This window comes from Bowmanella yangjiangensis (assembly GCF_018531185.1).
In the GTDB taxonomy this organism is placed as follows: Bacteria; Pseudomonadota; Gammaproteobacteria; order Enterobacterales; family Alteromonadaceae; genus Bowmanella; species Bowmanella yangjiangensis.
Map to the genome: position 1 here is coordinate 687,274 of NZ_JAHDJU010000002.1, position 57,671 is coordinate 744,944.

Here is a 57,671-nt window from a genome sequence, read left to right on the forward strand (position 1 = left end):
CGCTGGGCGACAAGCGTCAATAAAAAAGAGCCCGGGCGGGCTCTTTTTAAATTCTAACTTAATCAGTAATGTGACCCTTCCAGGTCATTGCCTTGCTGAGGCGCTGGCTTACGAGACAGCTTTTGTCGCACGTACCTGAAAGGTTTGCGCATATCTTCCAGAATCATGTACAAACAGGGTACTAACAACAGCGTCACTAAGGTGGCGTACATCACCGCGAAGCCCAGTGCTACTGCCATCGGAATAACAAACCTGGCCTGCAGACTGGTCTCAAACATAATTGGCAGTACACCGGCGAAGGTCGTGATGGAAGTGAGGGTAATGGCCCGGAATCTGGCGCAGCCGGCTTCCAGTACCGCATCTTTGATGCGAATGCCTTCGGCACGGCGCTGGTTGACATAGTCTGTCATGACCAGACTGTCGTTGATCACTACCCCTGCCGCCGCAATCAGGCCGAAGGTGGACATCATGCTCAGATCCAGTCCGAACAGGAAGTGTCCCCAGATAGCGCCGGTCAGGCTGAATGGGATAACCGACATGATAATAATCGGCTGTCCGTAACTTTTCAGCGGTACGGCCAACAGGATGTAGACGATGATCATGCCAGCAATAAAGAACATAACCTGTTCATTTTGCTGGGCCTGTTGCTCGGCTATGCCGCCGCCCAGTTCAGTTTTCACTGACGGGAAGGTGGCTTGCATATCGGGCAGTAAGGTCTCTTCAATAGTTTTGACCACCGCATTGGGCTCGACTTTCTCTTCGTCAATATTGCCCCAGACATAGACGCTGCGATAACCCCCTTCACGGCGGATATAACTGATACCCGGCTGTTCAACCAGCGCAACCACATCACCCAGCATGACTTCCTTGCCGGACGGCGTTTGAATGATGGCGTATTTAAGTTCGGCAAATTGCTCGCGGGACAACTTGGGATAACGCACCATAACCCGCACTTCTTCGGTGCCGCGAATAACCCGCTGAGCCTCGCTACCATAGAAGCTGTCGCCAATCTGATTGGCTATGCTGGTCAGGTTCAGGCCCAGGTCGTAGGCCACGGGCAGTAGTTGTATTTGTACTTCTTTGCTGGCCGGGTCTATGGTGGAACTGACGTCAAACAGGCCTTCCTGCTCCTGCAACTTGCTGATGAAATAGCGGCCAGCCTCGTTGAGGGTTTTGATATCTGAACCAAACAACAGGTAACCGAACTCGCCGTCATCTCGTCCGCCATTTACGTCGTCCTGAATGGTAAAGGACTTCATACCGGGAATTTCAGGGATCTTCTCACGCCAGCGGCGTGCCAGCTCAAAGGCCGTGAAATGACGATCCGCTTCATCTACCAGTGGCACGACAATACGTGCCTCGGTGCGGCCTTGGTTGAAGGCCAGCAGGTCTTTAACCATGCCGGAACCATACTCAGCGGTGATTTCTTTCTCCACCTGCCAGATGGCGGCTTCGACAATCTTCAGCGCGTCAATAGTGGCTTCATCCGAAACGGTCTCGTTCATTTCAATCTTAATCGCTGGGAAGTCATGCGGTACTTTGGGGGTAGGAACCATACGCACATGATTGGCTGATATAAGCGCAAAACTGATCATCAGCACGGCAATAAAGGAGAAGAAGGTCAGCCAGCGCCATTCCACACAGCGGGCAACAAAGTTCTTATAAGTACCGTTAACAAAACCAAAGAAGCGTGTGTTGAAGCGGTCACGCCAGCTACCCTTTTTAATAGGTTTAAAATTGATATGGGCAATATGCGCCGGCAGGATCAGCTTCGACTCGATCAAGCTGAAACTTAGGCACAAGATCACCATAGTGGCGATGATGACAAAGAAGGTACCTTCCGGCCCTTTACTGAACACAAAGGGCGCAAATACTGCAATAGTGGTCAATACCCCGAAGGTTGCAGGAGTAGCAACCCGTTTAGCGCCGCGGATAACATTTTCGACCCCCGGCCCCTTACTTTCTATTTCGGTGTAGGCGCTTTCCCCTATGACTATAGCGTCGTCCACCACTATCCCCAGTACCATGATAAAGGCGAATAGCGACAGGATATTAATGGTGATGCCAAATACCGGCATCATCATCATGGCACCCAGGAAACAGACCGGCAGACCCACCATTACCCAGAACGCTAAACGGAAGCGCAGGAAGATAGTCAGCATTATTGCCACCAGAATTGCCCCTTGCCAGAGGTTATTCAGCATCATGTCCAGGCGGGCATTCAGGTAGTAGGTCATATCCACCAGTACCTTCATTTCTACGCCATGGGGAAGGGTTTGGTTACGGTGTTCGATAAAGTCTTTCACTGACTTGGCAACCGGCACCATATTCTGGTCTTTGGTGGCTTTCACCGACATAAAGATGGCATTTTCACCCGAGTACTTGAAGTAGTATTCGCCCTCGGCCAGTTCATCCTGAATAAAGGCCACATCCTGCAGCAGTACTTTGTTACCACTTGCGCCTATTTTGACCGGGATATTGCGAAACTCTTCGCCGTTGTAGTATTGGTTTTCCACCCGTACGGCGATGATGCCGGTTTCAGTGCGAATTTGACCGGCAGAAATATTCGCTGAATAGCGGCGGATTGCGGCAGCTACATCATCCAAGGTCAGGTTGTAGCGGCGCAGCATCTCGGGTTTAATTTCAACGGCAATTTCGTCATCCGGGGCATCCAGATTTACCAGCGATACATTGCCCAGTTGCAGCATTTCCCGTTCCATCTGAATGGCTATGCTTTTGAGGTCTTTGAGCGGCAGCTCTCCCACCACGGCCATCTCAATCACATCCTGACGGAATTCCTGCTGCGATACCGTCACAGGTTCCATACCGGCTGGGAAGGTGGCGATACTGTCTACGCGTAATTTGACCTTATCCAACACATCTGTAATGTCTTCCTTAGTGTGGATTTCCAGGGTAATTCGGCCGTTGTTCCTGAATGCGCGTGAAACCAGGCGCTTAATCTCGGTCACATCCTTGAGGGATTCCTCAATTTTAATCAATATGCCTTCTTCAATTTCCTGAGGTGAGGCGCCGCGGTAAGTGGCGTTGATATTGATGTAATTGATCTCGATGTTGGGAAACATCTGGCGCTGAATAGTGAAATAGCTGACCAAACCCATAATGATGATAAACCACATCATCAGGTTGGCAGCCACCGTGTTGCGGGCAAAAAACGCGATCAAGCCCTGTTCTTGAGGTGCTGTACTGGACATGATGCTTCCTTAATCGTTCGCCTGCGCAACCAGACCGCTTTCTTTGTCGGTAGCTTTGGTTTGTTTGGGCTGCTCACCGGCGATTTTCACTTTCATGCCGTTTTGTGGATATTCAGGCAGGGTCATAACCACCCGTTCGCCGGCATTCAGACCATTTTCCACCAGGAAAAACTGTGCCTCTTCTCGCAAGACTTTCACGGTGCGGGATTCCAATTCGTTGTCTTTGTTTACCACCCAGACTTTGCGGTTGGTAACCAGTTCCTGAGGCAGGCGGAAAATATCCTGCAGGGTTGAACCTTTGAGACTAACTTCCACATAAGTGCCGAATTTGAAGGCCGGCGCGTCTGTGTTCAGGCTATATGGGTCATTAATCCTTGCCACCACCTGACTCATGCGAGTGTCCTGATCAACAATACCAAGGTCGCGTTCAACTGTGCCGGTACGGGTCACTGTAATAGCGCCACGGCTGCTAATTTGCGCTGTGCTGCCTTGTAAATCGGCAGGTAGGAACAAGGCATCAAAACCCGCAATGGGCAGATTGATTTCAGCGGTTTCAATGTTGTAGAGCAAGCCAACTTCGTTGCCCTGATGTACATATTGCCCTGTCCCCAGGTTGCGAGACACAACCAGCGCATCATAAGGGGCGCGGACGTCGGTATAAGACAGGTTGCGCTGGGCGATTTTTAATTGCGCCTCGGCAGATTTAACCGCGGCCTCGGCACTCAGCACCTGGGGCTTGCGTAAGTATAAATCGGTGACACGGGCGGCCGGCATGGTTTTGGCTTCGCGTTTGGCGACTTCCGCTTTGGCACGTTCTTCGATTAACTGGGCATTAGCCTGGCTCAGGTTGGCTTCAGCCTGTAACAGGGCGGCCTGATATTGTTGCTTGTCGATGCTAAACAACAAGGTGCCACGTTTTACCACGCCACCAGGCACAAAGTCTTCATGCCAGCCAACCACTTCTCCAGACACCAGTGCCGATAACTGAGTTTTTTCCAAAGGTCTCACTTCACCAAAGCTGTTAATCGCCACCTGATAGTCTTCGGTACGCAGCACTTCAACCTTAACGGTGGGGCGCGAATCAATCTCTACCTTGTCTTCCTTGTCTTTGGCGGTGGCTTTGATGGCTGCCATACCCACAAATCCGATACCCAGCGCGAGTACCGGAAGTGCGATCTTTATCCAAACTTTGTTCATTGGCTGTGCGTCTGCTTTGGTGTCTTAAAGTGCCTATGATAACCAAGCTTTGCAACAAAGGCGTAAGGCAATTGTAAATTTCTGTTAGTAGAAATGCTTTTTTTAATACCCACGTACGCTCTGTTAGAATAAGGCAAGGTCCTTTTTATCCCGTAGAACTGCACATGGCGGATATACAAGCAAACAATCCCTTACATGGTGTTACCCTTGAACAAATGTTAATCCGCCTTGAAAAAGAGTTAGGTTGGGAGCAAATGGGCAAGGCGGTAGAGATACGCTGTTTCACCCATGATCCCTCGGTAAAATCGAGTCTTAAATTCTTGCGGCGTACCCCATGGGCCAGGGAAAAGGTTGAGCGGCTTTACCTCAATGCTTTCCATGTGTGGGGCCGTGCAGCGGCCCGCACATCAGAGGATTAGTCTTCAGAAGTGATAGGTAGCGCCTACCCGCAGGGTGCGGGGTTCTATGGGGTGGTAGTGCACATCTTCAATGCCCTCTTGTGCTTCACCCGGCAAGCGTGACTCATACAAGTAGTCAATATCGTGGTCGTTACTGTCCAACAGATTCAGGGCTTCGAGTCTGAACTGCCAGGATGGCAGACGGTAACTTACCGACAGATTAACTACCGTCAGCGGTGAAGATCGCTGTTCGCCATGACTGTCCAACAATCGTTTACCGAAGTGGCGAACCCGCAGGCTGCTTTGCCACTGTTCGCTGAGCTGCCAGTTCAGGCCTGCGCTGGCTACCATAGGCAAAGAGCCGTCGATACGATTACCTTCGCCATCCTCCTCGCCTCGGAAGCGAGAGTGCGTTAAGGCCAGTTCCAGATCCGCGCTTAAGGTCTCAGCTAACCAGTAATAGGCGGCGAGTTCCAGCCCGTAGCGACGCGAGCCGCGGCTGGCTTCGGTATTCCCGGCATCGCCGACAAACAGCAGTTCTGAGTCCAAATTCAAACTCCAAAGTGCCATTGACAGGTTGAGGCGACGACTGTCGAAGTAGCGCAGCCCCACTTCCATACCTTCGCCACGCACCAGTAAATCCACTGGACTGGCGGCTTCCCCTGTTACCGGATCAACAGAAATGGTGGCACCGCGAGCATCATTGGAATGAAATGACTGACCGGCGTTGGCATAGGCTTCCAGACTGGGTGTCAGGCTATAAGTGAGGCTGGCGTTAAAGCTGACTAAATCATCGTTGGCATTGCCGCTGTTATCAGCCAAATCACTGTCTACCGAGACATCAAAATAGTCGTAGCGTACACCGCTGCTTAAGGTCAGGCGACTGCTTAACAGCAGCTCAGACTGCCAGTACAACGAGCTGGATGTTTCTTGCACGGCATCCACCCTGACCGGGCTTATCACTTGCCTGGCGCGGGTGTTATACAAGGCGACTTCTCCAATATCATCATGGCGAAGCTGAGCACCAAATTCATGCGCCCATTCTTTGCCAAACAAATTGCTATAAGTGTGGCGATTGATTTCTCCGCCCCAGATGCGGCGCTGATCAACTTGCTTGAATTGGTCACCCTGCACTGGGTCGTTAAGGAAGTAGGTAAAGTTGGAATACAAGTCCAGATTTGATTCGATGACATAGGCGCTGAGGCTCCATTCGCCGACCAACCAGTTAACCGACAGGCTGTAGCGGTCTGACTCGCCCCCTAACGTGGTATCCAACGAGCCTAATTCGTCAATCAGACCTTGCTCGACAGCGCGCTGCGGGATTTGGTCGGCTGAATTCCATTGATTGTCATATGCCATGAAAGTCAGGCTGAGTTGGCCATTTTCAGTAGGACGATGGTAACTAACTAGGCCGTTGAACTTCTTAATGTCTTCTTCAACATCCGTCCAGGGGCCATCATAGCTGGTGGCTTCCACCCCTAAGTTGAGAACGGCATTGTCTATCTTCAGACTTTTCGCTGCCAAGGTACGCCAGTAATTATCCTGGCCCATTTGCAGGGATAGCATGCTGGGTAATTGCGGCGTCATAAAGAAACTGGCAGAACCGGCGGTAGCAAAGTCGCCCTGGGTTGCGTGGTAGGCCCCCTTGCGATACTGAATATTGCCGACGAATTCCGGCACGATAAAGTTCAGGTCGGTATAGGCCTGGCCGTGGCCATGGGTGCGCATGTTAACCGGCATACCATCCACACGGGTTTGAAAGTCCGTACCATGGTCAAGGTTAAAACCTCGCAGGAAGTACTGATTGGCTTTACCTGAACCACTATGCTGAGTGACCACCATACCTGGCACCAACTCCAGCATTTCACCTGTTCTGAGTAGCGGGCGCTGAGCAATTTCACCCTGACCAATGATGCCTTCAGAAGCGGATATCGCCTGACCTACCAGACGGGTCTGATGGCCATGCACGGCTATGTGTTCATAATCCAGGCCATGGGCTAAAACGCTGAGGCTGAAGAGATAGGTGAAAGGTAGGAGGAGAGACTTGTGATCCGGCATCTGAGATTCCCTGGCTGGTAGACGGCGGCGATTCTGACACAAGCTGATGAACGGGTCTGCGCTAATGAGGCAGACAGCGGGGCTTAGCCGATTAGTGTCGAGTAATGGTCAGATGAAAATCCCTTGTGGTATTTACATTCTCGCTTAGGCTTTCCGTCCTTTTACTAACAATCGTGTAACACACTGTTTTTGTTGGAAAATTGTAACCTCGGTTAATGGTATTAACAAATGGCATAAGGTTATTCGTTTAGGTTATGGGTGTTGCTGTTTTTGCTATGTTGAAGCGTGAAAATTGTGCGCTCTGGTGAATCTTTGTACGTTACACTGCGCGCCTCTCGGACATGGCCATGGACAGCTGCTCAAGGTTCTGAAAAGTAAAATTTCGGAAGTAGGGCTGTGCCGTGCAAGTGCCGGGGCAACTTGCGATAGGCTGTCGGGCAGATGGAGACTTCTGCGTCTGGGATAGCGTGATAATAGATCTATTGCAAGGCGAAGTAGTAAATGACAATAAGACAAAAGCTGTACACTGCACTGTTTTCCCTGACCTTTGTGATGCTGTTACTGGGCATCATTTCCTATCTGATGTTGGGCCGACTGGAAGGGCAAATTCAGATCCTGACTGGCCTGTCCAACGCCAATACCCAACTTTATCAAGCCAGGCTGTCGCAAGCCGATTATATGATTACAGAATTGCCTAAATACCATGACGGTGTTTTGGGGTATCTGGATCAGGCTAATGCCAGTCTTGAACCTGTGCTGGGCAATATGCAGGCACCGGAACGCCTTCGTCAGGCAGAATCTATTCGCAGCAATATTGCTGACTACAGAAGTGCCTTCAAAGACTTTACCCAAGCACAGTCTGACAATATCAGAAGTCGAGAGTCATTCGACGGTGCTGCGCGTGCTGTATCCACAGATATTGATGCAGTACTCTCTGCCATTGAGAGCTATTTTTCTTCCCATCAGACAGATTTCGCCGAGTTCAATCGTTACCGCACCGCTAAGCATTTTAAAGATACCTTTAATCTGGTCAGGGTGGAGATTTGGAAATACAACAGCAAACCCACCACACAGCAAGCAGATAAAGTACTGAACGACATTGATGGCCTTAGCAAACAGGTTACCCAGATGCAGAGCATTATGCTGTCAGAGCAGACACAAATTCACTTGCGTAAGCTGGATAGCAGCCTGGCCCAATACCGCAGTCTGTTTATTGCAATGCGAGATGCCAGCATTGGCGTGGAAAGTGCCTTTGCGCACATGCTAAGCGAAGGTGAGGATGCATCTTCCATGGCCACTAAACTCATTGGTGAGGAATTGGTGGTTGAATCTGATGTGCGAGCACAAGTGAAAGCTGTGACCTTTGGCGCGGTGGCGCTGGCCATGTTGTTAAGTGCCGTGCTGGGTGTGTGGTTGGTGCGCAGTATTATGAATCCGCTTAATCAATCTATTGCGTTTGCAAAGGAAATTGCCGAGGGTAATCTGACCAGCAACATCAATGTCATTAACAATGATGAATTTGGCGAACTGAATACGGCCATGAATCAGTCGGCAGCCTCACTACGCGACATCGTAGGCCAGATTCAGCAGGTGACCGGTGTATTGAATGACTCTAGTAATTCTGTGATGGCGGCAGTCGAACAGTCCAACCGTTCAGTGCAAACCCAGCAAATGGAAACCGATATGCTGGCTACGGCACTAAATGAAATGGCCGCCGCCACCTTACAGATTGCGCAGAATGCATCACAGGCACATCGGGAAAGTGTCAATGCCGAAGAGCAGGCAAAAAATGGTGAGCAGGTGGTGCGTTTGACCATCAGCGCCATGCAAGAGCTGGCTATGGATATGCAATCAGCCACCCAAGTGGTGAATAAGCTGGACGGTGATGCGGCGAATATTTCCAGTATTCTGGGCGTGATCCGTGGCATTGCCGACCAAACTAACCTGTTAGCGCTCAATGCTGCCATTGAAGCGGCTCGAGCCGGAGAGCAGGGTCGGGGCTTCTCTGTAGTGGCCGATGAAGTGCGCACGCTGGCGCAGAAAACCCAGGATTCTATTGCTGAAATTACCACTATCATTGAGGTTATTCAGCAAGGTGCAGCCAATGTGGTTAACGTTATTGGCCAGTCAACGGACAAGACGAATAATGTTGTCAACCTGACCAATGAGTCCAGTGATGCCTATGGCAGCATTGTGGCCGCCATTAACAGTATCTCTGAGATGAACACTCAGGTGTCGGTGGGGGCTGAGGAGCAAAGCTCAGTGGTTGAGGAAGTAAACGGCAATATTATGCAGATCAAGAATATGTCTGATCAGAATGCCGAGGGCTTAAACGAGATCCAACAGCAGATCCGTGAACAGGTTGAGCGCAGCGGTCAGATGGACAAGCTGGTGGGCTTTTTCAGAGTCTGAGGATAAAAAGGGGAGCAATTCGCTCCCCTGTTACTTTTTACCGGTGAGGCCTGCGTCTGATTGTTGATGCTGAATATACTGGGCTATGTCACGAAAGGTGCTTACCCAAAAGCGCTTAGGGTGTTTGGCCAGATAGGCTAAAAAGGCATCGTGAACATCAGCGTTAACACGCATATGGTCGCCCCCAACACCGTGAAAACTGATACTGGCCAAGGTACCGCGTTTGGCCGCTTCTTCCACATAGGCAATTAACGCATCCAGACTTGGCTGGTCAGGAAACCAGGTGGGGGTGTGTGACAGGTCCAATTCATCCATACTGACCAGCGGCGCACCGGGCAGGCGGATGGCAACAAATTTAGGTTCAATGGCGCTGACGTAATCGCCGTCTTTAGTCTGCCGATCTCCACAAGGTGGAGTGTAAGTGCGTATCGTCTGGCCATCAATGGCATACAAAAAACTGCTGGCCTGGCTTACTTCGCGCAGCATGCGGGTCATGCTCCAGTTATCTAACTGGTTCTCTGCCTCCACCCACTCACGTCCGGGCAAGTTTGCCCGGCAAGGGTGATTGATACTGTGATTGGCCAGTTCATGTCCGCTTGATGCGGCAGCACGCCAGGCATCCATGCGTTCGACCAACACCGGTGAAGACAAGGTCAGATAAAAAGTGCCACTCAGGCCGTGTTTATTCAGTTGCGGGATGGCGATATCCAACTGGCTGGCCAGGGCATCGTCATAGCCGAGACTCACAGCCGCCTGCTGGCCATCCGGCCAGGTGAACTCCTTGGCTATACCTGACTGACTCAACACACTCAGGGTGATGCCGGTTGCGATTATCCATTTGCTCATTTACAAGTTCCCTTCACTATGTTGTGCCGCAGCTTAGAGGCTTTTACCTGGCTTATACAAGATTAATTTGGGCACTGCTGCGGGGCAGTGACGCCCGGCTGCAAGCGGATATCGGCCAAACTGATATCAAGCTCCCCTTTGACCTGCAAACTAAATGGGCTGAACACCCGGGCCAACTGCTCCGCTTCGGCAAAGCAGGCTAAAGCAAAAGACAACTGATGCCACTGCTCTGTGGGTAATTGGGCTAATTTATCGCTGATATCCAGTTCAGCGCGACATCCCTCTCCACACAACATGGCAAGCTGTACTTCGGCCTGGGCTTGACTGCCAAGCTTAACCGTGAGGTTCAGCACTGCACTACTTTCCAGGTAGGTACGCAGATCTTGAGGAAAGGCGGCACCAATCTGGATTTCGCCTGTGGCCGAACCGTCAAAACGCAGTTGGCGACTGTCTTCCTGAATTTTCCAGTCACTGGTGCGCAAACTCACCGGACCTTGTTGCTGCACGCTGCTGACCACTGCCTGGGTGTGGCCAACTTCGCCAATACTCAATTGCCACGGCGCTTTGATGTTGTTTTCAAACAGCACCAGTGGTGACAAGTCACTATTAGCGGCGCTTAGCGTTTCATTCAGGTGGGGGGCCAGTACCTCAGCATCACCGTAACGCAGACCAAAACCATAAGGCAGCAACGGCTGATAATCAGCATCATGACGGTTGACCGTGGTTTGTTCTGGCGTAGCGGGCCAGGAGAAAGACAGCTTACCTTTGAAATCATAGTTGACTGTGCCATCGGCCTTTTTCAGCAGCACATCCGCAATACCAGCGCCCTCTGAACCGGGTAGCCAGGCCGCCACAAAGGCATCTGAGGCGTTCAGCTCCGGGTTCACCCATAGCGGCCGGCCACTGAGAAATACCGCCACCACCGGAATACCTTGAGCTTTGAGCTTGCGTAGCAGGGCCAGGTCGGTTTTATTACCCCGTTGATATTCCAGATTGGCCAGATCGCCGTTACCTTCTGCATAGGGTTCTTCACCGAACACCACAACGGCAACATCGGGCCGCTGTGTAAAGCTGCCATCTTGTGAAAGTGTGACTTTGCCCCCTGCTGCTTGCACGGCCTGTTTAAAACCGTCGTATATTGAGGTGGCGCCTGGAAAATCAATGTTCTGATTCCCTGTGCCCTGCCAGGTGATAGTCCAGCCACCCGCTTGCTTGCCGATATTGTTGGTCCCATCACCGGCCAGCAAAATATGCGCGCGGGGATCCAATGGCAGCAGCTGGTGATGGTTTTTAAGTAACACCAATGATTCTCGCACGGCCTGGCGGGCGACAGCCTGATGTGCAGGATGGCCTATCAGGCTTTGCTTGGCAGCCAACGCACGCTGCGCAGGCGAGGGCTTATCAAACAAACCAGCGCGCAGCTTGACCCGCAGGATCCGTGCTACTGCATCATCCAGACGCTGGGCACTGATTTGCCCTGATTTAACCTGGGCTATGGTGTTTTCCAACAGTGGCTTCCAAGCCTGAGTGGGCACCATATACATGTCCAGTCCGGCGTTGAGGGCGGCAGGGCAGCTTTCGTTACTGCAACCGGGGATCTGGCCATGCCCGTTCCAGTCACCTACCACAAAGCCGTCAAAGCCCATGCGTTGTTTGAGAACCTGGGTCAGCAAATAGGGGTTACCGTGATTTTTCACCCCATGCCAGCTGTTAAACGATGCCATAACCGATTGCGCACCAGCGGTTAAGCCACCAATGTAACCTTGGGCATGGATGTCAAACAGCTCTCGCTCTGTGGCCAGATTGTCGCCTTGATCATCACCGCCTTCTGTGCCGCCGTCACCGAGGAAATGTTTAACCGTACTTATCACATGTTGTTCGGATAGAAAGTTATCCGCCCGCCCTTGAAGGCCCTTAACTATGGCGTAGGCGTAGTCACGCACAATATCCGGGTCTTCTGAATAGGCCTCATAGGTGCGTCCCCAGCGATCATCGCGGGTAACCGCCACTGTGGGGGCAAATATCCAATCGATGCCGGTTGCAGCCACTTCTTTAGCTGTTGCTTCGGCTATTTGCTCGATCAGCGCCGGATTATGCGCGGCGCCCAGACCAATGTTGTGCGGAAATAAGGTCGCACCAATCACGTTATTATGGCCATGCACCGCATCGGTGCCCCACATGGTGGGGATGCGACTGCCATCCAGGCTATCATCTACAGAGGCTTGATACATGGCTTCGGCGAGCTCTACCCAATCCTGCACTGAGGCATGTTTGTTGTTGTTGGGAAAGGCACCGCCGCCGTTCAGATAAGAGCCAAATCCATAACGGCGCATATCTTCAACACTGATATCACGGATTTCCGGTTGCATGGTCTGCGCGACTTTTTGCTCTATGGTCATGTTCGCCAGTAAGGTCTTTACCCGCGTTTCGATCTCAGTAGTGGTGGCCACCTCTGAATGGATCACCGGCCAGTAGTCCGGTACAGCCGTCTCAACTGCGGTTTGCTGCGGTTCATTATGTGTGCATGACATCAGCAGCGCACTCAGTGTCAGTAGCGGTAATGAAATAGGTAAAGTGCGTATCATTTGGCTACCTCATTTTGCACAAAAGCGGGTGAAGATTGGCGCACCCTGGCTCCGACCAGGCCATAAAATGCGATATACAGATAGCAAACCAGCGGTAGCAGGAATGACAACTGCAAACCAATATTGTCAGCCAGTATGCCTTGCATTAGCGGTACCAATGCGCCGCCAACAATGGCCAGACACAGCAATCCTGACCCCCGGCCGGTATCCAGCCCAAGATTCTTGATGGCCAGACTGAAGATGGTAGGAAACATAATGGAGTTACATAGTCCCACCGCCAGGATGCTCCACATGGCAAGACTTCCATCAGTCACAATGGCGGTGAGGATTAGCGCCATGGACGCCAGGCTGTTAACCGCCAGTAATAAACCTGGGGCCACGCGCTGCATCAACAGGGCGCCGATAAAACGTCCAACCATTGCGCCGCCCCAGTAATAGGCAATGTACTTAGCGGCTTGCGCTTCGTTCATACCCATAACCTGGTCTTCACCGAGGAAGTTAACCAGAAAGCTGCCTATGGATACTTCGGCACCTACGTAAACAAAAATACCCAGGGCACCCAGGATCAGATGCGGATACTGCCACAAGGAGACTTTACTGGTGTTGGTGGTGCTTTGCGCATGTTCCTGTGTGGGATTAGGTAAGTGCAGCTTCAGGAAGGTCAGCGCCATGGCTGCCAGCAGTATGGCCAGGCCAATATAGGGCAGGATCACCGAATCAGCGCTCTGCTGGGCGTCTGCGGCATGAGAAAATATCAGCAAACCACCTACCACTGGTGCCACCGTGGTTCCGAGCGAGTTAAATGCCTGCGTCATCGTCAAACGGCTGGACGCGGTCTTTGGACTACCCAGCAAGGTAACCAAAGGATTGGCCGCTACTTGCAGTATGGTGATACCACTTGCCAGCACGAATAGGGCCAGCAGAAACATCCAATAGGTGGTGTAGAGTGCGGATGGCACAAACAGCATACAGCCGCAGGCTGCTGTTAATAGGCCGGTAGCTATGCCACGCTGAAAACCTATGCGGTCCACCAATTGCCCGGCAGGCACCGAAATCAAAAAATACGCACCGAAGAAACAGAACTGCACCAGCATGGCCTGGGTGTAGTTGAGACTGAATACCGCTTTTAAATGCGGGATAAGTATGTCGTTTAAGGCCGTTATAAATCCCCACATAAAAAATAACGAGGTTAACGACACCAGGGCAAAGGTCAGATTAGCAGTAGGGGATTTGATCCCCGAAGCGGCGTTGTGCATAGCAATTTCCGGCTTAGCTGAGGGCTGGTAACGTTTTACATTGACCGGCCAGTTACAAGGGTTTAACATTTGTGAAAGCGCTTACATTATTAGCATCACTGAATCCCTTGCGCAACACATAGCTGGTGTAAAGCAAATTCGGATGCCCGGGCGCACTGTCGTTAATTGAATGTTAAAACCCAGAGCTGATTGGATAACACCTTGAATAACAAACGCATTGAACTGCCCGCTGGCGCACCGTTGCTAAGTCCGGATTTTCTTTTTGGGGTGGCCACAGCCGCGTTCCAGATCGAAGGCGCGGCACAAAGCCGTTTACCCTGTATCTGGGATACCTTTTGTGCCACTCCCGGTAAGATCCGTGATGGCTCAAATGGTCTGCAAGCTTGTGAGCATGTTGAACACTGGTTGCAGGATATTGAGCTTATCCATGCCATGGGGGTGGATGCCTATCGTTTCTCGGTGTCCTGGCCCAGAGTGATGCATGAAGACGGCAGCCCCAATCAGCAGGGCTTGGATTTTTATCTGCGCTTGTTAGACAAGCTGAATGCTTTGGGGATTAAGGCCTTTGTTACCCTCTACCATTGGGATTTACCTCAGCACCTTGAAGATAAAGGGGGCTGGTTAAATCGCCAAACCGCCTACCAATTTCGTGAATATGCTGATTTGGTATCTCGCACCTTTGGTGAGCGGGTCTATTCTTATGCCACGCTGAACGAGCCATACTGCAGTGCCTATCTTGGCTATGAAATTGGTGTGCATGCCCCTGGGCATAAAAATAAAGCCTGGGGCAAACAGGCAGCCCATCATTTGTTGCTTGCCCATGGACTGGCTATGCAGGTGCTGGCAAAAAATGCCCCGCACGCACAAAACGGTATCGTACTGAACTTCAGCCCTTGCTATGCAAAAACCAACTCGGCTGAAGATATTCAGGCCGCACAGAATGCCGATCAGTACTTTAACCACTGGTATTTGCGTCCTGTCATGGAAGGCCGCTATCCTGACTTAATTCATGCTCTGCCTGCTGATGAGCGTCCTGTGATTGAGGAGGGTGACATGCAAGTGATTGCTCACCCACTTGATTACCTGGGCATCAACTATTATACCCGTGAGATTTATTCCGCCGACCAGCACGAACTGTTTCGAGGCGGACAGGAAAAGTCGCTACCATTGACCGATATGGGTTGGGAGATTTATCCGCAGGGGTTAAAAAATCTATTACTTGCTTACCACCAGCAGTATGACCTGCCGCCGGTTTACATTACCGAGAATGGTGCGGCTATGGTGGATGAGTTGAAAGACGGTCAGGTTAATGACTGGGACCGGCTGGCGTATTTGCACAGTCATATTAATGCGGTGAATGAGGCGGCCGAGCAGGGCGTGGATATTCGCGGTTATTTTGCCTGGAGCCTGATGGATAACTTTGAATGGGCTGAAGGCTACCTCAAGCGTTTCGGTTTGGTGTATGTGGATTACGCCAGTCAGCAGCGTATTGTTAAAGCCAGCGGTCTGGCCTACCGGGACATGCTTAATCGCCGTCCTTCCAGGGTATTGAGCGGGGAGTAAAAACTGATGCTGTCGGTACGGGAGAAGGTAGCTTACGGACTTGGCGATACCGCCAGTAATATTGTCTTTCAATCGGTGATGCTGTTTCTGTCCTTCTTTTATACGGACATTTTCGGTTTGTCTCCGGCGCTGGTCGGTACCCTGTTCTTAGTGGTGCGTATCTTTGATGCCGTAACCGACCCGCTAATGGGGGCCATTAATGACAGGACCAACACCCGACACGGTAAATTTCGTCCTTATCTGTTATGGCTGGCGGTGCCCTTCGGCATTATCAGCGTACTGGCTTTTACCACACCCGATCTCAGTCCGGACGGCAAGGCGGTGTATGCCTTCGTTACTTACGGTTTGCTGATGTTGGCCTATACGGCGATTAATATCCCTTACTCAGCCCTTGGTGGGGTGTTGACCGCTAATCCCACCGAGCGAGTGTCGGTGCAATCTTATCGATTTGTGTTTGGTATGTTAGGTGGCTTGTTGGTGACAGCCTGCACCTTGCCGTTGGTGGATTTCTTTGGCGCTGGAGATAAAGCCAAAGGCTATCAAATGACCATCGCGGCCATGAGTGTGCTCGGGGTTATTATGTTTTGGCTGTGTTTTGCCGGAACCAAGGAAAGAGTGTTTCCGCCTGCCGAGCAAAAATCCAGTTTCTGGCAGGATATGGCGTCACTTTGGCACAATGATCAATGGCGTATTCTGAGCCTGGCAGCGCTGTTTGTGCTGGTGGGTATGGTGCTACGCAATACCCTGGCCATTTACTACGTGAAGTATTATTTGGGGCGCGAAGATCTGATTACCTTATTTGTGACCTTAGGTATGCTGGGCAACATTGCCGGCTGTGCCGTCGCCCAGTGGCTGGCGGCCAGAGTGTGTAAGGTCAAAGCTTATATGGCGATTCAAGTGATCGCGGCACTGCTGTGTGTGGCCAGCTACTTTATCGGCCCAGAGCAAACGTTGCTGGCCTTTATTATCTATGTGCTGTGGTGCTTTATATTGCAAATGGGCACGCCTTTGTTATGGGCCAAAATGGCCGATGTAGTCGACTACGGCCAGTATCGCAGCGGCATACGCATTACCGGTATGACTTATTCCTCAGTGGTGTTTTTCATCAAAATGGGATTGGCGATTGGTGGTGCTATGGCCGGATGGTTACTGGCGTTTTATGGCTATCAGCCTGACCAGGCGCAATCCGCCGATACCCAGCAGGGGATTTTGTTTTCCTTCACCTGGCTGCCGGCGCTGGCATTTTTAATAGTGGCACTGGTCATGAAGTTCTATAAACTCGGCACTCAAGAAGTCGAAAAAGTCAGATTAGCGATAGAAAACCGCTAGGAGTGCAATAGAGTTAGCATGGCAACCATTTACCAAGTTTCTGAACGGGCCGGTGTCTCACTGGCTACTGTCTCCCGGGTAATGAACGGCAGCGCCAAGGTCGGGGAAGCTACCCGCAATAAAGTGCTGCAAGCCATGCAGGAGCTTAACTATCGACCCAATTCCATTGCCCAGTCACTGGCGTCAAACTGCTCGAATAGCGTGGGCATGCTGGTCTCAGAGGTACATGGTCCTTTCTTCGGTGAAATGATGAGTGGCGTTGAGAACGAACTGCGCTCGGTGGGCAAACACGTGATTATTGCCGCTGGCCACAGTGATGTGGAAAGCGAAAAAGACGCCATTGAATTCCTTATTAGCCGCAAGTGCGATGCGCTTATCCTGCATGTAGACGCGGTGTCCGATGAGTATTTGTTGGAACTGAATAAGCAGACGCCGGTGGTGGTGTTAAACCGTCATGTAGCCGGCATGGATGAAAACTGTATTTGCCTGAATAACGAATTGGGCGGCTATCTGGCTACAAAAGCCATGCTGGACCTGGGGCATCAGCAAATCGCCTATATTTCAGGCCCCTTGTTTAAACTGGATGTACGCGAGCGTCTGGCAGGCCACAAGCGAGCCTTACAGGAAGCTGGCAGAGCCTTTGACGAGGGCTTGTTTGTGGAAGGTGACTTTCATGAAGCCGGTGGGGTGGCCGCCATGGAACAATTACTCAAACAGCAGCAGCCCTTCAGTGCCGTGGTGTGCGCCAATGATGAGATGGCCTGCGGCGCCATGAATTGTGCCCGCGATCATCAACTGGATATCCCGGCGGATGTGTCCATTATGGGCTTCGATAATGTGATTATATCCCGTTATACCTTCCCGCATTTAAGTACTATTGATTTCCCCGCCGGTGAAATGGGCCGCATGGCCGCCCGCTGGGTGCGTAAGCATATTTATCAGGACGACAAACTCAAGGTACAAAACCTGTTTGAACCCAGCCTGGTACTGCGTGATTCTGTAAGCCGTCGTTAATTCCCTTGATTGCTTGAGTACCCTACGTCACACCGCATGGGTACGCCACCCATCTCCCGTCTCTGTGTTTTGAGGCCATCCCTGCAGCTTCTCTACCTTCAACTTTTTGTTGGAACGGCCATGACATGTCAATGCGGTTTGGCCAACACAAAAAGGCACCCGTAAAGGGTGCCTTTAACTATGTTCACCAATAAGGTGGGGGAAGCGAGAGGTTAGAAGGTATAACGTAATCCCAGGGCATAGCGGGCATCATTTTGCTGCGCCAGCAGCATCTGCTCCTGGAAGCGACCATGCACGCGTTTTTCCTGCTCGAGTATGTTGATACCTTCGAAGAACACTACCAGCTCCTCATTAACCTGGTAGCTGACACTCAGGTCCAACTGACCATAGGCTTCCGTGAACTGCGGGGCTGGGCCGCCAGCTTCCGCCTGGCCCATATCGGACAAGAAGTCATCCCGCCAGTTGTAGGCCAAACGTGCCTGCCAGCGTTCATCTTCATAGAACACCGCGAAGTTGGCCGAGTCGCTCAAACCCGGTAGGGCAAATTGCTCGTCGGTACGCTGCACATCGTATTCGGTATCTCCGTTGACCTTAGTGTAGTTGAGGCTAAAGCCAAGGCCGGTATCCCACAACCAATGCTGCCAGGCCAACTCCCAGCCACGAATGCTAAGATCTTCCACGTTATTCGGCTTGCTGATATTCCAGGTGGCAACAGGGTCATTGTCTGACTGAACAACCCGGTTCTCATCGTTGCCATAACCGTTATCCAGCAACCATTGAAAAACCGCTTCATCACTGGGGGTTTGGTTATTGGCGATCAGTTCCGCCCGCGCTTGTTCGGCGGCGGGTCCCATAAAGGGGTCGCGCAGATGGTCATACTGCTCTGTGGAGATGGTGTTCATCAGGAAGTTTTCTACGTCCTTGTTAAACCAACCCACAGAAAGATAACTGGCATCGTCGTAATAGTACTCAACCGAGAGATCGATATTGTCTGAACTATATGGTTTAAGGGCTGGGTTACCGGCAAAACCAGTGCGTGAGCCGACTTTAGGAATAGGCGTCAGTGAGGTGGTTGCCCGCATAGAGCCCAACGTAGGGCGGGTAATGGTTTTGCTGTATGAGACACGGGTGATGAGGTCTTCACGCAGTTCCAAACGCAAATCCAAACTTGGCAGAAGCTCACTGTAGTCGTGCGTTTCATGGCTGAAGGTAAAATCATCGGAGAACAGCGTCTGCCACTCTGTTGGGTTCAGCCATACCACCTGTTGGGCTTCCTGTTGCATGCTGCTAGCCGTGACATCGGTTTGCTCATAACGCAAACCTGCGACTACATCCAATGGCATGCCGTAAAGCTCACTCTGGATATTGGCCTGGATGTATACCGCTTTGGTTTTTTCCTCGATGTTGTGGTCGTCCTGCCAAGGGGCTGCAACATATTCTACATCATACAAGCCTTCGGCTTTTTGCATGGCAGCCGCTTGGTCGTAGCTGTAGTAGTAAGGAATTAACATCTCACTACCGCCGCCGCTGAAGTCTGATAGAAAATCTGAACCCAGCCCCACAAACTCTACATCGTCTTTCCACAGGCCCATATTTCCATACCAGCCCGCACTGATAGGGCCTGTATAGCTAGCTTGTGCATGAGTCTGCATTGACAGATATGACAAACCAAAATCAATGGATGCCAGGGCACTGTCATTGGGGTTTACCCAGCTACCATCAAACTGGGTTTGCTGAATATCCGTTTCATTTCGCCCGGCTCTGACACCAGCAAACAATGAGGCATAATGCTCCGGCAACAGGTGGGGTTCACCGGCCGGATTCAGATTGGCGTAATTGGCGCCCAGTAAAGGGATATCTGTTGAGGTGGCGTCGTAAGTTTTATCTGAAACGTTTAAGGCACCGAGAATGAAGAAGATATTATCGGCATAATTGTCCAGGCCGCCTTCTGATACCGCTTCAGAGTCATGCATATCAAGACTGAAGCTAAGCTGCTCGCTGGCTTGCCAATCGATATTCAGGCCCACAGAGGTGTTGCGGTTCTTACTGGCATTTTGATTCATGGTGCCAGAGTAGTCCCCGCCCACCTCGGTGACCCGGTCAAACGTACCGTTTTCATTGATATGCGCGGAGGTGGCGTTGCCAGGGCCGGAAAACCATAAACCCCAGGTATCGGTGCTGGACACATCTTCCAGTTGTGAATACGTATAGTCAGCGGTAATTTCGAGATTCTCGACTGGGGCGTATTGCACCACAAATTGCGCATTGGCGCGCTCCCGCTCAATATCTTCGGTGGCAAAACCCACGTTCCTGGCATAGAAGGTATTGCCGTAGGGGTTCTTGTTGTTGTCTTCCACCACGGCATTGGGGTTAAGGTCGCCGTGAATGTTTTGTCGCCAGCCGTCTATGGTGGCGCGTTTGACGTTGCTGTCACGCTTTTGATAGGAGGCCGATAAGCCTAGCCCCAGCTTATTGTCCATAAAGGTGTTGCTGACAATGCCGGAGATCTCCGGCGTCAGGTTGTCACCAGATTCGACACTGGTGTCGTGGTGGGCTTTAACACCGAAGCTGGCGACCATGGATTTGCTGCTCAATGGACGCGCTGTTTGAATATTTATGGTCGAACCGATACCACCGGACGCCACATCGGCTTTTCCGGTTTTGTAAATTTCCACAGCGCTGACACTGTCAGATGCCAGATTGGCAAACTCGAAGGAGCGGGTTGACTCACCAGATACCTGGGCGGTAGGCATCACCCTGTTATTCAGCAAAACCAGGTTAAAATCAGGGCCAAAGCCCCTTACTGTGACTTTACTGCCTTCACCATTTTGGCGATCGATAGATACACCCGTAATACGCTGTAATGATTCAGCCAGGTTAGTGTCGGGAAACTTACCTATGTCTTCCGCCGAAATGGCATCTACTACCCCATCACTGCTGCGTTTAACGTCCATGGCGCGGATCTGACTACTGCGAATCCCTGAAACCTGAATGACTTCTACTTCTTCAGCACCCTGAACCGCGTCCTGAGCAAAGGCTGGGGACAAAGTAGCCCCCAAAATTAACGACAAGCAGGTCGCCAGCCGGGTTTTATTGAATGTGTTGCTTTTCATGTGTCCCCCGATGTAACCAATGACATCGAATCATTTTGTTTTGTAAGCGCTTACAATTCCTGGTCAGAAAAAAGCGCCTGACCTGAATTGCGTGGCGCCGCCGGCCCAAAGTAATTATGCGCTGACTGTTGATGGCAAGTGTAACATCTCGTTAACCTTTGGGCGTAAGGTTTGTGCCAGGTTACCTAAATGCAGTAATGCTGACCTATACACTTGCACAACAAGGCCTGGGACAGTTTTTCTTAGTGATGGAATGACGCATCTTAACTGTTTCTATAGGCATGTAAGCGCTTTCATTAAGTTAGTGTGTTTTGATTTGTGATGCAAGTGTTTTTGAAATGTTAAATGTTTGGGGTGCTGTAAACTTGGCTTTAAGGTACCAATCTTTCTTGCCGAAAGTTGAGTCTCATAGAAGCCGACCGGCTGCGTAAAACTTCGTCGATGCGCTATTGATTTAATAAAAAACTGCTATTTTTACTTATTGATTCTCATGCTTTTTATTGCGGTCCGGCAAGTTAGGCTAGCTGGAAGAGAAGGATTCTGAACCGCAATTTCAGTCTACTAATTCGCCGGAACAATGATATGACCATTAAGAATCTACTAAGACTTGCCTTTGGTGTGACAATAGGGGTGGCCGCTCTACTTTTATTGATTGTTTTATTGCTGAAACAAAATCTGACTGACAGCTTTAACGCGGCCGAATTTCGTTACCAGTCAAGCCATTTGGCCAAGCTGTCTGCTACCAACTCCGCAACCCTTACTCTTTTGGCCCGCCATTATGTGGTTACGCTTGAAGAGAAATATCTGGATGCCTACAACCTGTTGGTGGAGCAGATTCAGGGTAATGCTAAATGGGAAGATGGCAGAGCCACCGGCTATCTAGAACGTTTACGCGAATTAGGCATTGATAGTAGTGATTTAGCTTATCTGGAGGAATCCAATGAGCTGTCCATGGCCTTGGTCAACACCGAAGTGGCGGCCTTTGATCTGGTCGCGCCTTTTAAGCATAAAAATATTAATGACTTAACTGAGCAAGAAAGGTTGAGTTGGCTTAAAGCCGTGGACATGGTGCATAACCAGGCCTATGAAAACGAAACCGACAAAATAAAGGCTCCTGTTGATAAGTTCATCGAGGCTATTGCGGTCTCTTCTCACCAAGCTTTGGAAGAGACTCAGAGCAGTGCAGACAGATACAGTTTCATGAGTGTTGCAGCTGTATTGGTGATCATTATTATGCTGATCCTTTGTTACTGGTGGCTGGAAAGACGGGTTATCAGGACCAGTCACTCTCTGATTGCTAAGGCTTTGCTGATAGCCAAGGGAGATCTCACTGAGCAGATTAGCATGCCAGGCACTGACGAGTTGGCTCAGCTGGCATCGGCTTTTAACCTGATGATAGATAAACTCAGTGAGCTGCTGAGTAAAATTCGTGACCAGGCCGAGCAGGCAAATAAGGCGTCTGTGGTGTTGAGTGACATTGCCCGCCAGTCTGCAAATTTAAGCGGCAGTCAGAATAATGCTATAGAGATGATTTCCACCTCGGTATACGAAAATTCCAACGCGGTAAAAGAGGTTGCGCAAAATTGCAGTGAGGCGGCTGATTCTGCAAGTCGGGCCGACGAAATGACCAACAGTGGCCAACTGACCGTTCAGCAAAGTGTCGCGTCGGTTGAGCAGGTATCACAGGTGTTGCAGACTGCCACCCAAGGGCTGCATGAACTGCAAGGCTCGGTTCAGGATATGGCCGCGATTCTGGACGTGATCAATAACATCGCAGAGCAAACCAACCTGTTGGCCCTCAATGCCGCTATCGAAGCCGCAAGGGCCGGGGACCAGGGCCGGGGTTTTGCTGTTGTGGCTGACGAAGTTCGCACCCTGGCTCAGCGAACTCAGCAGTCGACTACAGAAATTCAAAGTAAGATCAATGTATTGCAGTCGGTGACTGAATCAGTTTCAAACCGCATTAAAAGCAGCGATGAGAACGCTAGGTTGGCAGTACAGAATTCTCAGAAAGTCGGGGAACTGCTCACGGATATACAGGCCCTGGTCAAGAATATTAACGATATGAACCTGTCTATTGCGACCGCTTCTGAGCAACAGGCAAAAGTGTCGGATGACATTGCTGAACGCTTAATCATAGTGCGTGATGGTGCCGAAGAAGCGAATCAACAAAGCCGTTCGGTTTCTGCGTCATCCGAAGAGCTGCTGTCCATTGCCAGGACGCTGACTGAGGAAGTAAACCGGTTTAGACTGAGATTTTGATCGGTCTGAACAGAATATGCCCGGAAAAGACATGAAAACAGAGTTCCACAGCTTTCGTGAATTTTATCCTTATTATTTAAAGGAGCACCGTCATCCTGTTTGTCGACGGCTGCATTTTGTTGGCTCATGGTTAGTGTTAGGAATTTTGTTCTATAGTTTGTCCAGCGCCAATTATTGGGCCTTATGGTTTATGCCAGTCGCGGGTTACGGGTTCGCCTGGGTAGGGCACTTCTTTTTTGAACACAATAAGCCCGCGACTTTTAAGTATCCGCTGTACAGCCTGATTGGAGACTGGGTGATGTTTAAAGACATACTGGTTGGCCGGTTAAAATGCTAAGCCTGCACACAAGTGGGTGAAACGCTGGCTTGACTGAGCTCAGGCCGGAAGGAGGCGAAATGACGGAATTGACTCATGCCATTGCTTCTACCCACCAGGTTTTTAATCAACCCCTGCCGCTTGAAAACTACAATGCCTTCCACGGTGACCGCATGTTGCAGTATTGGCTGCGGGTCTTTGATGCAACGTGGGCTGACCCCCGGCTTATGGACTTCGGTCATCAGGTCGGTCATGAATTATTGCAAGCGGGTTTCCTGGCCAATAAACACATTCCGGAATTTCTCCCCCACGATCGTTTTGGGCACCGTATCGACCAGGTTGATTACCATCCTGCCTATCACCAACTCATGCAGGCGGCCATTACCGCTGGCCACACCCATTTACCCTGGACCATGCAGGAGCCGGGTAAGCATGTGGCCAGGGCGGCCCTGGCCTATCTGCATAATCACGCCGATCCCGGTTCGGGATGCCCCTTAACCATGACCTTTGCCAGTGTGCCAGCTATTCAAACGCAACCCGACGTGGCGAGTCGTTGGTTACCTGGCATTCTGTCCGGCCACTATGATGGGAGCAATAAGCCTTGGTATGAAAAAGTCGGTCTGACTATAGGTATGGCCATGACCGAAAAGCAGGGCGGTTCTGATGTGCGGGCCAATACCACGGTGGCGGTGCCTGTCGGTCAGCCTGGCGCCGGGCAGCTATACAGCCTGCTTGGTCACAAATGGTTTTGCTCGGCCCCCATGTGCGATGGCTTTTTAATGCTGGCAAAAGTGGAAGATCAGCTTTCATGCTTTTTAGTGCCGCGCTGGCGGGAAGATGGCAGCAAGAACCCAATTCACATTCAGCGTCTTAAAAACAAACTGGGCAATAGATCCAATGCCAGTGCCGAAATTGAACTGCGTGGTGCCCATGGCTGGCTGGTGGGAGAGCAAGGACGCGGCGTGGCCACCATAATTCAGATGGTGGCGCTGACTCGCTATGACTGCATGATTGGCTCATCGGCCCTGATGGCGCAGGCGGCCAAGGAAGCCATCTGGCATACGGCCGGTCGCAGCGCATTTGGCCGGCCGTTGCATTTGCAACCACTTATGCTCAACGTGCTGGCGGATTTGGCCTTAGAGGCGGAAGCCAGCCTGGCCATCAGTATGCGCATTGCCCATGCCCTGGATAATATGCAGGATGCAAAGCAGGCAGCGTTGGTGCGTTGTGCCACGGGTATAGGTAAATACTGGATCTGTAAACGCGCCGTACTACAAACCTTTGAAGCCATGGAATGTGTTGGTGGTGTTGGTTATGTGGATGAAAATGTCTGCAACCGTTTGTACCGGGAAGCGCCGGTGAATTCCATCTGGGAAGGCTCGGGCAACGTACAGTGCCTGGATTTACTGCGGGTGTTATCGCGGGAGTCTGACTGTCTAAATGCCTTGATGGCAGAGCTTGAAGCGGCCAGAGGTCGGCACCCCTTGTATGATCGCCGTTTAGATCAGACCCTGGCCATGCTGGTACAAACGGAAAGCCTTGAATACGCTGCCCGCCATATTCTGCAGCATCTGGCACTGTGCTGGCAGGCTGCCACCCTGCTGCTGCATGGTGAAGGTTGGATTGCCGAGGCTTTTGTACGCGCCCGCCTTGGGCAGAGCAGCCTGCAATTTGGCTGCCTACCCGAAGGGATTAATACCCAGGCTATTGTCGAGCGTTTGTTGGTTAGAATTGATAACCGAACTGCAGGGTAACGCTGCGTCCTTGTTCGGTGTACACGCTGTACATGCCTACCGGGCCAAAAGACATATCGGTGGAATAGTTGATAGTATTTTTGTCTGTGAGGTTTTTACCCAGCAAGGCCACCGACCAACCATTGGCATAGTCGGCTAATGCGACGCGCAGATTCAACTTACCGTAGCCGCTTTGTGCGGTAAAAGGGTTGAGATCATAATTTGTGTAATGCATGGATTTAAATTGGCTTTGCAGATTCACCTTAAGCTCCAAACCGTCACCGATTTCCATCAGATAATCCAAATCCAGTGAACCGGACCATTTGGGCGCAAAGGCCCCGGTTTTTCCGGACATATCGCAAGATTGTCCGTCGGCTTCAACATTATCCGGGGTATACATCAGGCTGTAGAAGCATTTGGCACCTTTGAACTCATCCCAGCTGAAATCCAGCCAGGCGAGGTTACCGGATAAACGCCAGTTATCGGCAAACTGCCAGCGGCCATCTAGTTCAACGCCGCGACTGGTGGACTTACCGCCGTTTTCTACAAAGAAACCGGCAGTGCCATCAAAGGTCGAGGTTTGCAGATCTTCAAATTCCATATTGAACAGGGCCAAATTCAGATCGGCACTGCCGTCATCCAGGGTCAATTTGGCACCCAGTTCGTAAGCCAGGACTGACTCGTCTTCAAATTCCCAGTCTTTGGCCACATTGGCCCTGGCATCAAAACCACCTGCCTTGGTGCCGGTGGATACCGCGCCGTATAGCATACCGCCGTCAAACTTGTACTTAATGTTCAGGGCTGGCGAAAAGGCCTTCTCGGTGCGTTCGCCGCTTACCGCATGCTGTTCTAGTTGTAGTTCGCTGGCGAGGATCCCCAGATAGATTTCCGGTGGCAGCTGGGCTGGCAGTCCCATGGCTTGCAGCATGTCCGGTACATTGACTATGTCCTGCTCGGCAATCACCTCACCGCTGGATAACTCTACCAGCGTCAGGGTGCGGGAGGCTTGTTTGTCTTCCTGGGAATAGCGCAGGCCAAGGGTTGCCTGCCAGTGGTCGTTAAAACTGTAGTCCAACTGGCTGAACAAGGCCCAGGTGTCTGAGTCATTCTGGTAATCCCGCGGCCCCAATGCATTCAGCGGATAGATGCGATAGGCCTCGGCAAAATCCAGTTCGGTCTCTTGGTAGTAAGCGCCGGCGATAAAATTAAAGGCACCCTGCCAGTCGGAGGTTAAGCGTAATTCCTGGCTGAGCTGGCGGTATTCTTCGTCATTGTACTGGCGATACACCAGCGGCACCGGGCTATCATCACCGTCACTGGTCAGGGCCAAATCATAGCGTTGCCAGCCGGTTACTGAGGTCAGGCTCAGCTCCCCCAACTGCCACTGTACATCCAACGTCAGATGATCAGCCTGATAGTCTGTGCCTTCGTCTTCCCCCAGTTCACGTAAGCCTTTTTGCGTCACATCATCCAGTACATACTGGCGTGGATCGCCAAAATAATCTGGCAACTGGGCGCCGCCGTTTAAGTAGATAGGCTCAGCTACCGGCTGGGCATTTCGCACACCGTCAGAATCTTCACGGTCAAACTGGTAACGTAGCAGGACGTCCACATCGTCGGCCGGTTGCCAGGCCAGGGATACACGCCCTAACAGGCTGTTACGGGCCACTTCATCGCGGCCCATCAGGCTGTTATGCAAAAAGCCGTCTTCATTAATCAATTTCAGTGCCACGCGCCCCTGCAAATTGTCCGTCAGGGCATTGCCCACCGCGCCTTCCAGGCTGTACCCATTGTCCAGTTCATAGGCACCATGCAAATAACCACGCAAATCATCGGTGGGTTTGGCGGTGAGGATATTCAGGGCACCGGCGGTGGTGTTTTTACCAAACAAAGTGCTCTGGGGGCCGCGCAATACCTCAATACGCTCAACATCCAGAAAGCTACTGCGCATCAACTGCGCCCGGCCGCGGTAAATCCCGTCCACATAAGTGCCTACGGTTTGCTCGAAACCCTGATTAGATCCCGATCCCAGGCCGCGCATATTAATGGCAAAGCCTTGGCCGGTTTGTCCTACCGAGAAGTTGGCAATGCTGCTGGATAGCTGTTCTGCGGTGCTGAGGTTGTTGTCGATAAGTTTTTGCGCCGGGATAGCGGTGATGGAAATCGGCACGTCTTTCACGCTTTGGCTGCGTTTTTGCGCCGACACCATGATGACTTCCAAACCACTGTCTTCGGCCGGTGGCGCTTCCTGAGCCCAGGCTGAGGTGAGGGCTAAGCTGGTGGATAGCGCCAAAGCACTGAGCTTCGAATTAAGGTACATGGGAATTCTCCTGTGTGTGCCCGGCCGTGTTGGTCGGTTTTAATTAAATTGGACACTCGTCCAATTTAATTTCCGGTGGCGAGAATTGTCAATGCTTTGTAATGAATTTGTTGCTTTGTATCTGTGTGCTGTGCAAGTGAAAGCGGCTTGACTGCCCCACAGGGCTTGGATAACGTCGGACTTTTGTATTTGGTGAAACGGGGAGACGGGATGACCGGCACGGTGGACAAGAAGACGGTAAAAAGTGAGATCACCCGGGGCAAAATCCTCGAAGCCGCGCTGGATTTGATTGCCGAAGGTGGCCTGGCGGCGCTGTCACATCGCACTATTGCCAGCCGTGCCGAGGTGCGCTTGTCCCTGACCAGCTACTATTTCGGTTCCCTCGACAATCTGATTGAGGCGGCCTTTGACCGCTTTGTCGAGCAAACTCAGCCCTATCGTGACAAGGTCAGAGCCAACATTGACCAGCAATGTCAGTTACCGGATGGCCCGTTGTCGGCGGCACAAATGGACGGGCTGACCAGCCAGTTGGCAGACTTTCTGACCCAGCATATTCAGGCTGGCGTCACGCAGCGGCGCCGCGAGCTGGGGGTGGAAAGCCACTTTGTGTATGCGTTCAACGTGGCTGAGCCGCTGGCCGCGAAAATTCAGGCCTTTACCCAGATGCAGCTAAAGATGATTGAATCTGTGTGTCTGCGTTTTGGCAGCAGCATGCCCTGGCAGGATGCCCATCTGATACTGGCGGCCATTAGCCAGATGGAGTTTGCCCACGCCAACGGCGGACGTGAATTTAATCCTGAATTTGTTTATCAGTGCCTGAAGCGCTTGTTTGGCAGCTTGTTTACTGCGCAGTCCTAGCTTCGACCATACTGCACGAATGTATTGGCCCTGATACCTAGGCAGCCGCCAATCCCTGTGTCTATCCGGGCAAGTTCGCTCAACCCGCGGGTAGCTTAACAAGCTGTTGACAAACCAATAGGGTGGACTGTAATTTGGACGTTCGTCCAATTTATGCCTGTGAGGCTTTATGGCTCTACCTCCACTTCGTCTGGCGCTGCTCATCGCTGGCTTGTCAGGCAGCGCTGTTCAGGCACAAATGACCCCGGAACAAATGCAGCTGTTAACTCATAACTGCCTGCAATGCCATGCGGTTACTCACACCGGGGCGCCACTGCTGGGCGATACTCAGGCCTGGCAGGCGCGTATGCAAAAAGGCCGCGAGCAGATCCTGCTAAACAGTATTGAAGGCGTAGGTGGCATGCCGCCCATGGGCTATTGCAGTGCCTGCACCGAGGAGGATATGCAGACCCTGATCGACTTTATGTTGGGCGATGCCAAGGAGGTGGGGCATGACAAGTAATTCGTCCGGTATCAGCAGACGTACCTTACTCAAAGGCTTGGCCGCCAGCGCTACTGTGCCTATGGCGGGCTGTTCACCTAATCCGGCTTCGCCGCCACTGGCTGCGCCTTACGTGCCGGGCAAACCCCTGCCGTGGATTAACTGGGGTAAGAATCACAGCTGTTATCCGTCGCAGCGTCTGGCGCCACGTAACGAACAGCAGTTGCTGCAAGGTTTGACCCAGGCCAAAGGCACAGTGCGGGCGGTGGGCTCCAGTCATGCATTTAGTGCCTTAGTGCCTACCGACGATACCTTGCTGACCACAGATTATCTGTCGGGATTGGTCAGCCACGACCCGGCTACCCTACAAGCGGAAGTTTGGGGCGGCACGCGCCTGCATAGTCTGGGCCCCTTACTGGAAAGTGTCGGGCTGGCCACGCAAAATCTGCCGGATATGGATTATCCGTCGTTGGCCGGGGCTATTGCCACTTCAACCCATGGCACCGGCAAACACTTCGGCTCGCTGTCTACCCAGGTGGTCGGGCTTACTTTAGCAACAGTGGACGGGCAATTGCTGGACGTCAGCGCCCAGCAGCATCCGCAAATATTCAACGCCGCCCGCACCCACTTAGGTGCTTTGGGTATAGTTTCCAGAGTGCGTTTGCAATGCCAAAGCGCCTACCGTCTGACCGAAGTCAGCCAGGTTGAACCCCTCGAGTTGATGCTCTCAGAGCTTGAGCAGCGTATGGCACAAAACCGCCACTTTGAAATCTTTGCTTTGCCTTATTCGCCCCTCGGTATCTCGGTGGCCACCAATGAGGCCAATGCCGCAGATGTGAATCAGGGCGAAGAGGATCCCGGCGCCTTGAACCAGCTTCGTCAGGTATTCGAATCTGTGTCCTGGCTACCTGGAGTAGGGGAATCCCTGTATGCCTGGTTGCTGGACAAAGCCTTTGGCGGCAACCCGCCAGTAGTTCGGACCGGCCCCTCTTATCGGGTGCTGGCCCATGCCAGAACCACGCGCTTTTGTGAAATGGAGTATTCGGTGCCGGTGGAAGCCGGGCCGGAATGTTTACGTAAGGTGCTGGAGACTATTGTGCGACGTAAGTTACCAGCCTGTTTTCCTATTGAATACCGGCATGTCAAAAGCGACGACATTATGCTGTCCATGTATCAGGGACGCGACAGCGCTGTGCTATCTATCCATCAGTTTGGCGACTTGGATTACCGGCCGTTTTTTGCCGAGATTGAACCGATTTTCCACCAGTACGAAGGGCGCCCCCATTGGGGCAAGATCCATTCCTTACAGGCCCCGCAATTGGCGGCACTGTATCCCAAGCACTGGCAGGACTTTCTCGCCATTCGGGAAAGCCTGGACCCTAATGGCAAGCTGCTGAATACGCATTTAAGGCAAGTTTTGGGTGTGTAAGTACTGTTTGTTTCGGCAAAGGTTTCAATGATTAATGAATTGATAATGGAGTAGGTTGAGATGACAAGCAGACGCACCTTTTTAAAAGCCGGCGCTGGTGTGGCGGTGCTGGGCGGTGCCTGGCTGGCCAAGCCGCAGGATAATGCTGGTGCCGTTGAACCTTATTTTCAGGGCTTATCTTCTGCTTTAGATAAGGCTGATATCACCCATCCATCGCTACTGATTGACCTGGATAAACTGGACCAGAACCTGGCGGTATTAAATGCATTTTTCAGCCGCCAGCCAGAGAAAACCTACCGGATTGTGGTGAAGTCGCTGCCAAGCCCCGACTTGCTTGACTATATAGCCGAGCGCACCCAAAGCCATGCTTATATGGTGTTTCATTTGCCCTTCCTGCAGGCGCTGGCCAAAGCCAAACCCGATGCCGACATTCTGTTTGGCAAGCCAATGCCCGTGGCATCTGCGGCGGCCTTTTATCAGAACTGGCAAGCATTACCGCAGGGCTTTGTTCCCGCCCAGCAATTGCAATGGCTGATTGACAGCCTGCCAAGGCTTGAGCAATACCTGCAACTGGCCAAACAGCAAGGCTTGCTGCTGAGAGTGAACTTTGAGATTGATGTGGGTCTGCATCGCGGCGGCTTTAATGAACCGGCCAGCTTTGCCAAGGCACTGGAATTAGTGGCAGCAAATCCCGAGCATCTGCAATTTTCCGGTTTAATGGGTTACGACGCCCATGTCAGTAAATTGCCCGGCTTTTTGGGGGACCGCGAGTTCATACAAGTGCAGGCCCGTTATCGTGCTTATGTGGAACAGATTCGCAGTGCATACCCAGAGTGGTTTGAGCGGCCGCTGTGTTTTAACGGTGCCGGTAGCCCCACCTTTTTGCGCTACGGTGATGTCACACAAGTAAATGATTTGTCGGTCGGTTCTTGTCTGTTAAAGCCTCTGGATTTTGACCTGCCAATACTTGCAGAGTTTGAACCGGCCGCGGCCATTGCCACCCGGGTATTAAAAAAACAGCTTAATCAGGGAGTGCCCACTCAGGAGTGGTTGGGCAGCGTGGCAAGTTGGTGGGATCCTAATCAGCAGGTGAGCTTTTTTATCTACGGCGGCAAATGGCTGGCAGCTCCCTGGTCACCGCCTGGGCTGAGTTTTAATAGCCTGTATGACAGCTCCAATCAGCAAGGTTTAAATGGCTCAGCACAACTGCCGCTGGCGGTGGATGACTGGGTATTTTTGCGGCCCCTGCAAAGCGAGGCCGTGTTATTACAGTTTGGCCATTTGCTGGCCATGCGTAATGGCCAATTGTTGGCTCGCTGGCCGGTACTGGGGGCCGATGGCCCCTAAACCGCGAAGAGTTGATTAAGATCTTTAAAGGCCTTGAATTCCAGGGCATTACCGCAAGGATCGAGTAAAAACAGGGTTGCCTGCTCGCCGGCCTGCCCTTTAAAGCGAATATAGGGTTTGATCACAAAGTCACAGCCGGCATGGGTGAGTTTGTCGGCTAGTTGCTGCCAGTCAGACCAGGCCAGTACTACGCCAAAATGCGGCACGGGCACCGCATGGGCATCTACTTCTTTATGGGCCGGGGCGCTGGGCATCTGTTCCACCAAGTGCGTGACTAGGGGCTGTTTATCTTTCAAGTATTGATTTTGTTCAAATCCAGCCCCTTCTGGTCACGACGCCGGGCTACAGGCCTAGTGGACCTAAGTCAAAGCCCGGCAACACCGAGCAGGAGGGACTGGGTTGAACCCTCTGGGCAGCGCTTGTGGGCCCTTTCTACGGCGTTATCACTCACTCATGTAGAATAACTACACCACGTTCACTCTGCCTTGTATAAAGGGCCCACAAACTGTTGCAAAATCACACTCGAAAGATAAACAGCCCCTAGCTGATGGCCGAAGAAATTCCAGTCTATCCACTGCTCACTGAAACGCCCGGTTTCACAGCCTAGTAATTCCCCATAAAAGCGTCTGGCCTTGGCCAGTGAGGTGACAGGTATGGCTAAATGAAAAGGCTGTAGCATTATTTCACCCACTTGAGCATTTTCATTTTTTTGGCACTAAAGGGCGGGTAACGCCAGTCAATGTCAAAGCGGGTGCTGCGTTTCATTACGGCCTTTAAATGGCTGAAGGTATCAAAACCCCATTGACCATGATAACGGCCCATGCCGCTATTGCCCACGCCCCCAAAAGGCAGCGCCGGGTTGGCCATAAACATCATGCCGTCATTAATACAGACGCTACCGGCACTGGTGCCTGCCAGTATCTGCTGTTCTAAGCTTTGAGAGCGGGTATACAAGTACAAGGCCAGTGGCTTGGCCCGCTGGTTGATAAAATCCTTGGCTTGTTCAATTCGGTCCAGACCGACAATAGGCAAGATGGGGCCGAATATTTCCTGCTGCATCAGCGGGCTGTCCAGGGCCGGATTTTGTACCAGGGTCGGCGCCATATAACGGGTATTTTCATCTACCTGGCCACCGCATACCACCTTCTGCCCTTCAAGGTACGACTGCAGCCGGGCCAGGTGGCGGGGGTTGATAATTCTGCCATAGTCTGGGCTTTGCGCCGGATTTTTTCCGTAAAAGGCGTCTAACTTGCTGACAATAGCGGCGATAAGTTTATCGGCGAAGGCATTCTCCACCAGAATGTAATCCGGGGCCACGCAGGTTTGCCCGGCGTTCATCCATTTGCTCCACACAATGCGCGCGGCGGTGACATCCAGATCGCAATCACTGGCGACAATGCAGGGGCTTTTGCCACCCAGTTCCAGTGTTACTGGGGTCAGGTGCTCGGCAGCCGCCTTCATGATAATTTTGCCAACGGTTTCACCGCCGGTGTAAAGAATATGGTCAAACTTCTGTTTAAGTACCTCGGTGGTTTGTTCCACGCCTCCTTCCACCACAGCATAGGCGTTACTGTCGAGATAACGGGGCAGCAAGCGGGCAATCAGGGCGCTGGTGTGTTCGGCCAGTTCAGATGGCTTGACCACCGCGCAGTTCCCTGCAGCAATGGCGGCGACTAATGGGGCTAAGAGTAACTGAAAGGGGTAATTCCAGGCGCCAATAATCAGCACCGTACCCAGTGGCTCGGGTTGCAACCAACTGCTGCCGGGTTGGGCCAGCATAGGGGTGGAAAGCTTGCGGGGTTTGCACCACTTGGCAAGGTGCTTGAGGCTGTGTTTGATATCGTCTTCCAGAAAACCGATTTCCGCCAGCCAGCTTTCCTGTTCCGCTTTACCCAGATCTTGTTTGAGCGCCTCAACAATATCCTGCTGATGAGTCAGGGTCATAGTCAGTAATTGATTCAACTGCTGACGACGCCAGCTTAAATCCTTAGTGACACCGGTATTGAAGTAGCTGCGTAAGCCTTCTACCTGTTGTGCAATTAGCCCAGTCATGTGCATCCCGAATAATTCAAACAGGTGTTCACATTATGCTATTCCTGTGGGGGGGACAAGCGGCTTATTGTTATCCTTTTCAGATAATTGGTCTTTCGTCCAATTACTCCGATGAAGCTGACGCAGCGCAGCAACTTGCTTGTCTGGCTTGCTGCTTATCTGTGTCCAGCGACAGGCTTTGCTCGGCGCGGGCTAAGGCCCTGGCTGCGTGCAATCTGGCTGCTTCACGCATGCCAGGCGCCGGGCAATCAGCCAGCGCCGTCAGGGTTTTCTGTAGCTTTAGCACCACTTCAATACTGCCTGCACCGTCACGACCTATGGCGTTAAAGGCATCGTCAAACAGATCCTGCATATCCAGTTCAGGCACTTGGATGCGGTCGAACCTGCAGTCGGCCATATCCTCTGTGGCCACTGGCTCATTCCACTGACTAAACAGCCGGGCGAAGCTGGATAGCACATCTATCGCAGTACCTGCATCATTAACCGCGGGAGACAGGGCCTTGCAGGCAACCTGCGAAAGCACCACCAAACCAAAGCGAGGATCTTCAATAAAGGTGCGGTTTTTGCCGAGAATAAAGGCACTTTGCAGTGTGCTGATATCTTGCTCTTCCAGAGCTCTCTGCCCGCCTACCAGCAAAACCGGCTGGCCGGGAAAGACAAAACTGCCAGGTAACACCAATAGCCTGACGGTCATGTCCAGCTGCTCGGCCAATTTTTGAATGCTGGTAAGTTCGATGCGCTGAATATAGCCGGGCTTGAGTATGTGCACTTCCATATTCGGGGCTGGCACAGGGGTAAGGGCAATGCCGCCCATTAGCGGTGCTTGTTTGCGATGTTCTAAGGCTTTGGCGGTGGCTTCTTCAATTTTATCTATGGTGGAGTTAACCCGGCCAAGGCGGGCAATACGGTCGACCCAGCGTACAAAGGTAACAATCACTGCGGCCAGTACCGACAGGGTCATACAAAACAGCACAAAGTGACCGCCCTCGGCATAAAAGTCGTTTTTCACCGCAACTATGGCTACCACACTGAAAATAAAGGCGCCGATAAAGGTGGCCAGGGCGTTTTGTGACACATCATCGGCAATTACCAGGGCAAAGGAACGCGGTGTGGCACTGTTGCCAGCGCTGGCATAGGCCGCCACCATAGAGCCCACGCAGAAGGTGGCTATCACCAGCATGCTGGATGACATAATGCTCAGCAGGGTTTCCAGGCTGTCGCGGCTGATGCTGGGTAGATAAACCGAGAGCCCGCTATTACCCAACCACTGGGCCATAAAAGCGGCAACAACAGACACCAGGCACATCAATAACGGCCGTACCCATAAGCGTTCGGATAACTTATTGGCCCAGAATGTCATTCGACTAACCATGCTCGCTCCTTTCTGGTATGGCTGTTCCGCTGCGTAACGAGCATAACACAAACAAAAAAGGCCCGACGATGCGGGCCTTAATCGCAATTGCCACCTATAGATAGGTTTGCAGAAACTTCAGATAGGCTTCCTGGGCGGTAATGCGGTTGGCCTTGCTGCGAAAGCCATGGCCTTCATCAGCAAACAGCACATATTCCACCGGCACATTATTAGCGCGAATGGCTTCTACCATCTCGTCACTCTCAACCTGCAGAACCCTGGGATCGTTGGCCCCTTGTACTACCAGCACCGGCTTTTTGATTTTGTCGGCATGGAATAGCGGTGAAATACGGGTCAGGCGTGCTTTATCGGTAGCCGGATCACCCAGTTCGTCGTACAGAGACTGACGGAAGCTCTCCCACCAGGGTGGAATGCTTTCCAGTGTGCGCACCCAGTTGGTGACACCGAAAATATTGATACCTAGCTTAAACTCGTCGGTAAAGGCCATGGCGGCCATGGTCAGGTAACCGCCGTAGCTGCCGCCCATCACGGCAATACGCTCGCCGTCTACCCAGTCCAGGCTTTGCAGGTATTTTTTGCTGTAAACAATGTCCTGCAGATCGTCTTCGCCATGACGCTTATCATCCAGATGGAAGAAGGTTTTGCCATAGCCTGATGAGCCACGGTTATTCACCCCCAATACCGCATAACCATGATTGACCAGGTGCTGGATGATGGCGCTGTAGCCCTTGCGGGTTTGACCGCCGGGGCCACCGTGGATAAAGATAATCGCCGGTACTTTATGACTGGCACTGGCTTGTTTGGGTTGGTACTGGATAGCCGGAATAGTGATGCCGTCAAAACTGGGGAAGCGCACTACCTCACTGCTAACCAGATACTGGGCGTCAATGTGTGGGTTTAGTGACTGGCTAAGCTGCTTGGCGGCACTGCTGCCAACCTGCCAGCTAAACAAATTGGACGGAGACACATCGGAATTGATGTAGAACACCATGCGCTGCTCGTCGCGGCTGAAGTTTACCCCGCGCAAATCTCCGGCCGGTAGGGCTGGTAACAGCAGCTCTTTACCACTGTGTGTATCCAGAATGGTCAGGCGGGTTTGGGCATCCGCGTTAACGCCGGTTACCTGATAACGGCCACTATCCGAGTAGTAGACAAAAGACACATCCCAGTTGTCGGTATAGTGCAAGTTACGCTGACCGGACAGCAGGTTATACGACCAGGCCTGAGTAAATTCCCCTTGTGCATTAGTGCCATAAATCAGCTCGTCACCGTCTGGGGTAAAGCTGAAGACATTGTGGCTGACCTTGCCTTCGTGGGGGGTGATATGCATGGGCGGCGCGGCGCTTTGCTGCAAATTGGCCACATAAATATCGTCATCAGCATTGCTGTGTATTTTTTTCAGTGCAAGCCAGTGACCGTTCTTGCTGATATCGCCCAGTTCCCAGCCCAGGGTATTTTCAAACACCAAAGTGCGGCTGTAGTCTTCACTGTCGTAGCGGTACAGGTCAAAGGATTTGGCATCCCGTTCATTGGTGGCTACATAGAAATGAATATCGTCCTGATGCCAGCCCATAAACTGTGCTTTGAGCTTTTCACCTGGGGTGATGTCGCGGCTGCTACCGTCTTCTTCCAACACATATAAATGATGCAGCTCGTTACCACCTTGATCTGAGGTATAGAGCACTCGGTTATCTGCCGGGAACCAGCTTACCCCGCTGATGGCATCGGTGGTGGAATGGGTTAATTGAGTTGGCGCACTGCCATCCAGGGGGTAACTGTAGGCATTAAACACGCCGCTGGCGTCACTGCTGACCAGCACCTGGCTGTTGTTATGGTTAATGGACGAGCCATACAGACTCACCGTGTCATAAAAGCTTTGGGCATTGTATTGGGGAATTTGTACGGGTTGTATTTGTGCCGCGCTCTGCTGGGTGTCCGGCGCCTTGGCGCTCTGACAACCTGCCAGCAGCGCGATGCTTAGGCAAAGGGCAGACCAATAGTGGCTGAGTTTCATCATGTTCCTCGTGTTTTTATTTGCTCCGTTAGGTTTTGTATAAATAGTGGGCGGCTTAGTCAAGCGATTGCGCTATCGAAAATAAATCTTGTCATTATGTAACCTTTGGGTATCATTTGTTTATCTTGGGTATCAAAAGATACTTGAGGGTATCAAGATTTGAATAAGGAAAGCATGATGATGAACAGCAATACATTGTCGAAAGCCGAGCAAGAAAATCTGTTACTTAAGAAAAATGCCATCTTGTGTTTGGTGTTAGGGCTATTCTTTGCCATTGATAGCACGAATGAGGTATGGGCATGGGAGTTGAGCGGCGGATGGGCGCTACTTTACCTGCCAGTTGTGTTGCTGTTTTTCTACATGATCTATTTGCTGTTTAGTGTCAGCAAATTTAGTCGCGGAGCAGCCAAACGGGCCTTCTGGACAGGCGGCTTTGACGATGAATACGCTGAGTTCCTGAATGTCAGAGGATACAAGTTTGGTTTTGGTATCGGCTTTATTGGTTTAATTACATTAAGCTTATTTGCCGATTTGATGCTGACTGATGGAATCCCTGCGTTAATGAGTGTGGCGTTGTGGGCGCAGTTTTTAGCCGCATTGATGTTAATTGGCTATGCCCTGCCGGTATTGTATGGATTGGCCAAAGACAATGAATGAACAACTGGATAACCATATTCATAAACTGCGTACTCAGCGAAAGATTTCTCAGCAGGAACTCGCGGATGCCATCGGTGTATCACGCAAAACCATCAGTACGGTGGAAACCGGGCGTTTTACCCCGTCGGTGGTGATAGCCCTGAAAATGGCGCGTTTTTTTGAGGTGCCGGTAGAGAGTATCTTCTCTTTGCTGGATGACCAGCCCTGAAATAGGTAGAACGCTAATTTAAAGTGCAGACGCCCGATACCATTATCGGGCGTCTGTTTATTTGAGAAATTTTATTCAAGCCAGTTGCTCAGGCCAGTTGCGTTGATTCAGGAGAAAATTCTGACTTCATGTGAAAGTCTGGTAGCGTGCTGTTGGGAGTATCAGTAAATCAATAGGGAAATTTATGGACAGTAGAAGGCTGTTTTATTTATCACTGACGCTTTATGTTTTATCCCTTGTTCTTCCGGTTAAAGGGGAGTGGCTGGCTGGTCTGGGATTTATGATAGTGTCTGGACTTTGGTCACTGCTGACCATCAGCCACATTGCTCCAACTTTTGCTAATGAGCAGTTTTCTTTTGGCGCACTAGTGCTGTTATTACCGTTTTTTAATGTCAGCTATTTTTGGTCTGTGTTTCGGTTCAATAAATACAACGCCTTGATAACTCCCTCCAGTGCAGTCTTACTGATCTGCACACTGATAGCACTTGTATATGCAGTATTGATAATGCTCAGCGGCGTATGGGAGCTATATATTTATCTCATTTGGTGCGCTGCACTTGTGTCCTTAGTGGTCGCCATTTTCCAAAAGTGGCGAGAGGGTTAGCCGGTTGCAGTTATGCAAAGGCTTGAGCGATGGTATTGGAACAATTTTCTCTGACTCTTATGACTTTCTTCGTGTTCTTCTAAGCTTCGTGGTGAGGCCGGTATTTTAAGACTCCTTAAATACGAAGAACGCGAAGTTCACGAAGGGGCTTGCTGACTCAACTAGGCAGTTGTGTAGAAAGATATGTATAGAAGCAATAGCACAGTGCAAGTCCGCCTGTCGCCAGCGCAAGCCAATAACACTTAAAAAACTCTTACTAGGTAAAGGGTTATAGGTATGCTAGAAATGACATTGTAGAAGTTCGGATAAGCTCCGTGGTTAAATTTAGGAATTGTTGTTTTTATTAAATTATAAGGAAATTTATGAAGTTAAAATCCACTATGTTCATTTTCTTTCTTTTAACATCTTTTAGTTCGCTATCCTATGAGAAAGAGATAGATAAGTTTTTCCATCTTTATGAGTCAGGGAAAGTAACTGAGGCAGTAGATTCTATATATTCAACAAATAAATGGGTGAATAATAAGGCTGATGATGTTCAAAAAGTAAAAAATCAGCTACAGAACTTAAAAAATCTAGTGGGTAAATACCATGGTAAAGTTAAGTTTGGTACCGAGAATTTAGAAGGTAGGCTAGTCTATATTTCATATTTAGCAATGTTTGAGCGTCAGCCAGTTCGCCTGGAGTTTGTCTTCTATAGGCCGAAAGAAGCTTGGGTGATTTATTCATTCTCATTTGATGACACTATTGATGATGAGCTGGTTGATTACTCAAGGAAGAAAATCGTTGGGTCGGCGAAAGGCAGTTAATAAACTTATATTATCTTTCGTGATATTTACAAATGAATACTTAGAGAAGTAATGGAACCGGATTTTTCTAAATACAGCATAGAAGAACTGGAAGAATGCCTTATCTCCATTGATAGAGAGCGTTATCCCGAACGTGCAGCTAAGATTGAAAAACATCTCAAGGCGTTGTCAGCTGAAGAAACCCAAAGAATAGAAAAAATTCCTCTAGAACAACGAAAAATAATAGATAAGAACAGTCGGTATGGAAGCTATTTGGTTATTGTTGTCAGTTTGCTCTTTTTCATTTTAATGTTGTACACGGGAGAAATCCCTATGCGACATAGTGATAACGTGAAAATAGAAGATGACCCAATTATGTTTTATTTCATATTGGTTATTTTTCTTTTTATGGCTGTTTGGCAAGCATTAAATATCTACATATATAGGTATAAGCGGAAACGCGAATAACAATATACCCCAATCGCCTCTGTTGTTCCCTAGAAGTTAACTATAAGATAGTTTTACAACTCAGATGCTTAGGTTTTTTTCTTGAAATGGAAGTTGTGAATTGAATAAAAGCAAAAAATTTAAATTCTTTCTTATTGCTTTGGTTATTTTTACCGCATGCTTTCAGCTATCTACTCATATCAGTACCTTTTACACTAATCCGTTCTATGTGGGAGCTTTTATTTTCGCAATAGCGCTGTTAATCACTACGTTTAACTATTTCTGCCCAAACTGTAAAAAGAACCAAGTTGTAATGTCTATAAAGCAGTTTAAGCTACCGGGCAATGCATGCCAAAATTGTGGTTTGAGGCTTGATGAAAATGGCACAAAGTAATAGCAACTATCTCTTACCAAGTCCTCTATGTTTGAGGAAGCAAGGGGAACAATGAAGGTCTGTTATTTACTATTTCTCTTCTCTGTTAAGGCGCTGGCAACAACTTGCATGTCTAATGACGAGTTGCTTGAAGATTGGAAGTCAAAATATAGCTCTGAGATAAGCATTGAGGTCACTAAATCTCCCGAAGGTTACGAGGTATTGGTTTGGTTACCCGCATTATTAGAAAGTAAGCCGCTATCATCTGTCGTGTTTCACTTAGGTAAACAAGACAGTCCGAGTTTTTCGTCCCAGCTCGCCATCTTTGAGGAAGAAGGGAGAAAGGTTGTTTACTACCAAGTTAGCGCGGAGCAGCAGCCGGATGGTTATCTAGTTGCAACCTATGGAAATGACTGCGGCATACAAGTTGTTAAAGCAGTTGTTTCAGCTATAGAGGTTTAGCCAGTTCAGGTTATGGAATGGCGAGAGCGATGGTATTGGAGCAATTTTCTCTGACTCTTATGACTTTCTTCGTGTTCTTCTGGTCTTCGTGGTGAGAATGGCATTCTGAATGGTTTTTAACCACGAAGATCACGGCAGGACTTACATAAAAAACTCTTACTAGGCAAAGGCTTATAGGCATGCTAAAAAGCCGCCGAGAAAAAGGTGGACAAGGACCCTGTTAGAACACTGAGTGTCGCTGTCTAAAGAATTGCTAATATTGTTTGTGAGGGTCTTTATGATGACTAAATTTTTGTGCTTAAGCGCTTTGCTTATTTCATTTTCTATAAAGGCGCAGATACAAATTACCACTGTGAATCAATCAACAGAAGAGTTAAAAATTAAATCAGATTTGGAATTTCTGCATAAAGAATATGATCTAACTCCTTGGATCTACACTACTAAAATTCAGGTAAATCAAGACGAAAAAGTACCACGCAGTCATCCAGTTCTTACTATGAGCACTCAAAAGGAGTATTTGGATAGCAGAGTGAAATTGCTTTCTACTTACTTGCATGAACAGTTTCACTGGCATGTAATTATAAATGGTATACCTGGCGTAGATGAGTTCAGAGCGCGTATAAAGGATGAATTTCCGATAATAAAAGTTGGCTTCCCTTATGGGAGCAACGACGAAGGGAATACTCTAAGCCATATTATCGTTTGTTATTTGGAATACATCGCCTTGTCCGAGCTTATAGGGCAAGAAAAAGCGCAAAAGAATTTGTCTGATAATAGTTACTACACATGGGTTTATGAAACCATTCTAGAACCGGGTAATAGACAAAAGCTAGATCGCTTGCTCGAAGAGTTCGGTCTTGATTTTCGAGCTGTAAAAGGCGAGTGAGGTATTAGATTAGACAGCTTATTCATAGCTTTCTTTGTTTATGGCTTTGGTTAACTTAGCTGGGCGATTAATTTAGTATTTTTATCTTTGCTGCCTTTAGACCAGTGGGGTGTTCACTGAAATCGTGCAAGCCAGAACTGGTCTGCGGATTTGCACCCTAAGGCAAGGGGGAGTGCGAAGTCGGTTTGACTATAAATGAGCATGACAGTATCGCATCAACTCTCTCTGACGCTATTGATCGTTTTTGCGCCGTCTGGCTAAATCATTGCCATAGAGGCAGTTAAATCAAACAAGGACAGTTCATCTCTGCGTTTGCCCGATAGCGTGGCAGACCCCTGGGATAGGCGCATTGCATTTGTGATAAGAAAAGATAAACACTATATCGAGCTTCTGCGCTATGCCCATAAGCTGGCATGGCATGCCGATGAAGCCGAGGATCTGCTTCAGACCGCACTGCTTGCCGCCATCGAGACTGGTCGAACCGATATGGCTTGTGTTGATAACCGCCGCTGGTTAGTTGGCGCTATTCGAAATCAGTCAGCCTTTCATGCCCGCTCGGCTATAAGAAGGCGAAAACGGGAAGCGTCATTTGCCTATTTAAGTGATGAGCAAACACAAAGTGAGGCATCAACCACCTCTTTTGTCAGCACATTACCGCCGAGCCTTAAAATGACCGCGCTGTTGGCCTTAACCGGGCATACTAAAGCTGAAATAGCCTGGCTAATGCGTGTGTCAGATGCGGCGCTGCGCCAACGCATAGTGCAAATTAAACGGCGCTGGCGTCAGTTCGACGGCAGTCATGTACTTGAACTTAAAGGTTTAAAAGAGGGGCTGGCGTTTGGCCGCATACGTCAGGCATTACTCAAATTGCCTTGTAGGGAGCATGTGATGCTCGCCACTCACGACCCGGACGGACATCTTTTTATGCTCAGCTCACAAAACGGCCCTTTGCGGCAACCTAGGATGATATCAACCCAAAAAAAGGAAAAAGACAATGTTTGGTCAAAGTAAGCTTGGCGCTATCTGTTATTACGTAAACGACATTGATAAGACCGAAGCCTTCTACCGTGATGCGCTGGGGCTGGCAATTCAAAGAATGGAAGGTGAAGACGGTGACTGGTTAATAGCGCAAACGGCCAATGAGGTGGAACTACTGTTCTTTAAACAGGAGTCACGACCAGGAAACACACCTATTATTGTGTTCGACCTGCCCGATGGCGGTATCGACGATGTGGTTGCCGCGCTATCCGAAAAAGGTGTCACTATAGTCACGCCGGTGAGCCATGCCCCCGGCGGCTGGTCAGCAGAAATTGCCGACCCAGACCATCATCAGATATCTATGTATCAATCCGAAGAAGTGCCACGCACGCTTAAATGAGTGCTGTTTGGCGTAAGCGCCAAAGAGTATTAGATGGATAACGAAGAAGGTAAGCCGAGAAGCGCAATAGTGCCCTCGGCTTTTACGTTTGTTTACTTCCCTGTTGGATATGACGCACCATCCCTGGTGCGCCAGTCCCGTTTCTTTCCTACGCGGTAAAGAAACGAGACGCAAAGAAAGCGCGCGCCCTGACGCCATACAGCGCTCAAACTGGACTGGATAAACGCCGGTCGCCTCCACTCACTCCGTGTTCGTATCGGCTCGATTCTCATCCCTTATAATCGTCAGGCGTTTACCTGGCGTCCAGCTTGGGCATGGCGTTTAAAGGGGGACTCAAGGCGGCTCAGCCGCCTAAAGGGAATGGCTCTTTCAACAGCTCTGCCCCTTTGATTCGCATTAGTTAGTTGAGAATAGATTTACATACTACTGAGTCTCACAAGGAGGCAGATTTGATTTTAGAAATCGCCGTGTTATGTTTGTTTTTTCACCATCTCATATATGAAAAAGCGATAGTTCATCAATAAAGTTGGAGAGGGAGTTTTATGGTTGTAGAGCAGCAACTAGAACGCGCACGTCTTGAATTGCTTGATATGGGGCTTAGAGCGAACCCTCAGTTGAATTATCGCAGCGGTAGAAAATCACTCGACATTATTGATGAACAATCCGCAAAGATTTTTGAAATGCTAGTTGAGCAAGAAATATCTCTCAGCTTTTTACCACTCCCTGAAGAATATCAACAAAAAATTGCTGAGAGTGACGACGAAGGAACCTTCTATTCGTCTGATGATGAAGCTGAATTGCCTCCACTTGATTTGTATTTAGAGCAAAAGAAAGGCGAATCTCGTTTTAGTGATAAGTATCTGCAGACAGGTTTGATACCGGCCAAGCTGGATAAAACACTGTTAAAACTAGAGACGGAAGCTCATACAATGCTTCAAGAGCAAGGGGTCGAAGTCTTATACTTGGCACTTGGTTTTCTGCAATGGAGTGAACCAACTAACTCTTCTGTCTCTCGGTACGCACCCTTGATTCTGGTTCCTGTCGAATTAACTCGCTCTTCAGCAAGAGATAGTTTTAAGTTGCGTTATACCGGCGAAGAACTGGGATCAAATCTGACCTTAGCCGCAAAACTAAGAACCGAATTCAAGTTAATCCTTCCAACTTATTCAGATGGAATAACCATCTCAGATTATTTTGACGCTGTTGCCGACGTTGTTACCGCTCAAACATCTTGGCGGGTGCATAAAGATAAAATTGGATTGGGGCTCTTCTCTTTTGGCAAGTTTCAAATGTATATGGATCTTGATTCTTCTGGCTGGCCTGATGGGAAAAAGCCATCTCAGTTGCCGTTAATTGGTCGTTTGTTTAGAGATGGGTTTGAACAAACAATAGATATTAACCCGGAGGATCTCAATCACCCTGAAAAGCTCCACTTAGTAAAAGACGCAGATTCAAGTCAAATTGAAGCTATCTTAGCAATGACGTCTGGTGCAGACTTGATTATTCAAGGGCCTCCGGGAACGGGGAAATCGCAAACTATCACCAATATCATCGCTGAAGCCGTTGCCTTGGGGAAGAAAGTACTCTTTGTCGCGCAAAAAATGGCCGCACTGGAGGTAGTAAAAAAACGGCTGGATGAAACTCACTTGGGGTTAGCCGCACTTGAATTGCACAGCCATAAAAGCACTAAGAAAGCGGTGTTGAGCTCAATTGCAGAATCTCTTGATCAAGGAAAGCCGCAAACAAAAAATCGCGAACAGGATTTTTTGGATTTAGCCGAGTCGAAAACTTCACTGGATGCTTATGTACATGCAATTCGAGTTCCCATACTACGCAGTGGCCTGAATTACATCGAAGCCTTGGGCAGTCTGCTGCTAGTGAAGGCAAAGGACCCCGACAATTGCCTACCTGCTTTACCTTTTGACGTTTTCGAACAGTGGACTTCGGAGCAATATAACAGTGTTAAAAAGCTTGTTGTTGAGTTAGTTCAACAAATGGAGCGTGTTGGCGTTCCATCAGAACATTCTTTCTCTATGTCTGGTCGCACTGATTTTTCTCCATCATTACAACAGACTTTAACCTTAGAGTTGGCAGAAGTAAGCGCTTTGCTTAGCGAGCTTTTTTCAGTAACTGAGACTGTGAGTGATTCTCTGCAGTTAGAGAAACCCGAAAGCTTGCAAGCGGTTGATCCATTGATTTCAACAGCCACTTGGTTGATTGAAGTACCAGACTTAAAAGATGTAAAAGTAAATAACCCGTTATGGTTATCAGAGAAAAAACGAATTGATAACGGTCTGTCTTGTCTGGCTAACTTCTTAGAACTAAAAGCAGGCTGTGAGCAGCACTTTATACCCCAAGCGTTAGATACTGATTTGCTAAGTATCCGACAAGGGTTAGTTGGGAAAACTGATAAATGGTGGCGTTTTTTGTCGTCTGACTACCGCCAATCTAAAGCAAAATTGGCTGGAGTGTGGCGTGGTACGCTGCCTACATCTACTGCTGAGTGGCTAACTGCTCTAGATACCGGACTAGCCTACCAAAACACAATAAAGGAACTGGCAAGTTATCAAGGGGTATTATCTGAGATTTTCGGTGCTCAGTGGCAAGGTGAGTTTTCGGAGTATGCTGAACTATCTCAAATAAACAATTGGATCGGTGCTTTTTACACGAAAATTGCTTCTAATGAATTACCGCATTCATTAGCAGCGTTGATTGATAAAGGAATGGATAAGAAGTGTCTTGGTGACCAAGCGTACTCATTGAGAGCGCTATGTCACGACATTTCGGCACGACTGCAAACACTAGACGAGTTGCTACAAATAGATAACAGCAAGCCAAACTATGGTTTTCTAGCAATGCCATTCTCGCAATTGAGCAATTGGTTAGCTGGCTGGAAAAATTCTTCTCTTTTATACGATTTCGCACGTTACAATCAGATAGTTCAAGCTTTCGAGCCATATAACATCAGTATGATTACTGAACTGGCTTACTCTTGGAATACCGTTCCAGAGCAGCTAATAACCACATTCGAACTTAGCTACTATCAGGGATTAGTCAATTATGCTTACGACAATTCTGAGTCTATAAGACGATTCGATCGCAATAAACATGAGCAAAGCCTACGAGATTTTAAGCGTATTGATGGCGACAGTCTGTTCTTCGCGCAAGAGCTCTTGGTGAATCGCTTGTATGAGCGTTTACCTAAGAAAACCGCTAAAGGTGAAATGGAATTGGTGCTGCGTGAACTTGGTAAGAAAAAGCGCCATATTCCTATACGAAAACTTTTGGCAGATGCTGGTAACGTAATTCAGCAAGTGAAGCCTATTTTTATGATGAGTCCAATGTCTATTGCAACTTATCTGAAGCAAGGTGCTTTGGACTTTGATTTGGTCATATTTGATGAAGCCAGCCAAATCCCAGCGCCGGATGCCTTAGGCGCGATGCTGCGTGGTCGGCAGGTAATAGTGGTGGGCGACAGTAAACAAATGCCGCCTAGCAATTTATTTGGTAAAGCTGTTGAGCTGGAAGAAGAAGACCTGGAGAGTAGCGCTACTGCAGAAATGGAAAGTATCCTGGCTTTAATGGAAGCCCGAGGAGCTGCCAGTAAAATGCTTCGTTGGCACTACCGATCACGTCATGATTCGCTGATTGCGGTTTCAAATGACCAGTTTTATAAAAACAAGTTGCTTGCTTTTCCAAGCCCTGGTTTTCATCCAGATGCGACAGGATTGAAGCTTCATTATTTACCAGACGTTCATTACGACAAGGGCGGCTCTCGTACAAACCCCGGTGAAGTTCAGGCCGTAGTCGCGGCTATACTCAACCATGCTTTGAGCAAGCCCCATTTATCTCTGGGCGTAGTTGCTTTTAGTTTGTCACAGCGTGATGCCATATTGCTTGAATTGGAGAAGGAGCGCCGTCTTCACCCAGAAACTGACGATTTTTTTGCGCGGCATGCGGGTGGCGATGAGTTTTTTGTTAAAAATCTAGAGAACGTGCAAGGGGATGAGCGCGACGTTATTTATATCAGTATTTGTTATGGCAAAACCCAAAATGGCCAGCTTAGTCAGAATTTCGGCCTACTAAATAAGCCAGGTGGCGAGCGACGGTTAAATGTTCTTATTTCACGCGCTCGCCTAGCAATGGAAGTTTTTGCAAATTTCAAAGGTGAAGAATTAAAAGTTGAGGCAGACAGTCCGTTTGGTGTTCGCTCGTTACAAATCTTTTTACAATTCGCTGAATCAGGTCAGTTGAGTAAATCTCATGAACAAGAGCAAAAACAGAGTTTCGCCTTTGGTGCCCTGCTGCATCAGGCGATCCAACGTCTTGGTTACCAGGTTGCAACTAAAGTTGGCAGTCAGGGATACTACATCGATTTGGCGATAAGGCATCCTCAAGATCCAACTAAATTCGTATTGGCCTTGGAATATGACGGTGCCGGCTATTATGAGGCTGCGTCGGCGCGTGACCGTGAACGGCTTAGACAAAGTGTATTAGAAGGGCTTGGTTGGAGCTTTGAGAGAATTTGGTCAACCGATTGGTTTAGAGATCCCGAAGCTGAGTTGCAGCGCCTGAAGGGGCTGATAGTTAAAGCAATAACACTGCACGACGAACTGATGCAGTCTTTGGCAACACAAGCGAATAGCACTCAACTGGCGAAGTCCAGTGTTGCCTCGCTTGAGCCTGTTTCGGCACCCATTCTAAGGGTTGAAGAGGAACAACCTGAGTTCGAGGCTTGCACAACGCCTTACAGAAGAACCGATGTGTCTAACCTAAACATCCCACAAGTCGACGATTTTAGCGCCATCCCATTAAGTATGCTGGTGCATGCAGTTGAGCGTATCGTAGAAACTGAATACCCGATATTTGCTTCATTGGTTGCCACTCGGCTGGCGAACGCCGCTGGACTGACTCGGGTGGGCGCTAAAATTAGACGCATCGTAAACCAAGCAATTCAAAGCGCAGCGGCCAAAGAGTTTATTAAAGTGGGGCCGGATGAAGTGTTGTGGCCGCAAGGTCGCAGCACAGTGAAGCTGAGAAACTGGAATACTGCTGATGCCGCGACCCGCAAGCTGGAAAACGTGTGTGATGCTGAGCTGAGCAACGCACTTTTGCTAACTGTGCAAGATGCTCATGCTATCAGTGTTCCTGATGCTGTATCCGCTGCTTTGGGATTATTGGGATTTCAGCGTGCAACGGCACAAGCGTTTGACCGGATGAGCAAGTTAGCTCAAAAGCAGTGTGATTTGGGAGTGTTGGTTTGTGAAAATGACAGACTGAAAATTGCAAGTTCACAAGTAAAAGGGCAGAGCTGTTAAGACGTCCGCTCCCTAGGCAGCCCGAGCCGCTTTGCTCCCCGCTTAAAATTCCCGGTCGTTGTTGGAAATCTTGCGGGCGCGTTTTGAAAGCTACGTCCCTGTAGCTTTTCCTTCGGACCAGCGTAACGCTGTCCAAAATCTTTCCCAAAGATTTTGTCTTTGGTCTCGTCTCGTTTATTCGCAGTAAAGACAATCTGGTCCGGAACCAGCTTGAGCAGCTTTAGCTGGCCCGTAGGGCAGCAGGCAGGATGTCTGTTGTTAATGAGACTGGCGCACCACGGAAGGTGTGTCATATAAGACAAGGAAGTTAAGGAGTTCATGCCTTGCCATGGCGGTCTTCGCCGTGGATACTGAAACTCAGTTTGGCTAAATCAATGCCATAGAAATAGTTGAAATCAGACATGGACAGTTCTCCTCAATGGTTGCCATATAAGCTTGGCAAAACTCCGGGAAAGGGGGAGTCCATATCATTCGTTAGGTGCCTAGGAGAGGTAGTTGGAAGTCTACGAAGTTAAATGGAAAGAGCTTGCGAAATTTATGACGCGGCAACTGTTTGTTATTTTGTCCTTTGGATTTATTGTGTTGATGCTAGTTCGACTAGTTTCTACAGGTTTCGATATGGCCGTAACTTTTGAGCATATAAAGCTATCGCATGTTCCTGTCGTTTTTTTTATTATTTTCGTTTTTAGCTTAACTTTTGCTTTTTTAATCAGCGCACTATTAAAGTGTGCGAGAGTTACTATAGAAAATGGGGTAATAACAGGAAGAAATTACTGGCTGTTCAAAAGAAGTTTTGAGTTAGTTTCAATTAAAAAAGCCTTTCCATTTAATAGTAATGGAATGCCAGTGGTAATTGTCGATGCAGGTAAAAAGGGCGAAATACATATCCCTGTTCATATCGAAAAATCAGAAGAGCTTTTTGCGCTATTGGATAATTATCAAAACGGCACCTAACAAGTGACTGTGGTCCCAAGTCAATAAATTATGCGATATTTTCACGCCATTTCTCGTCACTTCTAGCATGGTATTTAACATGACAGTCAGCTTCCCTAGTCAGGCAATAAGTGCCAACTTTGGGAGCTTTCCAGCCGCTTTTAGGCGTTGGCAGGATCAGTCAGGTTCATCGATTTTGGTAATGTGTCAACTTAGCCAAAGCTTTTCCCCCTCGCTTTTCACAGTATTTATTTCTCTACCACGAAGATCAGAAGAACACGAAGAGTAGACAATCGGCCTTGCCCTTCGTGCACTTCGCGTCCTTTGTGGTGAAACATATTTAATCTCCATTAGTGGGGCGGTCTGGAACCAGATTGAACAGCTTTAGCTGGCCCGCAGGGCAAACTGGCAGGATGTCTGTTGTAAATGGTACTGGCGCGCCACGGAAGGCGTGTCATAAAAGACAAGGAAGTCGTGTAACTAAAAGCTTGCGGACTCAAATATAAACCACCTAAACCAAAAAAAAGCTGCAACCCAAGTTGCAGCTTTTTTAATTAGGTCATTATGCCGATAACCCAAACACCATCATCGGCATACTAACACCTTACTTACCCACTTCTTTGGGCATAGCCGGTGCCTGGTCAAAGCGTACTGGTTTGTAGCTTTCCAGATCTTTCAGTACTTCGGCAATAGCGCGCTGCAACTGCGGGTCTTCGCCGCGGTTAACGGCCACAGGATCCAGTTCTACATCAATATCCGGTGCTACCCCTTCGTTTTCTACCCGCCATTCATGTTCGGGGGTGAAGAAGCGGAAGTGCGGCACATTTAAGCGTCCGCCGTCGACAAAGTTACGGTTGGCCGACACGCCAATCAGGCCACCCCAGGTGGTTTTGCCAATCAGCTTACCCAGCTCCATACGTTTAAAGCTGTAAGGCAGGAAGTCACCGCCGGAGCCGGCATCCTGATCAATCAGCATCACTTTGGGGCCATATACGGCGGTGGCCGGGGTGCTTAGCACCATACTGCCTGAGCGGTATTTCCACCCGGCCAGATACTGGCGTGACAGCACATCGGTGATGTAGTTGGCGGCCTGGCCGCCGCCGTTGCTGCGCTCGTCAATCACCATGGCCGGTTTGTCGGCCTGGGCGTAGAACATGCGGTTAAAGTTGGTGTAACCGGCCCCTGCGGTGTTGGGCAAATACACGTAACCGGCTTTGCCATTGGTTTTCTCCCACACATACTGGCGGTTTTGTTCCACCCAGTGCCAGTGGCGCAGTTTGCGGTCGTCGTCGAGGGTTTCCACCACCACAGTTTTGGCGTCTTGTTCCTTACCACTGCTGCTGACCAGCAGCCGTACCTGGGTATTGGCCTTGCCGGTTAACAGACGATAGATATTGTCTTTGCCAGACAGCGGCTGGCCGTCAATGGCGTGCAGGGTGTCACCTTCCTGAATATCAATGCCGGGCACTGCCAGTGGTGCATGTAATTCAGGGTTCCAGCGCTCGCCGGTAAAGATACGGGCAATCTTGTACTGGCCTTTTTCAATGCTGAAATCCGCCCCCAGCATGCCGACTTTCACCGGCTTTTCTTTGTGGCCATCACCGCCGTATACCACGTTATGACCGACTTCCATTTGCGCGATCATCTCGCGGATCAGCCAGTTCAGGTCTTCGCGACGTCCCACATCCTTAAGTAGCGGCAGGAATTGTTCATAAACTTTCTGCCAGTTCAGGCCATGCATATTGGCGTCGTAGAAGTAGTCGCGCTCATTACGCCAGGCTTCGGCAAAAATCTGTGCCCATTCCTGTCTTGGGTCGATAAGGGCCTGCACCCCGGCGGTTTTCAGTGGTGTGGCTTTAATGCTGTCGCCGACTTTGGCGGTGCTGAGCTTATTGCCTTTACCGGTCAGCAACAGCACTTTACCGTCGGCGGAGGTGCTGATATCAAACACCTGCTTTTCTACATCCTGTACTTCGCGTTTTTCCAGATTAAAACGCTTGAGATCGGCGTCACGCTCGGGGTTGCCGCTGGCTTCCACCGCGGCACCGGCCTGGCTGTGTTCGACAAAATACAGATTATTGTCACTGCCTACCGCCAGCTTAGTGTAGAAACGTTTATCTACCGGCAGGGCCACCACACGCTGCGCTACGCCATCGAGGTCAGCGGCTTTACTGGCTTTATCCTTGTCGTCTTTTTTATCCTTATTGTCCTTGGCGTCTTTATCCTTATCGCTGTCGTCAGGTTTTGCCTCTTCATCGGCCAGTTTAGGCAGCAGTGGCGATTTACCCTGCTTATCCAAAACCACGGCATACAGGCCGAAACGCTGTGGTTTTTCCTGGGTGCTCATATCCAGGAAAAAGGCCGTTGGGCCACTGTTGGTGGACGAGGCAAAGTACAGGTACTGACCGTCAGGGCTGAAAGCGGGTAGCGCACTGTTGCTCATCCCGTCTGTGATTTTGTGGTGTTTACCTGTTTCAATCTCATACACATAGAGGTCGGCAAGATAGTTGGTATTGCGCTTGGTATAGGCAAGCAGGCGACCGTCATTTGATACTGCGCTGTCAAAACCCAGCATGGCGATATCTTCCATCACCTCGGTTTTCTTGCCTGAGTCCAGCGCCATTAACCACAGCTTTTGGCGGGAATCGCTGAAGATAAGGTGTTTGCCGTCACCGCTGATATGACGAAGATACACATCGGCAGGTTTGTCGGTAGCGGCGAAGCGGCGCTTTTCCTGGCCAAACTGGTCGGCGACCACGATTTGGTACTGACCTTTTTCATCGGTGATATACACCAGCTCCTCACCGCTGGGTGACCACAGGCCGTCACGCTCGTTCTTACCGCTGCTGGTGGTAAGGTTTTTGGTAGCACCGTCTTCTACCGGTACGCTGAAAATCTCGCCCCTGGCACTGATCAGGACCCGCTTGCCAGTGGCCGAAAGCACCGCGTTGGTCATCGACGGCATGGCGTCTTTCCACTCGGCGCGCCACTGCGGCAAGTCCACATTCAGGCTGATATCCAGCTTAGTGCTGCGGCCTTTTTTGCTGTCCAGCACATAGAGCTCGCCGCCCTGTGCATAAACAACCTCATCGCCGTGGGCATCAGCGCTGGTGATGTCCCACTGGGTGTTGTCGGTAACCTGGTTGAGTTTGCCTTTGTTGAAGGCGAACAACTGGCGGCTTTTATTGCGATCAGACAGGAAATACACCTTGTCACCGACCCACATGGGGTTAGTGTCACTGAAATTGCCGTGAGGGACTTCTTCGTAGCTATGGCGTTTCAGATCGTAAATCCACACCGGCGGGGTAGTGCCGCCGCGGTGGTTACGCCAGCCACTGCCGCCACGATGGGCCGGTTGATGGGGATTATAGGCCAGGTAACGGCCATCGGCAGACAAATCCGCGTCGGCCACGGTGGCGCGCATAATCTGCTCTGGCAGACCGCCTTCGATACTCACCTGATACAACTGGCCGGTACGGCCATTGGCGGTTTCACGATAGGAAGTGAACAGCACGGCTTTGCCGTCTTTGGACCAGCCAACCACCTCATCTCTACCCGCATGCCAAGTCAGGCGCTGTGGCTGACCACCCTGAGTGGGAATAATATACACGTCCTGATTGTTGTCATAAGCGCCGGTATAGGCCAGCCATTTGCCATCTGGGGAGAAATGCGGCTGATTTTCTTCTGCTGCATGGCTGGTTAGGCGGGTAACGTTCTGTCCTTTTTTATCGGTGCGGTAAATATCACCCGCGTACACAAAAGCAATATGACTATCGCTGATGGTGGGGGATTGCAGCATTTTGGTACCGGCCAACGCCGGGCCTGCGGCGAGAGTAGAGAGTGAACCCAATAACAGGGCAAGGGTGGTCTTTTTCATCTTGTTATTTCCTTCAGGTGCCTGAATCTCAAACAGCGTTAGTGAGGCGCTGTTGCTTGAAATAAAGTTAGCTAGATCAGCCAGTTATTTTGGCTCATTGGCAGAGAATTGAAACAGCTCAACGCACCATGCGCAACCCGCATCATGTAACCGAGTATTTACATATCTGTTTTCTGTGGTTGTTTGCAGCGTTTCGAGCAGAAATTCACCTCGTCCCAATTTTTCTGCCACTTCTTGCGCCAACTAAAGGGGCGCTGGCACTGCATGCAGACCTTGGTGGGCAGGTTGGCTTTACTGACGGTTTTCCCCTTTCTTTTCATTTAGCCAGGCCTCACATGCCGGGCCAGAATGCGGCTGGCTTCACGTTTTACTTCGCTGCGTTTTCGCCATGCCCACAGCAGTTCCCTGGCATGCCGGGCGCTTTGCTGGAGATCTACCAGGGGCAAGGGATAATTTACTCCCAACTGCACCTGATACATCTGCTGTTCCATGGGTGTGATGTGCCAGGGCTGATGGATCAGGGCGGTTGGTAGGTCGTTGAGCTCGGGAACCCAGCGACGGATGAAGTGGCCTTGCGGGTCCTGTTCTTCTGATTGTTTAACCGGGTTATAAATTCTGATGGTGTTGGTGCCGGTCACGCCAGCCTGCATTTGAAACTGCGGATAATGAATGCCGGGTTCAAAGTCGAGAAACAGCCGGGCCAGATGGGCGACACCGAGGCGCCAATCGAGCATCAGATGATGGCAAAGAAAACTCACCAGCATCGCTCGCATACGAAAGTTGATGTAACCCGTGGCATGTAAGCAGCGCATACAGGCGTCAACCAGAGGGTAGCCAGTTTGCCCCTGTTGCCAGGCGGCCAGGCGCGTTTCGGTATCTGGGCCTTGCAGGTAAGGTAACGTGTTATAGCCGCGGTTAATATGCTCAAACTCCATGCGGCATTCGCTTTCAAACTTCTGAATAAAGTGGCAGTGCCAGTGCAAGCGGGATGACAGGGCCTCTAGCGCATAGCGCCAGCCAGGGCGTTGCCAATGTTGGATCAGATGCTGATAGCACTGACGCAAACTGATGTTGCCCCATGCCAGGTAAGGGGAAAGGCGCGAGCACCCTTCACGGCTGTGTTCGGGACTGGAGATGGCTTTCGCATAATTTTTGCCCCGCCCGGCAAAAAAACTGTTGAGCGTGCTAAACGCAGCCCTTTCTCCGCCGGTTTGAAAGTGCGGATCGGTTTTTTGCCAACTGTCTGGTGCGTTGAACCTGGTTAATAATGCGAGCCGCTCGCTATCTGCCGACAGCCAGGGAATGTCTTCAAGTCGCACCTGGTTAAGGGGCGCGCGCATCACTTGTTGCCAGGCTTGATCCCAGTGCTCTCTGTGTGGCAGGCCACGGATTACCGCAGCGGTTTGAAACTCCTGCCACGTTATGTGGTTGGCCCGGCACCACGTAGCAACGGCTTTGTCACGCACAAAGGTATTGCTCAGGCCGGTTTCCTGATAACTCCAGATCTGCCTGATACTGTAAAGCCTGGCCAACTGATTGAAGCAATCCAGGGCCTTCCCCTCCAGTACCAATAGCGCTTGTGGGGGCAACCGTCGCGCCATATCGGCCAGCGACTGGTAAATAAAGCGCCAGTGACGAAGATCGTAATGGGGGTCGCGCAAGAGCATGGGCTCAACAATGTAGACCAGTAACACCGGATGCTCAGCATGCATTGCCTGGCAGAGGGGGGCGTGATCAGACAAGCGCAAATCCCGTTTGAGCCAGACGATATTCAGGGGCGGCTTATTCGGCGCACTCATGCTTGGCTGCCTGCCGATATTCCGTCTCCCGAGGCCGGCATTGGCCAGCCAACGGCATCCCTAGTTGCCAATGGCTGGCAAGTGGCCTGACCCTGCCAGCGGCGGATGTAGCGTCCATCCGGATCATACAGGCGTGTTTGTTTTTCCAGATCAAAACGGCGGCCACCTCTAGGATCTGCGCCTACCCCGGCGATGTACTGCCAGTTTCCCCAGTTAACTGCTACATCATAATCCAGCAGTTGTTGTTGAAAATACGCGGCACCGTAACGCCAGTCTCCTTGCAATTCGTTTACCCAGCAACTGGCGGCAATCTGGCGGGCGCGATTGCTGATGTAACCGGTCTGGTTAAGTTGGTGCATGATGGCATTAACCAAAGGATAAGGCGTATTACCTGCACACCACATGGCAAAATAGTCTGCATGGAAGGTGGTCAGCGGCGCACGCCCGTTGATGCCGGAGAAACGAAACACCTTGTGCTGATGACGTTGCAAATACCAGTGAAAGTATTCCCGCCAGAGCAGCTCAAACTTAAGCCAGTAGGTGGATTGATTCGCCCCTTTTTGCTGTTCGTAATTCAATATCTGTTGCCAAACCTGGCGCACCGACAAACAGCCCCAGGCCAGCCAGGGGCTAAGCTTGCTTGAGGATGTCCAACTGTCCAGTTGGTCACGGGTTTGTTTGTATGTCAGAGGTGCATCAGTGCCGAAGTACGCTTCCAGATGGGCAATACCGGCCTGATTGCCGCCCCGAAAGTCTTGGATGTGTTGTTTGGTGTCTTGTAAAAAAGCCGCTAAGGGGGAAGCATTTGTCGCTGGTGGTGGCATTGAAATCAGTGCGTGGCTGTTGGCAACGTCAGGAAAAAGAGGCTCGATTTTTTGCCGAAAAGGTGTGAAATGGGCGGGTAAGGCTTCCAGATTAAAGGGTAGTTGCACCTGAGAAAAAAGCGTATGTTGCCAGACCTGCTGATACGCAATGTCCAGGTCTGAAAGCTTGTTCGCCAGCGAATCTGCCAGGCGTTGCTCGTTGGTGCCGTAAGGAGCGCTTTGTACCACCAGATCAATCTGGTGGTGCCGGAGATAGTTGTCGATGCTGCTTAGCAAAGGGCCGGACAGCACCTTGAGATGTTGTCCGAACAATTGCAGCTCAATGTCTAATTGGTGCAAACTTTGTAGCAGGAATCGCTGTGAGTGTTGCCCCAACTGCTGACAGCCATAAGCATCAGCGCTCGCCTGTGCCGGATTATGCACATAGATACAATCCAGGCTATCCACTTGTTTACAGATAGCTAGCAGGGCCAGATTGTCCTGAACCCTAAGGTCACGGTTAAAAATAAAGAGTCCGTGTTTTCCTGCCACCATCGCTCCTCTGAGTTGCCAGAGCGATTTATACGAGAGGTGCGAGGAAAACGATCGCTAGGGTAATTGGCAGGTGGTGTTCTTTTTCTGGTGCTTAAGCCTTAGTCGGGGCCACCATTATTTCCACACCGGCGTGATTTAGGGCGTCGGCAAGCTCGCCTTGCGGCATCTGGTCACAAACCAGCATATCAATATCCTGGAAATCCGCGGTGAGTATGGCGCCGGCCTTACTGAATTTGCTGGCGTCGGCTAACACGATTTTTTTACGGGCATTGCCCAGCAGGGAGCGTTTAAAGTCGGCTTCCTGCAGGTTCAAATCCAAAAAACCCCGCTCGGCATCAAGTGCACTGATAGACATAAACAGCAAGTCAGGCACAAAACGGCGAGCCTGGTTAATGGCTTCCTGATCCAGCGCGGCGCGGTAGTCGGTATTCATCTGACCGCCGACAAAAACACAGCGCCAGTCCTGGCGACCCAGCACTTCGTTGGTGATATCCAATGAGTTGGTCACCACTTGCAACCCGCGCGCTTTTTTTAATGCCCTGGCCAGCCAATAGCTGGTGGAACCGCAGTCGATAAACACTGTCATGCCGTCCTGCACTAAATCGGCGGCGCATAGGCCAATAGCCTGTTTTTGCGTTGCATTCATATTGATGCGTTTTTTGTAGCTGGGTTCAAGCAGCACGTCTGGCAAGCGCACGCTGCCATGCAGCTTGATCACATTACCATCGCGCTCCAGATTACGAATATCCCGGCGGATAGTTTCCATGGTGACGTTCAGCCGGTTGGCCAGCTCATTGACCGAGCAGGACTGTTCCAGTCGTAAAATATTCATGACTTCGATTAAGCGCTCTGCCGTGGTCATAAGATCTCCCGCTGTGAATCTATGGCTAAACTCGTATATAGCACTATAAAAACCAACATAAAACAATGCAAAACAACGTAAAGCAATAAAAGTATCATGTTTTTGTCATCTTAGGTTGTTAAAACTTTGCCCCGAAGATTCACAACCACTTAAGGAACACAGATGCACATTAACCTCAAACGCTTCGCTTTATCTGCGCTTGCACTTGGTATCAGCCAGGCCGCTATCGCAGAGGAGAACGCAGAAACTGCTGATAACTCAAATATTGATGAAATTGTGGTACTGGGGCAAAAGCAAACTTTCGCAACGTCTCATGTTTCCGACACCATGATTGAACGCCAGGCTGCAGTAGCTTCGGTTAACGACGTATTAAATGAACTACCGGGCGTACTGGTTACCCAAGGCGACTACTTTGGTGCCTCTGACTGGCTGACGGCAATCTTTATGCGCGGCTTTAACACTGGCGGCGGTGCAAACCAAATTGGTACGACTATCGATGGTCTGCCCAATGGCGGTTCCAGCTATGGCGGCGGCAGTAAAGCCAACCGTTATATTGA

General features: G+C 50.2%; 41 protein-coding genes and 1 pseudogene (1 of these 42 running past the window's edge). 24 read left to right on the forward strand and 18 right to left on the reverse strand.

What is annotated here, in order from left to right; genetic code table 11:
- Positions 1–62: 62 nt before the first annotated feature.
- Positions 63–3,212 carry an efflux RND transporter permease subunit gene (locus tag KJY73_RS12680; protein WP_214344096.1) on the reverse strand — a complete coding sequence of 1,050 codons (3,150 nt, stop codon included), beginning with the start codon at positions 3,210–3,212 and terminating at the stop codon, positions 63–65.
- A gap of 9 nt (positions 3,213–3,221) precedes the next feature.
- On the reverse strand, positions 3,222–4,409 hold the full coding sequence (locus tag KJY73_RS12685) for an efflux RND transporter periplasmic adaptor subunit (RefSeq protein WP_214344097.1): 1,188 nt from the start codon (positions 4,407–4,409) through the stop codon (positions 3,222–3,224).
- 164 nt (positions 4,410–4,573) lie between these two features.
- On the opposite strand from KJY73_RS12685, the gene KJY73_RS12690 reads away from it, so the two are divergent.
- Positions 4,574–4,828 (forward strand): VF530 family protein, encoded by a 255-nt coding sequence (locus tag KJY73_RS12690; protein ID WP_206595707.1) that lies wholly within the window; start codon positions 4,574–4,576, stop codon positions 4,826–4,828.
- A 3-nt stretch (positions 4,829–4,831) separates the two neighbouring features.
- Here the strand turns inward: KJY73_RS12690 and KJY73_RS12695 are convergent, their stop codons facing one another.
- Positions 4,832–6,865, reverse strand: a complete 2,034-nt coding sequence (locus KJY73_RS12695; protein ID WP_214344098.1) for a TonB-dependent receptor — start codon at positions 6,863–6,865, stop codon at positions 4,832–4,834.
- Positions 6,866–7,366: 501 nt separating this feature from the next.
- Here KJY73_RS12695 and KJY73_RS12700 point away from each other — a divergent pair.
- Positions 7,367–9,277, forward strand: coding sequence for a methyl-accepting chemotaxis protein (locus tag KJY73_RS12700; RefSeq protein ID WP_214344099.1), 1,911 nt, complete (start codon positions 7,367–7,369; stop codon positions 9,275–9,277).
- Positions 9,278–9,307: 30 nt separating this feature from the next.
- Here the strand turns inward: KJY73_RS12700 and KJY73_RS12705 are convergent, their stop codons facing one another.
- The 3 genes from KJY73_RS12705 to KJY73_RS12715 all read right to left on the reverse strand — a co-directional run bounded on the left by KJY73_RS12705 (position 9,308) and on the right by KJY73_RS12715 (position 13,964).
- A complete protein-coding gene (locus KJY73_RS12705; protein WP_214344100.1) occupies positions 9,308–10,123 on the reverse strand; it encodes a polysaccharide deacetylase family protein in 816 nt (271 codons plus the stop codon).
- A 62-nt stretch (positions 10,124–10,185) separates the two neighbouring features.
- The gene (locus KJY73_RS12710; protein ID WP_214344101.1) at positions 10,186–12,708 is read right to left on the reverse strand and encodes a glycoside hydrolase family 3 protein; all 2,523 of its coding nucleotides are present in this window, start codon (positions 12,706–12,708) and stop codon (positions 10,186–10,188) included.
- A complete protein-coding gene (locus tag KJY73_RS12715) occupies positions 12,705–13,964 on the reverse strand; it encodes a sugar MFS transporter (protein ID WP_214344102.1) in 1,260 nt (419 codons plus the stop codon). Before KJY73_RS12715 ends, KJY73_RS12710 begins: the two co-directional genes overlap by 4 nt.
- Before the next feature lie 201 nt (positions 13,965–14,165).
- Between KJY73_RS12715 and KJY73_RS12720 the strand changes: the two genes are divergently transcribed.
- From KJY73_RS12720 to KJY73_RS12730, 3 genes are read left to right on the forward strand one after another with little or no spacing between them, the layout of a single operon-like run.
- Positions 14,166–15,527, forward strand: a complete 1,362-nt coding sequence (locus KJY73_RS12720) for a GH1 family beta-glucosidase (RefSeq protein ID WP_214344103.1) — start codon at positions 14,166–14,168, stop codon at positions 15,525–15,527.
- Between the two features lie 6 nt (positions 15,528–15,533).
- Entirely contained in the window at positions 15,534–16,856 is a 1,323-nt protein-coding gene (locus KJY73_RS12725) for a glycoside-pentoside-hexuronide (GPH):cation symporter (protein WP_214344104.1), read from the forward strand.
- 18 nt (positions 16,857–16,874) lie between these two features.
- Positions 16,875–17,870, forward strand: a complete 996-nt coding sequence (locus tag KJY73_RS12730; protein WP_214344105.1) for a LacI family DNA-binding transcriptional regulator — start codon at positions 16,875–16,877, stop codon at positions 17,868–17,870.
- 212 nt (positions 17,871–18,082) lie between these two features.
- On the opposite strand, the gene KJY73_RS12735 is transcribed toward KJY73_RS12730, so the two are convergent.
- On the reverse strand, positions 18,083–20,983 hold the full coding sequence (locus KJY73_RS12735) for a TonB-dependent receptor (RefSeq protein ID WP_214344106.1): 2,901 nt from the start codon (positions 20,981–20,983) through the stop codon (positions 18,083–18,085).
- A gap of 582 nt (positions 20,984–21,565) precedes the next feature.
- Between KJY73_RS12735 and KJY73_RS12740 the strand changes: the two genes are divergently transcribed.
- From KJY73_RS12740 to KJY73_RS12750, 3 genes are read left to right on the forward strand one after another with little or no spacing between them, the layout of a single operon-like run.
- Complete coding sequence (locus KJY73_RS12740) at positions 21,566–23,245, forward strand: methyl-accepting chemotaxis protein (RefSeq protein WP_214344107.1); 1,680 nt, start codon at positions 21,566–21,568, stop codon at positions 23,243–23,245.
- A 31-nt stretch (positions 23,246–23,276) separates the two neighbouring features.
- The gene (locus KJY73_RS12745; protein ID WP_214344108.1) at positions 23,277–23,582 is read left to right on the forward strand and encodes an Mpo1-like protein; all 306 of its coding nucleotides are present in this window, start codon (positions 23,277–23,279) and stop codon (positions 23,580–23,582) included.
- Between the two features lie 59 nt (positions 23,583–23,641).
- Positions 23,642–25,315, forward strand: a complete 1,674-nt coding sequence (locus KJY73_RS12750) for an acyl-CoA dehydrogenase family protein (protein WP_214344109.1) — start codon at positions 23,642–23,644, stop codon at positions 25,313–25,315.
- On the opposite strand, the gene KJY73_RS12755 is transcribed toward KJY73_RS12750, so the two are convergent.
- Entirely contained in the window at positions 25,287–27,614 is a 2,328-nt protein-coding gene (locus KJY73_RS12755) for a TonB-dependent receptor (protein ID WP_214344110.1), read from the reverse strand. The two genes, KJY73_RS12750 and KJY73_RS12755, sit on opposite strands and share 29 nt — an antisense overlap.
- Before the next feature lie 147 nt (positions 27,615–27,761).
- Between KJY73_RS12755 and KJY73_RS12760 the strand changes: the two genes are divergently transcribed.
- The 4 genes from KJY73_RS12760 (at position 27,762) to KJY73_RS12775 (ending at position 31,729) form a co-directional block, all read left to right on the forward strand.
- A complete protein-coding gene (locus tag KJY73_RS12760) occupies positions 27,762–28,472 on the forward strand; it encodes a TetR/AcrR family transcriptional regulator (protein WP_214344111.1) in 711 nt (236 codons plus the stop codon).
- Between the two features lie 169 nt (positions 28,473–28,641).
- On the forward strand, positions 28,642–28,974 hold the full coding sequence (locus KJY73_RS12765; protein WP_214344112.1) for a c-type cytochrome: 333 nt from the start codon (positions 28,642–28,644) through the stop codon (positions 28,972–28,974).
- The gene (locus KJY73_RS12770; RefSeq protein ID WP_214344113.1) at positions 28,964–30,382 is read left to right on the forward strand and encodes a D-arabinono-1,4-lactone oxidase; all 1,419 of its coding nucleotides are present in this window, start codon (positions 28,964–28,966) and stop codon (positions 30,380–30,382) included. The genes KJY73_RS12765 and KJY73_RS12770 overlap by 11 nt, the downstream gene beginning before the upstream one ends.
- Positions 30,383–30,442: 60 nt before the next feature.
- Positions 30,443–31,729 carry an alanine racemase gene (locus KJY73_RS12775; RefSeq protein ID WP_214344114.1) on the forward strand — a complete coding sequence of 429 codons (1,287 nt, stop codon included), beginning with the start codon at positions 30,443–30,445 and terminating at the stop codon, positions 31,727–31,729.
- Here KJY73_RS12775 and KJY73_RS12780 read toward each other — a convergent pair.
- The 5 genes and pseudogenes from KJY73_RS12780 to KJY73_RS12800 all read right to left on the reverse strand — a co-directional run.
- Positions 31,726–32,007: pseudogene (locus KJY73_RS12780) on the reverse strand (VOC family protein); the annotation flags it as partial. The gene KJY73_RS12775 and the pseudogene KJY73_RS12780 sit on opposite strands and share 4 nt — an antisense overlap.
- Positions 32,008–32,204: 197 nt before the next feature.
- Complete coding sequence (locus tag KJY73_RS12785) at positions 32,205–32,408, reverse strand: hypothetical protein (RefSeq protein ID WP_408611380.1); 204 nt, start codon at positions 32,406–32,408, stop codon at positions 32,205–32,207.
- The gene (locus KJY73_RS12790; protein ID WP_232848591.1) at positions 32,408–33,781 is read right to left on the reverse strand and encodes an aldehyde dehydrogenase family protein; all 1,374 of its coding nucleotides are present in this window, start codon (positions 33,779–33,781) and stop codon (positions 32,408–32,410) included. The genes KJY73_RS12785 and KJY73_RS12790 overlap by 1 nt, the downstream gene beginning before the upstream one ends.
- Before the next feature lie 103 nt (positions 33,782–33,884).
- Positions 33,885–35,153, reverse strand: a complete 1,269-nt coding sequence (locus KJY73_RS12795) for a DUF2254 domain-containing protein (RefSeq protein WP_214344116.1) — start codon at positions 35,151–35,153, stop codon at positions 33,885–33,887.
- Positions 35,154–35,247: 94 nt separating this feature from the next.
- Positions 35,248–37,167, reverse strand: coding sequence for a S9 family peptidase (locus KJY73_RS12800; protein ID WP_214344639.1), 1,920 nt, complete (start codon positions 37,165–37,167; stop codon positions 35,248–35,250).
- A gap of 177 nt (positions 37,168–37,344) precedes the next feature.
- Here KJY73_RS12800 and KJY73_RS12805 point away from each other — a divergent pair, with 177 nt between their 5' ends.
- The 11 genes from KJY73_RS12805 to KJY73_RS12855 all read left to right on the forward strand — a co-directional run bounded on the left by KJY73_RS12805 (position 37,345) and on the right by KJY73_RS12855 (position 49,239).
- The gene (locus KJY73_RS12805; RefSeq protein ID WP_214344117.1) at positions 37,345–37,824 is read left to right on the forward strand and encodes a hypothetical protein; all 480 of its coding nucleotides are present in this window, start codon (positions 37,345–37,347) and stop codon (positions 37,822–37,824) included.
- The gene (locus KJY73_RS12810) at positions 37,817–38,032 is read left to right on the forward strand and encodes a helix-turn-helix transcriptional regulator (protein ID WP_214344118.1); all 216 of its coding nucleotides are present in this window, start codon (positions 37,817–37,819) and stop codon (positions 38,030–38,032) included. Before KJY73_RS12805 ends, KJY73_RS12810 begins: the two co-directional genes overlap by 8 nt.
- A 184-nt stretch (positions 38,033–38,216) precedes the next feature.
- Positions 38,217–38,636, forward strand: a complete 420-nt coding sequence (locus KJY73_RS12815; protein ID WP_214344119.1) for a hypothetical protein — start codon at positions 38,217–38,219, stop codon at positions 38,634–38,636.
- Positions 38,637–38,998: 362 nt separating this feature from the next.
- Positions 38,999–39,442 (forward strand): hypothetical protein, encoded by a 444-nt coding sequence (locus KJY73_RS12820; RefSeq protein ID WP_214344120.1) that lies wholly within the window; start codon positions 38,999–39,001, stop codon positions 39,440–39,442.
- Between the two features lie 51 nt (positions 39,443–39,493).
- Positions 39,494–39,889 (forward strand): hypothetical protein, encoded by a 396-nt coding sequence (locus tag KJY73_RS12825; protein WP_214344121.1) that lies wholly within the window; start codon positions 39,494–39,496, stop codon positions 39,887–39,889.
- Between the two features lie 400 nt (positions 39,890–40,289).
- Positions 40,290–40,703, forward strand: coding sequence for a hypothetical protein (locus tag KJY73_RS12830; RefSeq protein WP_214344122.1), 414 nt, complete (start codon positions 40,290–40,292; stop codon positions 40,701–40,703).
- A gap of 277 nt (positions 40,704–40,980) precedes the next feature.
- Positions 40,981–41,589, forward strand: a complete 609-nt coding sequence (locus KJY73_RS12835; protein ID WP_214344123.1) for a hypothetical protein — start codon at positions 40,981–40,983, stop codon at positions 41,587–41,589.
- A 357-nt stretch (positions 41,590–41,946) separates the two neighbouring features.
- Positions 41,947–42,600, forward strand: coding sequence for an RNA polymerase sigma factor (locus KJY73_RS12840; protein ID WP_214344124.1), 654 nt, complete (start codon positions 41,947–41,949; stop codon positions 42,598–42,600).
- Positions 42,584–42,967 carry a VOC family protein gene (locus tag KJY73_RS12845; protein WP_214344125.1) on the forward strand — a complete coding sequence of 128 codons (384 nt, stop codon included), beginning with the start codon at positions 42,584–42,586 and terminating at the stop codon, positions 42,965–42,967. The genes KJY73_RS12840 and KJY73_RS12845 overlap by 17 nt, the downstream gene beginning before the upstream one ends.
- 542 nt (positions 42,968–43,509) lie before the next feature.
- On the forward strand, positions 43,510–48,285 hold the full coding sequence (locus KJY73_RS12850) for a DUF3320 domain-containing protein (RefSeq protein ID WP_214344126.1): 4,776 nt from the start codon (positions 43,510–43,512) through the stop codon (positions 48,283–48,285).
- Between the two features lie 495 nt (positions 48,286–48,780).
- The gene (locus KJY73_RS12855) at positions 48,781–49,239 is read left to right on the forward strand and encodes a hypothetical protein (protein WP_214344127.1); all 459 of its coding nucleotides are present in this window, start codon (positions 48,781–48,783) and stop codon (positions 49,237–49,239) included.
- Between the two features lie 583 nt (positions 49,240–49,822).
- On the opposite strand, the gene KJY73_RS12860 is transcribed toward KJY73_RS12855, so the two are convergent.
- From KJY73_RS12860 to KJY73_RS12880, 5 genes are all read right to left on the reverse strand, one after another.
- Positions 49,823–53,095 (reverse strand): S41 family peptidase, encoded by a 3,273-nt coding sequence (locus KJY73_RS12860; protein ID WP_214344128.1) that lies wholly within the window; start codon positions 53,093–53,095, stop codon positions 49,823–49,825.
- Positions 53,096–53,253: 158 nt separating this feature from the next.
- Complete coding sequence (locus KJY73_RS12865; protein WP_214344129.1) at positions 53,254–53,415, reverse strand: DUF2256 domain-containing protein; 162 nt, start codon at positions 53,413–53,415, stop codon at positions 53,254–53,256.
- On the reverse strand, positions 53,416–54,894 hold the full coding sequence (locus KJY73_RS12870) for an FAD-binding domain-containing protein (RefSeq protein ID WP_214344130.1): 1,479 nt from the start codon (positions 54,892–54,894) through the stop codon (positions 53,416–53,418).
- Positions 54,891–56,249 (reverse strand): DASH family cryptochrome, encoded by a 1,359-nt coding sequence (locus KJY73_RS12875; RefSeq protein ID WP_332874202.1) that lies wholly within the window; start codon positions 56,247–56,249, stop codon positions 54,891–54,893. Before KJY73_RS12875 ends, KJY73_RS12870 begins: the two co-directional genes overlap by 4 nt.
- Before the next feature lie 94 nt (positions 56,250–56,343).
- On the reverse strand, positions 56,344–57,114 hold the full coding sequence (locus tag KJY73_RS12880) for a DeoR/GlpR family DNA-binding transcription regulator (RefSeq protein WP_214344132.1): 771 nt from the start codon (positions 57,112–57,114) through the stop codon (positions 56,344–56,346).
- Positions 57,115–57,276: 162 nt separating this feature from the next.
- Here KJY73_RS12880 and KJY73_RS12885 point away from each other — a divergent pair, with 162 nt between their 5' ends.
- Positions 57,277–57,671, forward strand: partial view of a TonB-dependent receptor gene (locus KJY73_RS12885; protein WP_232848592.1) — the beginning only. 1,954 nt of this gene lie beyond the right edge of the window; 395 of the gene's 2,349 nt are visible here — the first part of the coding sequence; it begins with the start codon at positions 57,277–57,279; its stop codon lies off the right edge, out of view.

What these genes read in the sequence shown, in the direction of transcription:
- KJY73_RS12765 (WP_214344112.1), top strand. Translation starts at nt 28,642, where the DNA reads ATGGCTCTACCTCCACTTCGTCTGGCGCTGCTCATCGCTGGCTTGTCA.
- KJY73_RS12795 (WP_214344116.1), bottom strand. Translation starts at nt 35,153, where the DNA reads ATGGTTAGTCGAATGACATTCTGGGCCAATAAGTTATCCGAACGCTTA.
- KJY73_RS12770 (WP_214344113.1), top strand. Translation starts at nt 28,964, where the DNA reads ATGACAAGTAATTCGTCCGGTATCAGCAGACGTACCTTACTCAAAGGC.
- KJY73_RS12850 (WP_214344126.1), top strand. Translation starts at nt 43,510, where the DNA reads ATGGTTGTAGAGCAGCAACTAGAACGCGCACGTCTTGAATTGCTTGAT.
- KJY73_RS12735 (WP_214344106.1), bottom strand. Translation starts at nt 20,983, where the DNA reads ATGAAAAGCAACACATTCAATAAAACCCGGCTGGCGACCTGCTTGTCG.
- KJY73_RS12750 (WP_214344109.1), top strand. Translation starts at nt 23,642, where the DNA reads ATGACGGAATTGACTCATGCCATTGCTTCTACCCACCAGGTTTTTAAT.
- KJY73_RS12825 (WP_214344121.1), top strand. Translation starts at nt 39,494, where the DNA reads ATGGAACCGGATTTTTCTAAATACAGCATAGAAGAACTGGAAGAATGC.
- KJY73_RS12830 (WP_214344122.1), top strand. Translation starts at nt 40,290, where the DNA reads ATGTTTGAGGAAGCAAGGGGAACAATGAAGGTCTGTTATTTACTATTT.
- KJY73_RS12820 (WP_214344120.1), top strand. Translation starts at nt 38,999, where the DNA reads ATGAAGTTAAAATCCACTATGTTCATTTTCTTTCTTTTAACATCTTTT.
- KJY73_RS12805 (WP_214344117.1), top strand. Translation starts at nt 37,345, where the DNA reads ATGATGAACAGCAATACATTGTCGAAAGCCGAGCAAGAAAATCTGTTA.
- KJY73_RS12705 (WP_214344100.1), bottom strand. Translation starts at nt 10,123, where the DNA reads ATGAGCAAATGGATAATCGCAACCGGCATCACCCTGAGTGTGTTGAGT.
- KJY73_RS12730 (WP_214344105.1), top strand. Translation starts at nt 16,875, where the DNA reads ATGGCAACCATTTACCAAGTTTCTGAACGGGCCGGTGTCTCACTGGCT.
- KJY73_RS12740 (WP_214344107.1), top strand. Translation starts at nt 21,566, where the DNA reads ATGACCATTAAGAATCTACTAAGACTTGCCTTTGGTGTGACAATAGGG.
- KJY73_RS12870 (WP_214344130.1), bottom strand. Translation starts at nt 54,894, where the DNA reads ATGAGTGCGCCGAATAAGCCGCCCCTGAATATCGTCTGGCTCAAACGG.
- KJY73_RS12835 (WP_214344123.1), top strand. Translation starts at nt 40,981, where the DNA reads ATGATGACTAAATTTTTGTGCTTAAGCGCTTTGCTTATTTCATTTTCT.
- KJY73_RS12785 (WP_408611380.1), bottom strand. Translation starts at nt 32,408, where the DNA reads ATGCTACAGCCTTTTCATTTAGCCATACCTGTCACCTCACTGGCCAAG.
- KJY73_RS12685 (WP_214344097.1), bottom strand. Translation starts at nt 4,409, where the DNA reads ATGAACAAAGTTTGGATAAAGATCGCACTTCCGGTACTCGCGCTGGGT.
- KJY73_RS12865 (WP_214344129.1), bottom strand. Translation starts at nt 53,415, where the DNA reads ATGAAAAGAAAGGGGAAAACCGTCAGTAAAGCCAACCTGCCCACCAAG.
- KJY73_RS12715 (WP_214344102.1), bottom strand. Translation starts at nt 13,964, where the DNA reads ATGCACAACGCCGCTTCGGGGATCAAATCCCCTACTGCTAATCTGACC.
- KJY73_RS12815 (WP_214344119.1), top strand. Translation starts at nt 38,217, where the DNA reads ATGGACAGTAGAAGGCTGTTTTATTTATCACTGACGCTTTATGTTTTA.
- KJY73_RS12755 (WP_214344110.1), bottom strand. Translation starts at nt 27,614, where the DNA reads ATGTACCTTAATTCGAAGCTCAGTGCTTTGGCGCTATCCACCAGCTTA.
- KJY73_RS12845 (WP_214344125.1), top strand. Translation starts at nt 42,584, where the DNA reads ATGTTTGGTCAAAGTAAGCTTGGCGCTATCTGTTATTACGTAAACGAC.
- KJY73_RS12860 (WP_214344128.1), bottom strand. Translation starts at nt 53,095, where the DNA reads ATGAAAAAGACCACCCTTGCCCTGTTATTGGGTTCACTCTCTACTCTC.
- KJY73_RS12775 (WP_214344114.1), top strand. Translation starts at nt 30,443, where the DNA reads ATGACAAGCAGACGCACCTTTTTAAAAGCCGGCGCTGGTGTGGCGGTG.
- KJY73_RS12695 (WP_214344098.1), bottom strand. Translation starts at nt 6,865, where the DNA reads ATGCCGGATCACAAGTCTCTCCTCCTACCTTTCACCTATCTCTTCAGC.
- KJY73_RS12700 (WP_214344099.1), top strand. Translation starts at nt 7,367, where the DNA reads ATGACAATAAGACAAAAGCTGTACACTGCACTGTTTTCCCTGACCTTT.
- KJY73_RS12790 (WP_232848591.1), bottom strand. Translation starts at nt 33,781, where the DNA reads ATGACTGGGCTAATTGCACAACAGGTAGAAGGCTTACGCAGCTACTTC.
- KJY73_RS12725 (WP_214344104.1), top strand. Translation starts at nt 15,534, where the DNA reads ATGCTGTCGGTACGGGAGAAGGTAGCTTACGGACTTGGCGATACCGCC.
- KJY73_RS12880 (WP_214344132.1), bottom strand. Translation starts at nt 57,114, where the DNA reads ATGACCACGGCAGAGCGCTTAATCGAAGTCATGAATATTTTACGACTG.
- KJY73_RS12800 (WP_214344639.1), bottom strand. Translation starts at nt 37,167, where the DNA reads ATGAAACTCAGCCACTATTGGTCTGCCCTTTGCCTAAGCATCGCGCTG.
- KJY73_RS12810 (WP_214344118.1), top strand. Translation starts at nt 37,817, where the DNA reads ATGAATGAACAACTGGATAACCATATTCATAAACTGCGTACTCAGCGA.
- KJY73_RS12680 (WP_214344096.1), bottom strand. Translation starts at nt 3,212, where the DNA reads ATGTCCAGTACAGCACCTCAAGAACAGGGCTTGATCGCGTTTTTTGCC.
- KJY73_RS12690 (WP_206595707.1), top strand. Translation starts at nt 4,574, where the DNA reads ATGGCGGATATACAAGCAAACAATCCCTTACATGGTGTTACCCTTGAA.
- KJY73_RS12745 (WP_214344108.1), top strand. Translation starts at nt 23,277, where the DNA reads ATGAAAACAGAGTTCCACAGCTTTCGTGAATTTTATCCTTATTATTTA.
- KJY73_RS12710 (WP_214344101.1), bottom strand. Translation starts at nt 12,708, where the DNA reads ATGATACGCACTTTACCTATTTCATTACCGCTACTGACACTGAGTGCG.